The organism is Serratia sp. TMDUHS_CL, from assembly GCF_037137105.1.
Lineage (GTDB): Bacteria > Pseudomonadota > Gammaproteobacteria > Enterobacterales > Enterobacteriaceae > Serratia > Serratia nevei.
The window spans coordinates 1-52,760 of sequence record NZ_JBBBDV010000010.1; the positions used below are offsets into that span (position 1 = coordinate 1).

Below are 52,760 nucleotides of genomic sequence, written 5' to 3' on the forward strand. Positions count from 1 at the left end.
TGTGAAGTGAATCACTTGCGCCGTGTCGATGGAGGCGCATTATAGGGATCCGAGTTTTTTGCACAACCCCTTTTTTGATCTTTTCTTTCTGTTTGCACACTTTTCAGCCCTTCCGGGTGGATCTTGTGCGATCAGGGCCATTTTCCGCAGGATCCGGCGCTGCTGTTGGTTGTAATTCCATCGCCAGAGTCTAGTATTGCCGGTAAATATGATCCCGACGTGAGGCAGCATTATGTCCGATGCAGTACGTTCTTATCTTCAATACACCCCCAAACTCGGTCAGCGCGTCTTGATCGATCCTTCCAGCGTCGTGATCGGCGACGTCGATCTGGCGGATGACGTCAGCATCTGGCCGCTGGTCGCTATCCGCGGCGACGTCAATGCGGTAAAGATCGGCGCGCGCAGCAATATTCAGGACGGCAGCGTACTGCATGTGACTCACCGTTCCGAACACAACCCAGACGGTTATCCCCTGCTGATTGGGGAAGACGTGACCGTGGGCCATAAAGCGATGCTGCACGGCTGCGCCATCGGCAACCGGGTGCTGGTCGGTATGGGATCGATCCTGTTGGACGGTGTAGTAGTAGAAGACGACGTAATGATTGGTGCCGGCAGTTTGGTGGCGCCGGGCAAGCGCCTGGCGAGCGGCTATCTTTATATGGGCAGCCCGGCACGCCAGGTTCGGCCGTTGACCGCCGCCGAGTTGGAGGGATTGCTTTACTCTTCTAACAACTATGTACGCTGGAAAGACGAATACCTGTCGGAAGATATCTGATGGGCGCCCCGTTCCCTATAAAGAGAACGGGGTAGGATTTATGCCGCCAGCTCGCTGCGCAGCTGGCGCAATACCGGCTCGATCTCTGGCATCACTCCGTGCCAAAGCAGGAAAGCATGCGCCGCCTGCCCCACCAGCATACCCAGCCCATCGGCATATTCCGTTGCCCCCCGCTGCTGCGCCCAGGCCAGGAATGGCGTGACGCCCTGCTGATAGAACATGTCATAACAACGGGTTTTCGCGTTGACTACGCCCGCGGGCAAGGCCGGGATCTCCCCGCTGATGCCGGACGCCGTCGCATTGATCACCAGATCGAACGCTTGCTGATCCAGTTGATCCATCGGCGCCGCCGAGATTTCCCCCAAATGCCGGAAAGCGTGGGCCAACTCTTGAGCCCGGCTGAAGGTGCGGTTGGTGATCGTGAGCCGGCAGCCGAAAGACAGCAGCGGTAGGATCACACCGCGCGCTGCGCCGCCGGCGCCCACCAGCAGAATGCGATCCTGCGGCCGGATCAATTGTTGACGCTGCAGATCGGTCAGCAAACCGACGCCGTCGGTGTTATCCCCCAATAGACCGCCATTCGGCAATACCTTCAGGGTATTGACCGCCCCGGCCATCGCTGCACGCTCGCTCAGCTCGGAGGCGAGCTCATAAGCACGCTCTTTGAAAGGCACCGTGACGTTCGCCCCCAGCCCTCCGGCGTGGATAAACGCCTGCAGGCTGGTTTCAAAACTGTCCAACGGCGCCAACACCGCTCCATAAGGATGCTCAATGCCAGTCTGGGCAGCGAACAGCGCATGAATTCGCGGCGACTTGCTGTGACCAATAGGGTTGCCAAATACCGCAAACTTCTCCATGCCCATTACCTCTAGCCCTGACGGATCTGTTCGCCGGTCAGAGCATCTCTGATTTCGGAAGGATTAAGACGGCCACCCACCTCGCCGGCCAATACCGGGAAAGCAGTGCCGAATTGTCGTGTGACTTCATCCGCACTGCGGCACGGCTCCAACCCACTGAGATTGGCACTGGTCGATACCAGTGGCTTACCGTACTGCCGACACAGCCGCTGCACCAACGGGTGATCGCTAACGCGCACCGCCAGCGAGCTGAAACGCCCGGTCAGTAAACGTGGCGTCTCCGGGCGAGCAGGCAACACCCAGGTTACCGGCCCAGGCCAGCTGGCGAACATCGTCGCGCGCTGCTGTTCGCTGAGCGCACTGTCGTCGATATAAGGCTTAAGCTGCGCATAGTCGGCGGCGATCAGAATCAGCCCCTTTTCCCACGGCCGCTGTTTCAACGCCAGCAGCGCATTGACCGCCTGTTCGCTGTCGGGATCGCACCCCAGGCCGAATACCGCTTCGGTAGGATAGGCAATCACCTGCTGTTGATGCAAAGCATCGATGATAGATACAAGGTTCGGGCTTAATTCTGAGTTCATGATGTGATTATTCTGTAGTCGCGACAGGTTTTCCGCACAGCTTGCTGGCACAGCACAGGACGGGGCCTTTTGCCGTGCGCTTTTCCATCAGCAGCGGATAATGGCAATAGGCACATTCACCGGCGACGGGTTTAACATTGAGGGCAAATTGGCATTCCGGGTAACGATCGCAGGAGTGAAAAACCTTGCCATAGCGCGATTTACGCTGCAGCAGTTTGCCCTGACCGCACTGCGGACAGGTAATGGCGGTTTCGTCAGGCTTATCGATCACTTCAGTATGATCGCACTGCGGATAATCGCTGCAACCGATAAACATGCCATAGCGCCCCTGGCGCAGCACCAACGTCGCCTGGCACTTCGGGCACTGTTGCCCATCCAGCACCTTGACGATATGCCCGTCGGCCTGCGCTTTCAGCGGGCGAATATATTGGCATTCAGGGTACTGGGAACAACCGAGGAAGGGGCCATGGCGACCGCTACGGATCACCAACTCGGCCCCGCATTCCGGACAGGGTTCATTTTGCCTGGCGGCAAAAATCGCGTTTTTTGTCATAACGTCTTCTATGCGCGTTATCGGCTCAATGCAGATAACCTTCGTTCACTTCAAACAACAGTTCTTCCATTTGCTGATAGGCGCTTTCATATCCGGGGATATTAAACAGCACCATCAACACGACCCATTTCAGATCTTCGAGATCGAATTCCGCATTATCCAAGGCCATAACGCGGTCGATAACCATTTCACGGGTTTCGAGGTTCAATACCTGAATCTGTTCCAGGAACAGGAGAAAACCACGGCAGCCGGCGTCCAAACGCGCGCTTTCCTCTTCGGTGTAGATCCGCATCGCCAGCGGATCGGCATCCATAAAGTAAGGCGCATTTTGACCTTCTTGCAGGTCAGCCAACTTCTCAAGCCAATTCAACGCGTTGTAGATATCATCCCGATGAAACCCCGCCTGAGCGAGATCATCAGTCAGTTGATCCTGATCGACGCGCATCTCTGGTTCATTGTGGATATAAGTTTCAAACAAGTACATGAGTACGTCGAACATGGCTTGCCCTCCTTATTCGGACATAGCCGCCGGGTACAGCTGCGATCCAACCTGCTAACTCCAGTTCGAGTAACTTGATTACCACCACTGGCACAGGTTGGCCGGCACGTTCAGCGACGACGTCAACAGGTGTCACCTCATCTCCTACGTTAGCCAACACATCGGCAAATGGCAATTCAACTTCAGCCTGCGACGCACAAATAGTTGTATTTTCGTTCAGTGGCAGCCAGTGAAGGCCGCTTCCCAGCAATTCTGCGATATCTTTAGGCCCGGTGACCAGGTGCGCGCCCTGTTGGATCAGCCAATGTGTCCCCTCGCTCATCGGGTTCCCTAACGGCCCCGGCAAGGCGAACACTTCACGCCCCTGCTCCAGCGCATAGCGAGCCGTCACCAGAGTACCGCTGCGCAACGAGGCTTCTATGACCAGAACGCCCTGGCTCAGCCCGCTGATAATACGGTTACGGCGCGGAAAATGGTCGGCCAGAGGTAAATCAGTGACCAAATGATCTGAAATCACCGCGCCGCCCTGCTCGACAATATGCTCCGCGAGCCTGCGGTGCCGGCGTGGATAAACATTGGCCAGCCCGCTGCCCAGCACCGCTACCGTGCAACCCCCGACCGCCAGCGCTGCGCGATGGCAAATGCCGTCGATGCCGATCGCCAAACCGCTGGTGATGGTGAAACCGCAACGCGCCAATTCCTCGGCGAAATAATTGGCCCAACGCTCACCGTAGTGGCTGAACTGCCGGCTGCCAACCATGGCGAGCTGCGGGCGCAGCAACGCCTGAGGATCGCCCTCGATCAGCAGAAACAGCGGCGCATCGTCGATCTGGGCCAGGCGTTCCGGATAACCGGCCGCTCCGTAGTTCAGCATACGGTGCGCCGGCTCCTCCAGCCAACGCAGGGTCGCGGCCAGATAACCGGGATCCACCTGGTTGAACTGCGTCTGCTGCCGTTCGTCCAACCCTAGCTCATGCAGCACGCGGCGAGGCTCGCACCCCATTTGCGATAGCTGCCGCACGAGCCGGCTGGCCACAACGGTCTGCAGCCCCGTTACCCCTCGCATCCGTAAAGCGATCTCTTCCGGCCGCATCGTCTGTTCCCTCAGCAAAAACGGTGGTATTACCAATCTGAGCAATTGGTGCGCAATGCTGTCAATCAGGCCGGGAAATGTCTAGAATAGAGGTTAAACCTCGTTCATTACTCGGATACAGATCTAAAGATATATGTCAGTCTTGCAGGTATTACATTTCCCAGACGAGCGTCTGCGCAAAGTCGCAGCGCCGGTAAAAGAAGTCAATGCAGATATCCAGCGCATCGTGGATGATATGTTTGAAACCATGTACGCAGAGGAAGGCATTGGCCTGGCTGCGACTCAGGTGGATATCCATCAGCGCATTATCGTGATCGACGTCTCCGAGAATCGCGATCAGCGCCTGGTGCTGATCAACCCGGAACTGCTGGAAAAAAGTGGCGAAACCGGCATCGAGGAAGGCTGTCTTTCCATTCCCGAACAGCGTGCGTTGGTACCCCGTGCCGCGCAGGTGAAGATCCGCGCGCTGGATCGCGAAGGCAAACCTTTCGAGCTGGAAGCGGACGATCTGTTGGCGATCTGCATCCAGCACGAGATGGATCACCTGATGGGTAAACTGTTCGTCGATTACCTGTCGCCGCTCAAGCGTCAGCGCATTCGTCAGAAACTGGAAAAAATGGCCAAGCTTCAAGCCCGCGCCTAACCGATCAGGAAATCAACGTGTCTGACTCTTTACGGATTATTTTCGCCGGAACACCAGACTTCGCAGCGCGTCATCTTGACGCGCTGTTGTCATCTGAGCACCAGATTGTCGGCGTTTTTACCCAGCCCGACCGCCCGGCAGGCCGCGGCAACAAGCTGACGCCAAGCCCGGTCAAAGTACTGGCTGAACAACACCAACTGCCGGTCTTTCAGCCCAAATCGCTGCGCCCCGAAGAAAACCAACGCCTGGTGGCCGATCTCCACGCCGACGTGATGGTGGTGGTTGCCTACGGGCTAATCCTGCCGCAGGCGGTGCTGGATATGCCGCGTCTCGGTTGCATCAACGTACATGGCTCGCTGCTGCCTCGCTGGCGCGGCGCGGCACCGATCCAGCGTTCGCTCTGGGCCGGCGACAGCGAAACCGGCGTGACCATCATGCAGATGGACGTCGGTCTCGATACTGGCGACATGATGCACAAGATTGCCTGCCCGATTGAGAGCAGCGATACCAGCGCCAGTCTCTACGACAAGCTGGCACAGCTCGGCCCGCAGGGCATGCTGACTACGCTGCGCCAAATGGCAGACGGCAGCGCCACCCGCGAAGTGCAGGACGAAGCGCTGGTCACCTATGCAGAGAAGCTGAGCAAAGAAGAAGCCCGTCTGGACTGGAATCTGTCCGCCGCTCAGTTAGAGCGTTGTATCCGCGCCTTCAACCCTTGGCCGGTCAGCTACTTCACCATCGACGATCAACCGGTGAAAGTGTGGCAAGCCAGCGTACTGACGCAAAGCACCAACGCGGAGCCAGGCACCGTTGTCCATGCCGACAAGCACGGCATTCAGGTGGCGACCGCCGACGGCATCCTCAATCTGATCCAACTGCAGCCCGCCGGCAAGAAACCGATGTCGGCGCAAGACCTTTTAAATTCACGTCGTGAATGGTTTACCCCGGGTAACCGGCTGTAAGTCAACCCCACTGCCCGGCCGTTCATCGCCGGGCCGTTATTTTCTTAATGCCGATCGTTATCAGCTTCAGCCTATGAAAAATAATTACAATCTCCGCAGCATCGCTGCCAAAGCCATCGGCCAGGTGCTGGATCAAGGGCAGTCGCTCAGCACCGTCCTGCCGGCGCTCCAAACCACCATCAGCGATAAAGATCGCGGGTTGCTGCAGGAACTGTGTTTCGGCACGCTGCGCGTGCTGCCGCAGCTCGAATGGTGCATTCAGCAATTGATGGCTAAGCCGCTGACCGGCAAGCAGCGCACGCTGCACTATTTGCTGATGGTCGGCCTGTATCAGCTGCTGTATACCCGTATCCCGGCGCACGCCGTATTGGCGGAAACCGTGGAGGGCGCGGTAGCGCTGAAACGCCCGCAGTTGAAAGGCCTGATTAACGGCGTCTTGCGGCAATTCCAGCGCCAGCAGGAAGAGCTGCTACAGCGCGCCGCCAACAATGACAGCCGCTATCTGCACCCAAGCTGGTTGCTGAAACGCCTTCAACAAGCCTATCCCGCCAACTGGGAACAGATCGTCGACGCCAATAACCAGAAGCCACCGATGTGGCTGCGCGTCAACCGCCTGCATCACACCCGGGAAGCTTATCTGCAGTTGTTGACCGACGCCGGCATCGCCGCAGAACCTCACGCAGACTATGCCGATGCAGTGCGTTTGCTGGCGCCTTGCGCCGTGACCGATCTGCCTGGGTTCGCCGACGGCTGGGTCACCGTGCAAGATGCCTCAGCCCAGGGCTGTGTCGATCTATTGGATCCGCAAGACGGTGAACAGATCCTCGATTTGTGCGCCGCGCCTGGCGGCAAAACCACGCATATTCTGGAAGCGGCACCGAAAGCGCACGTCATGGCGGTCGATATCGACGAACAGCGCCTGGCGCGGGTGAAAGAAAACCTGCAGCGCCTGCGTTTGCATGCCGAAGTTAAGCTGGGTGATGGCCGCACCCCGCAGCAATGGTGCGGTGACAAGCAGTTCGACCGGATTCTGCTGGACGCGCCTTGTTCCGCCACCGGCGTGATCCGCCGTCACCCCGACATCAAATGGCTGCGCCGCGATCGCGACATCGCCGAACTCGCCGCGCTGCAGGCCGACATCCTGGAAGCCGTCTGGCCCCATCTGAAATCGGGTGGCGTGATGGTTTACGCCACCTGCTCTATCCTGCCGGATGAAAACAGCAGCCAGATCGCCGCGTTCTTGCAGCGCCACGCCGATGCCAAGCTGGTTGAAACCGGCGATGCGCAGCGGCCTGGGCGGCAGAATATCCCGCATCCCGAGGACGGCGATGGCTTCTTTTACGCTAAGCTGATTAAAATGTAATGCTTCGGGGCGTGCGTGCGCGCCCTAAGTCTTTCAGTGTGAAGCAGAGAACACGATGAAAATAATTATTCTTGGTGCCGGTCAGGTTGGCGGGACGCTGGCGGAAAACCTGGTGGGTGAAAACAACGATATCACCGTCGTCGATACCGATTCCGGTCGTCTGCGTCAGCTGCAGGATAAATTCGATCTGCGCGTGGTTCAGGGGCACGGCTCTCACCCTCGAGTGCTGCGCGAAGCCGGCGCGGAAGACGCCGACATGCTGGTCGCCGTCACCAACTCCGACGAAACCAACATGATCGCCTGCCAGATCGCCTATTCTCTGTTTAATACCCCCAACCGTATCGCCCGTATCCGCGCGCCGGAATATATCCGCGAGTCGGAGAAACTGTTCCTGCCGGAAGCGGTGCCGATCGACCATCTGATTTCACCGGAACAGTTGGTCATAGACTATATCTACAAGCTGATTGAATACCCCGGCGCGCTGCAGGTGGTCAATTTCGCCGAAGGTAAGGTCAGCATCGCCGCGGTTAAAGCCTATTACGGTGGCCCGCTGGTCGGCAATGCGCTCTCTTCGATGCGCGAACACATGCCACATATCGACACCCGCGTCGCCGCAATTTTCCGCCAGGACAGACCTATCCGGCCGCAAGGCTCGACCATTATCGAAGCCGGTGATGAAGTGTTCTTCGTCGCCGCATCACAACACATCCGCGCGGTGATGAGCGAACTGCAGCGGCTGGAAAAACCGTATAAGCGCATCATGATCGTCGGTGGCGGCAACGTCGGCGCCGGCCTGGCCGCCAAGCTGGAAAAAGACTACAACGTCAAACTTATCGAGCGAAACCAGCAACGCGCCGCCGAACTGGCCGAGCAGCTGCACGATACCATCGTGTTCTACGGCGATGCCTCCGACCAGGAGCTGCTGGCCGAAGAGCACGTCGAGCAAGTGGATGTCTTCATCGCTATCACCAACGACGATGAGGCCAACATCATGTCCGCCATGCTGGCCAAGCGCATGGGCGCCAAGAAGGTAATGGTATTGATCCAGCGCCGCGCCTATGTCGATCTGGTGCAAGGCAGCGTGATCGATATTGCCATTTCCCCCCAACAGGCGACCATCTCCGCCCTGTTGGGGCACGTGCGCAAAGCGGATATCGTCAGCGTTTCGTCACTGCGCCGCGGCGTGGCGGAAGCGATCGAAGCGATTGCCCACGGCGATGAAAGCACGTCCAAAGTGGTCGGCCGCATCGTCGAAGACATCAAGCTGCCACCAGGTACCACCATCGGTGCGATCGTGCGTGGCGACGACGTTATCATCGCCAATGGCAACAGCAAAATCGAACAGGGCGATCACGTCATCATGTTTATTACCGACAAGAAATTCGTGCCGGACGTTGAACGCTTGTTCCAACCGAGCCCGTTCTTCTTGTAGAACGAATTTATTAGGCGATGGTCTATAATCGCGTAGTTGTTCTCTGCCTTGGGGGAGATAAAACTTCTCTCCTTTTGTGGCAAAGGGAAATTGCTTTGTTAAACTTGAGTTATTAATTCTGCAAGGGGTGCGTTCTATGAGTATGTTGAAAGAGTTTCGCGAATTTGCCATGCGTGGCAACGTGGTCGATTTGGCCGTCGGTGTGATTATCGGTGCTGCATTCGGCAAGATTGTTTCGTCCTTCGTGGCCGATATCATCATGCCACCTCTGGGCCTACTGATCGGCGGCGTCGACTTTAAACAGTTCCATCTGGTTTTACGTGAAGCTCAGGGCGCCGTCCCGGCGGTGGTAATGAACTACGGTTCATTCATTCAAACCGTATTCGACTTCGTGATTGTCGCCTTCGCCATCTTCCTGGCGATTAAATTGATGAACAAAATGCGCCGCAAGCAGGAAGAAGCCCCGGCAGCGCCGCCAGCACCTACCGCAGAAGAGAAACTGCTGACGGAAATCCGTGACCTGCTGAGCCAGCAACAACAGCCAAAACTGTAAAACAGCGTTTGGTTACGCCAATAAAAAGCCACCTGACGAAGGTGGCTTTTTTAATGCCTTAAAACCAGAAGGCCAGTGGTAACTGATCGTTTGATCGTTTACCACTGGCCTCCCAGTTACCGCCTTTGTTGTGTTTTTCTTTACGCCGATAGCTGCCTTTGCCTTTCACATTCTTTTCTACTCGTTGACGGAATAGCGGATCATGCAGCAGCGCCTCAATGGCGTTATCTTGAATCTGACCTTTAGTGTGACGATATTTCGTCATGATAATGCTCCTGTAAAAGGTGGGGTAATAAAACGGGGCGATAATACTGCCGGCGGTATAAAAATTAAAGTATCGTCAGCAACCTTTTTTGCCTTTTTCATCGCTGGCGCCCTGTTCCAAGGCTTCCAGAATAGAGCAATAATTGCTGGTATGGGCAGTGCCGCAGCAGGCATCACTCAGCCGCTTCAGCGATTCGCGCATACGAGTCAGCTCCGCCAACTTGCTTTCCACTTCGCTCAGCCGCGCATCGACGATCGACTTCGACTCTTGGCAGGTATGATGCTCAGGATCGACGCGGATCGACAGCAGCTCGGCGATCGTTTCCAGAGTAAACCCCAGCTGCTTGGCATAGCGAATGAAGCGCAGCCGCTGCAGATCCTGCTCGGTATACAACCGATAGCCGCCTTCGGTGCGGACATTGTGATCCATCATGCCCTGCTTTTCATAGTAACGCACGGTATCCGGCGTCACTTCAGCAAGCTTGGCCAACTGACCTATCTTGAACATTACTTCTCCTCCCGGGTGAATTTGCCGTCCAATGCACGCTGATATTCGCCATGCAAGAAATCCGTACTCATCCCAGCCTGACGTAATCGATGCTCCAGCAGCGCCATGCGATTACTGAGTTCGACATAGTCCGGATGCTCACTGCTAATCTCTTGCAGCAAGCGAGCAACGGTCAACGCCTCTTTGCGATCTTCCAGCTCCGGTGGCAGGTAACCGGCATTTTTCAGCAGACGGTAACCGGCGCGTAGCTCAGCCGGCACCGCGCTGTCATCTTCCAGCGTCAACGGTTGGCCCTGGCCGGGCAGATTGTCGAACTCGCCTTTATCCTGGGCATCAAGGATATGACGTTCCGCCCATTGATCGAGCAACCCCATGACAGACAGCCTCGGTAAGCTTAATGATGAAGCCTTAGCATAGCGGATAGGGGCGGGGATCTTAAGCGCAGCGGGAGAATTACGCACATTTGGCTGGGTTTGGACGTAAAAAAACCGGGCAAGCCCGGTTTTTTTACGCGTCTACAGATTACTCTGCAGTTGCTACTTCTGCTTGAGACTCAGCACGATCAACCAGCTCGATGTATGCCATCGGCGCGTTGTCGCCTGCGCGGAAGCCACACTTCAGAATGCGAGTGTAACCACCGGCACGGCTCGCGAAACGCGGGCCCAGCTCGTTAAACAGTTTTGCCACGATCTCGTTATCACGAGTACGGGCGAATGCCAGACGACGATTAGCTACGCTGTCGGTCTTGGCAAGAGTAATCAGCGGCTCAACAACGCGACGCAGCTCTTTTGCTTTTGGCAGGGTCGTCTTGATGATCTCATGACGAACCAAAGAGCCGGCCATGTTACGGAACATAGCCTGGCGATGGCTGCTGTTACGGTTCAGTTGACGACCACTCTTACGATGGCGCATGACCTTATCCTTCTCAGTAAAACCTTAACCTGTGATCCGGTTACTCGTCAGCAATGCTTGCCGGCGGCCAGTTTTCCAGGCGCATGCCCAGAGACAGACCACGTGAGGCCAGCACGTCTTTAATCTCGGTAAGAGATTTTTTACCCAGGTTTGGCGTTTTCAGCAACTCAACCTCGGTACGCTGTACCAGATCACCGATGTAGTGGATAGCTTCTGCCTTGAGGCAGTTAGCAGAGCGGACAGTCAATTCCAGATCGTCAACAGGGCGCAGCAAGATCGGATCGAACTCTGGTTTCTCTTCTTTAACTTCCGGCTGACGTACATCACGCAGGTCAACGAAAGCTTCAAGTTGTTCAGCCAGAATGGTGGCCGCACGGCGGATCGCCTCTTCAGGATCGATCGTGCCATTGGTCTCCATCTCGATGACCAGCTTATCCAAGTCAGTACGCTGTTCTACACGCGCAGCTTCAACATTGTAGGCGATACGCTCTACAGGGCTGTAGCAGGCGTCAACCAACAGACGACCGATTGGGCGCTCATCTTCTTCCGAATGAATTCGGGCAGAAGCCGGCACATAACCGCGACCGCGCTGAACTTTGATACGCATGCTGATAGCCGCGTTCTCATCAGTCAGGTGGCAAATCACGTGCTGAGGCTTGACGATTTCGACATCACCATCATGGGTGATGTCGGCAGCGGTCACAGGGCCAATGCCAGATTTATTCAGGGTAAGAATAACTTCGTCTTTGCCTTGAACTCTCACCGCCAGCCCTTTCAGGTTGAGCAGGATCTCCAGGATATCTTCCTGTACGCCTTCTTTGGTGCTGTACTCATGCAGTACACCATCAATCTCAACCTCGGTCACCGCGCAACCCGGCATAGATGAAAGCAGAATACGGCGCAGTGCGTTGCCAAGAGTATGGCCAAAGCCACGCTCTAAAGGCTCAAGGGTCACCTTGGCGTGCGTCGAACTGACTTGCTCGATATCTACCAGGCGCGGTTTTAGAAACTCTGTCACAGAACCCTGCATTGTGTCCTCTCTTTGGTACTAAGCTTTACTTGGAGTAAAGCTCGACGATCAGGTGTTCGTTAATGTCCGCAGACAGATCGGTACGTTCAGGCATACGCTTGAACACGCCTTCCATCTTAGCAGCATCAACTTCCAGCCAAGTCGGCTTTTCACGCTGCTCAGCCAGCTCCAGAGAAGCTTTAACACGAGACTGCTTTTTAGCTTTCTCGCGGATGCTGACTACGTCATTCGGAGATACCTGATAAGAAGCGATGTTAACAACGTGACCGTTTACCATAACTGCTTTGTGGCTAACCAGCTGACGTGACTCTGCACGAGTAGCGCCGAAGCCCATACGGTAAACAACGTTGTCCAGACGACCTTCCAGCAGCTGCAACAGGTTTTCACCGGTGTTGCCCTTCAGGCGGGTTGCTTCTTTGTAATAGTTACGGAATTGACGCTCCAGAATGCCGTACATACGGCGAACTTTCTGCTTCTCACGCAACTGAACACCGTAATCAGACAGACGCGGTTTACGCGCACCGTGCTGACCAGGTGCTTGTTCAATTTTACACTTGGAATCGATCGCGCGAACGCCAGACTTAAGGAACAGGTCTGTGCCCTCACGACGGCTCAGCTTGAGCTTAGGACCCAAATATCTTGCCATTTTCTTTCTCCAACAATCCTAAAAGCTGCGTTACACGCGGCGCTTTTTCGGCGGACGACAACCGTTATGAGGGATCGGAGTCACATCAGTAATATTAGTGATGCGGAAACCAGCCGCGTTCAGAGCGCGGATAGTAGACTCACGACCAGGACCAGGTCCTTTAACCATAACTTCCAGGTTCTTGATACCGTATTCTTTTACTGCGTCAGCACAACGTTCTGCTGCAACCTGTGCTGCGAACGGAGTGGACTTACGAGAACCACGGAAACCGGAACCACCGGCTGTTGCCCAACCCAAAGCATTACCCTGACGATCAGTGATGGTAACGATGGTGTTGTTGAAAGAAGCATGGATATGAGCCACGCCGTCAGAGACTTGCTTTCTTACACGCTTACGTGTACGAACAGGTGCCTTTGCCATTATTCAATAACCCCGATTATTTCTTGATCGGCTTGCGCGGACCCTTACGGGTACGAGCGTTGGTCTTGGTGCGCTGACCGCGTACCGGCAGACCACGACGATGACGCAAACCACGATAGCAACCAAGGTCCATAAGACGCTTGATGCTCAGGGTAATTTCACGACGCAAATCACCCTCAACGGTGTATTTGGCAACTGCATCACGAAGCTTTTCGATTTGCTCTTCAGACAGCTCACTGATCTTAACATTTTCAGCAATACCCGTGGATGCACAGATAGCCTGTGAACGGGTTTTACCGATACCGAAGATCGACGTTAAGGCGATAACGGTATGTTTATGATCAGGAATGTTAATGCCTGCTATACGGGCCACTATGCACTCCTACTATTTTATACAGCAACACCATTCTGAAAAGCCCGTTTTCAGGATACTCAAATAATGTTGCAGTGCGACATACAAAAGATTGGCTGGCTAATCTAGCCAGCTCAACCCAACTTTGCAAGAAAAATATGCGAGATAATCAGCCTTGACGCTGTTTATGCTTCGGCTCGGCGCTGCAAATCACACGAACGACACCGTTACGCTTAACGATTTTGCAGTTACGACATAATTTCTTGACGGAAGCACGAACTTTCATTTTTACTCTCCGTAACTTCTCAAACGAATCTGACTAGCGGTTATAGCCTTTCAGATTTGCTTTCTTCAATGCAGACTCGTACTGACTTGACATCATCAGAGTTTGCACTTGAGCCATAAAGTCCATGATGACGACAACCACGATCAGTAGCGAGGTACCACCAAAGTAGAATGGTACTTTCATTGCATCACGCATGAACTCCGGGATCAGGCAGATGAAAGTAATGTACATCGCGCCCACCAGGGTTAAACGCGTCATTACTTTATCGATATACTTCGCCGTTTGCTCTCCCGGACGAATTCCTGGTACGAAGGCACCGGACTTCTTCAGGTTATCTGCTGTCTCACGCGGGTTGAAGACCAACGCCGTGTAGAAGAAACAGAAGAAGATGATTGCAGACGCATAGAGTAACACATAAAGCGGTTGCCCTGGCTGCAAATACAGCGAAATCGTAGTCAGCCAGTTCCAACCGGTACCGCCCCCAAACCATGATGCAATCGTGGCCGGGAACAGAATAATGCTGGAAGCGAAAATCGCCGGGATAACACCCGCCATGTTCACTTTCAACGGTAAGTGTGTACTCTGTGCTGCATAAACACGACGACCTTGTTGACGCTTCGCATAGTTAACGACGATACGACGTTGACCACGCTCGATGAAAACAACGAAGAAGGTTACTGCAAACACCAATACTGCAACCAACAGCAGCAGGAGGAAGTGCAGGTCGCCTTGCCGCGCTTGCTCGATAGTATGGGCCACTGCCGGCGGGAGCCCCGCTACAATACCCGCGAAGATAATGATCGAGATACCGTTGCCGATACCGCGCTCAGTAATCTGCTCACCCAGCCACATCAGGAACATTGTCCCGGTCACCAGGCTCACAACCGCAGTAAAGTAGAATGCAAAGCCTGGGTTTAACACCAGGCCCTGCATACCAGGCATATTCGGCAGACCGGTAGCAATACCGATCGACTGGAATATGGCCAATACCAGCGTACCGTAACGGGTGTACTGGCTAATCTTGCGACGGCCAGCCTCCCCTTCTTTCTTGATTTCGGCCAACGCTGGATGAACCACCGTCAGCAGCTGGATAATGATCGACGCCGAGATATACGGCATGATCCCCAGAGCAAAGATAGAAGCACGGCTGAGGGCACCACCAGAGAACATGTTAAACATTTCAATGATAGTGCCTCTCTGCTGCTCAAGCAATTTGGCAAGCACAGTGGCATCGATACCAGGAATCGGAATGAAAGAGCCGATACGGAAGACAATCAGCGCGCCGATGACAAACAAAAGTCTGCGCTTCAGCTCGCCGAGCCCGCCTTTAGCACTTTGAAAATCTAATCCTGGTTGCTTAGCCATCTGCTACTTATTCCTCAATTTTACCGCCAGCAGCCTCGATAGCAGCACGAGCGCCTTTGGTGACACGCAGACCACGCAGGGTTACCGGACGAGCGACTTCGCCAGAAAGTACAACTTTCGCGAATTCGATCTGGACACCAACTACGTTAGCGGCTTTCAGCGCGTTCAGGTCGATAACATCGCCTTCAACCAGAGCCAGTTCAGACAGACGAACTTCTGCCGTGATCATCGCTTTGCGTGAAGTGAAGCCGAATTTCGGCAGACGACGGTACAGAGGCATCTGACCACCTTCGAAACCACGACGTACGCCACCGCCAGAACGAGACTTCTGACCTTTGTGACCACGGCCGCCGGTTTTACCCAGGCCAGAACCAATACCACGACCTACACGCTTAGGCGCATGCTTGGCACCTTCAGCCGGAGACAGAGTATTTAAACGCATCTGTTACTCCTCAACTTTAACCATGTAGGAAACCAGGTTGACCATACCGCGAACAGCAGGAGTATCCTCGCGCTCTACGGTGTGACCAATACGACGCAGACCCAGACCGAGCAGAGTAGCTTTATGCTTCGGCAGACGGCCAATTGAGCTGCGAGTTTGTGTAACTTTAATAGTCTTAGCCATGGTCAATTACCCCAGAATGTCGGCAACGGATTTACCACGCTTAGCAGCGACCATTTCAGGAGACTTCATATTCGCCAGAGCGTCGATAGTTGCACGAACCACGTTGATCGGGTTAGTGGAACCATAAGCTTTAGCCAATACGTTGTGCACCCCAGCAACTTCGAGAACGGCGCGCATTGCACCACCCGCGATGATACCGGTACCTTCATGAGCAGGCTGCATGAACACGCGAGAACCCGTGTGAGCGCCCTTAACAGGGTGCTGCAGGGTGCCGCTGTTCAGCGCGACGTTCATCATGTTGCGACGGGCTTTTTCCATCGCTTTCTGGATCGCTGCTGGAACTTCGCGTGCTTTGCCGTAGCCAAAACCAACGCGACCGTTACCATCACCAACTACAGTCAGTGCGGTAAAGCTGAAAATACGGCCACCTTTTACGGTTTTAGATACGCGGTTTACCGCGATCAGCTTTTCCTGCAGTTCGCCAGCTTGTTTTTCGATGTGAGCCATCTTAAACCTCTTCCTTAGAACTGAAGGCCAGCTTCACGGGCAGCATCTGCCAGTGCCTGGACTCGACCATGATATTGGAAACCGGAACGGTCAAAGGATACTTTCGCAATCCCTTTTTCCAACGCGCGCTCAGCCAGAGCTTTACCTACGGCTGCTGCTGCGTCTTTGTTACCGGAATACTTCAGTTGCTCCGCGATAGCTTTTTCTAAAGTAGAAGCGGCTACCAGTACTTCAGAACCGTTTGGAGCAATCACCTGTGCGTAAATGTGACGCGGGGTACGATGTACCACCAGGCGGGTTGCACCCAGCTCTTGGAGCTTGCGGCGTGCGCGGGTCGCACGACGGATACGAGCAGATTTCTTATCCATAGTGTTACCTTACTTCTTCTTAGCCTCTTTGGTACGCACGACTTCGTCGGCGTAACGAACACCTTTACCTTTGTAAGGCTCAGGACGACGGTAAGCGCGCAGATCTGCTGCTACCTGGCCAATAACCTGCTTATCAGCGCCTTTCAGCACGATTTCAGTTTGGCTTGGGCATTCAGCAGTGATACCTGCCGGCAGCTGGTGATCGATAGGGTGAGAGAAGCCCAGGGCCAAATTCACCACGTTGCCTTTAACGGCAGCACGATAACCAACACCTACCAGTTGAAGCTTTTTGGTGAAGCCTTCGGTAACACCAACAACCATTGCGTTCAGCAGAGCGCGCGTGGTACCCGCTTGAGCCCATGCGTTAGCAAAACCTTCGCGCGGAGCGAAAGTCAGTGCGTTAGCTTCTTGCTTCACTTCAACGGCGTCGTGGATAGTACGAGTCAACTCGCCGTTTTTACCCTTAATCGAAATAACCTGACCGTTGAGTTTTACCTCTACGCCGGCAGGAATGACGACGGGTGCTTTTGCAACACGAGACATTCTTTCCTCCCGAATTAAGCTACGTAGCAGATAATCTCGCCACCCAGACCAGCCTGGCGAGCTGCACGATCGGTCATAACACCTTTAGAGGTAGAAACAACAGCGATACCCAAACCGGCCATAACTTTTGGCAGCTCATCTTTTTTCTTGTAGATGCGCAGACCTGGACGGCTGATACGTTGAATGCTTTCTACCACAGCTTTGCCCTGGAAGTACTTCAGTACCAGTTCCAGAACAGGCTTGGCGTCGCCTTCGATTTTGAAATCTTCAATAAAACCTTCTTCCTTCAGCACGTTGGCAATTGCCACTTTCAGCTTGGAGGAAGGCATGGTGACCGCAACTTTGTTCGCGGCTTGACCGTTACGGATACGGGTCAGCATATCCGCGATCGGATCTTGCATGCTCATCTGTCTTTACTCCCGTGATTCAATTGGTAATTACCAGCTAGCCTTTTTCAAGCCTGGTACTTCACCGCGCATAGCGGCTTCACGAAGCTTAATACGGCTCAACCCGAATTTGCCCACATAACCATGTGGACGGCCAGTTTGGCGGCAGCGTTTACGCTGACGAGACGGGCTGGAATCACGCGGCAGAGTTTGCAGCTTGAGAACGGCATCCCAACGATCTTCATCGGACGCGTTCACATCAGAGATAATAGCTTTCAGTTCAACGCGTTTTGCAAAGAACTTGTCAGCTAATTTCACGCGCTTGACTTCGCGTGCTTTCATTGATTGCTTAGCCATCAGTAACCCTGCCTTACTTGCGGAACGGGAAGTTAAAAGCAGCCAGCAGCGCGCGGCCTTCATCATCAGATTTCGCAGTAGTGGTAATGGTAATATCCAAACCACGAACGCGATCGACTTTGTCGTAGTCGATTTCTGGGAAGATGATTTGCTCACGCACGCCCATGCTGTAGTTGCCACGGCCATCGAATGACTTGGCGGACAGGCCACGGAAGTCACGGATACGTGGAACAGCAATGGAGATCAGACGCTCAAAGAACTCCCACATGCGTTCGCCACGCAGAGTTACTTTACAGCCGATCGGATAGCCCTGACGGATTTTGAAGCCTGCAACAGATTTGCGGGCTTTGGTGATCAACGGTTTTTGACCGGAGATGGCTGCCAGGTCCGCTGCGGCGTTATCCAGCAGTTTCTTGTCAGCAATCGCTTCACCAACACCCATGTTCAGGGTGATCTTCTCGACCCGAGGGACTTGCATGACAGAGTTGTAATCAAACTGAGACATCAGTTGTTTGACTACCTCGTCTTTGTAGTAATCATGCAGTTTCGCCATCGTATTACTCCAAATTACTTGATAGTTTCGCTGTTAGACTTGAAGAAACGGACTTTTTTGCCCTCTTCGAATCTAAAGCCTACACGGTCAGCCTTGCCGGTAGCCGCGTTGAAGATAGCAATGTTAGAAACCTGAATTGCAGCTTCTTTCTCAACAATGCCGCCTGGTTGGTTCAGAGCCGGAACCGGCTTCTGGTGTTTCTTAACCAGGTTGATGCCTTCAACAATGACCTTGCCAGCAGACAGGACATTTTTTACTTTACCGCGCTTACCTTTGTCTTTCCCGGTAATCACGATAACTTCGTCATCACGACGGATCTTCGCTGCCATGTTCGCTCCTTAGAGTACTTCTGGTGCCAGAGAGATAATTTTCATGAACTTCTCATTACGCAGTTCACGAGTTACCGGCCCAAAAATACGCGTACCGATTGGCTGCTCGCTGTTATTGTTCAAAATAACGCATGCATTGCCATCGAAGCGAATGACAGAACCGTCCGGGCGACGTACACCCTTCTTGGTGCGCACCACTACCGCCTTCAGAACATCGCCTTTCTTCACCTTACCGCGAGGAATTGCTTCCTTGATGGTAATTTTGATGATGTCGCCGACGCCTGCGTAGCGACGGTGCGAGCCACCTAGAACCTTGATACACATTACGCGACGTGCACCGGAGTTGTCGGCGACGTTCAGCATAGTCTGTTCTTGGATCATTTTAGTGCTCCGCTAATGTCAACTACTACTTTAAAGACCCAAGTAAAAATTAGGCCGTTGAAAAGCCCCATAACCGAGGGCGCAGCATTATAACACCGCTTACTTGGTATGGGTAGAAAAAATAAACGGCTCATTTTCTGAGCCGTTTATTAAGTGAGAGCCAGCTACTCTATTACAGAATCGCTTTCTCTACAACGCGAACCAACGTCCAGGACTTAGTCTTGGACAGTGGGCGGCATTCGCGGATTTCCACCACGTCGCCGGTACCACATTCGTTGTTCTCGTCATGTACGTGCAGCTTGGTCGTACGTTTGATGAATTTCCCGTAGATCGGGTGCTTCACAGTACGCTCGATAGCAACAACGATGGATTTCTCCATTTTATCGCTAACAACACGACCCTGCAGGGTACGGATAACTTCAGTCATTTACACACCCGCCTTTTGAGTCAGTAAAGTCTTAACGCGTGCGACGTCACGACGCACTTGTTTCAACAGGTGAGTTTGTTGCAGCTGGCCACTGGCCGCCTGCATGCGCAAGTTGAATTGCTCACGCAGCAGGTTGAGCAGCTCGGCATTCAGCTCTTCAACGCTTTTTTCACGCAGCTCTTGTGCTTTCATTACATCACCGTCTTAGTTACAAAGGTGGTTTTGATCGGCAGTTTCGCTGCTGCCAGTTTGAATGCCTCGCGGGCAACCTCTTCTGGCACGCCGTCCATTTCGTACAGGACCTTACCAGGCTGGATCAGGGCAACCCAATACTCCACGTTACCCTTACCTTTACCCATACGCACTTCCAGCGGCTTCTCGGTGATCGGTTTGTCCGGGAATACACGGATCCAGATCTTGCCTTGACGCTTAACTGCACGAGTCATTGCACGACGAGCTGCTTCGATTTGACGAGCAGTCAGACGGCCACGGCCAACAGCTTTCAGACCGAAAGTGCCGAAGCTAACATCCGTACCTTGCGCCAGACCACGGTTGCGGCCCTTGTGCACCTTACGGAATTTTGTACGCTTTGGTTGTAACATCAGCGACTCTCCTTACTTGCGGCCTTTACGCTGCTGCTTTTTAGGTTGAGCAGCCGGTTCCGGTTGTTCAACTGCAGCCATACCACCCAGGATCTCACCTTTGAAGATCCATACCTTAACGCCGATTACACCATAAGTGGTGTGCGCTTCAGATGTGTTGTAGTCGATGTCCGCACGCAGAGTGTGCAATGGAACACGACCTTCGCGGTACCATTCGGTACGTGCGATTTCGGCGCCGCCAAGACGGCCGCTTACTTCAACTTTGATACCTTTAGCGCCAAGACGCATTGCGTTCTGTACTGCACGCTTCATAGCACGACGGAACATAACGCGACGTTCCAGCTGAGAAGTGATGCTGTCAGCAACCAATTTAGCGTCGAGTTCCGGTTTACGGACTTCGGCGATGTTGATCTGTGCAGGAACGCCAGCGATGTCCGCTACGACCTTGCGCAGTTTTTCGACGTCTTCACCTTTCTTGCCGATAACGATGCCTGGGCGAGCAGTGTGAATGGTCACACGGATGCTCTTCGCAGGACGCTCGATAACGATGCGAGAAACGGAAGCTTTCGACAGTTCCTTAGTCAGGAATTGACGAACTTTAAAGTCGCTGTCCAGGTTGTCAGCGAATTCTTTGGTATTCGCATACCAAGTAGAGTTCCAAGGTTTGACAATACCCAGGCGAATACCATTAGGATGTACTTTCTGACCCATTGCTAGTCTCCAGAGTCTCAGCGATCGGACACAACCACAGTAATGTGGCTGGTGCGCTTCAGGATGCGATCTGCACGACCTTTTGCACGCGGCATAATGCGCTTCATGCTTGGGCCTTCGTCTACGAAGATTTTCGTAACTTTCAGATCATCGATGTCAGCGCCATCGTTGTGTTCTGCGTTAGCAATGGCAGACTCCAGCACTTTCTTAACCAGACCAGCAGCTTTCTTGTTGGTGTAGGTCAGAGTTTCCAGAGCTTGCGACACTTTCTTACCGCGAATCAGGTCAGCAACAAGGCGAACCTTCTGAGCAGAAGAACGAGCGTGGCGATGTTTAGCGATAGTTTCCATCTCTTCCTCCTACCTTAGCGCTTTTTAGCTTTTTTATCAGCCGCATGGCCGCGATAAGTACGAGTCGGCGCGAATTCACCCAGTTTGTGACCGACCATTTCATCGGAAACGAACACTGGTACGTGCTGACGACCATTATGGACAGCGATGGTCAAACCGATCATGTTAGGAAAGATCGTTGAACGACGGGACCAAGTGCGCAAAGGCTTCTTGTCACCGCTTTCCACCGCTTTCTCTACCTTCTTCAGCAAGTGCAGGTCAATAAAAGGACCTTTCTTGAGAGAACGTGGCATGGCTTATCCTCTAATTATTTTTTGCTACGGCGACGTACGATGAACTTATCAGTACGCTTGTTGCTACGGGTCTTCTTACCTTTGGTCTGAACGCCCCACGGAGTTACCGGGTGCTTACCAAAGTTACGACCTTCACCACCACCGTGCGGGTGATCTACCGGGTTCATCGCCGTACCGCGAACGGTAGGACGAACACCACGCCAACGTGCAGCACCTGCTTTACCCAGAACGCGAAGCATGTGTTCAGCGTTACCGACTTCACCCAGGGTGGCGCGGCAATCAGCTGGAACTTTACGCATTTCGCCGGAGCGCAGACGCAGAGTTACGTAGGAACCATCACGAGCAACGATCTGAACGTAGGCACCAGCGGAGCGAGCCATCTGGCCGCCTTTACCTGGTTTCATTTCTACGTTGTGAACCGTTGAACCAACTGGAATGTTGCGCATCGGCAGGGTGTTACCCGCTTTGATTGCAGCATCAACGCCAGATTGAATCTGGTCACCAGCTTTCAGGCCTTTCGGCGCCAGGATGTAACGGCGTTCGCCGTCTTTGTACAGAACCAGCGCGATGTTCGCGGAACGGTTCGGATCGTACTCCAGACGCTCAACCACAGCAGGGATACCGTCTTTGTTGCGCTTGAAGTCAACCAGACGATAATGTTGCTTGTGGCCACCACCGATATGACGGGTGGTGATACGGCCATTGTTGTTACGACCACCGCTTTTGCTCAGTTTTTCCAGCAGCGGGGCATAAGGTTTACCCTTGTGCAGCTCAGGGTTAACCACTTTAACAACGTGGCGACGACCCGGAGATGTAGGTTTACATTTAACAATTGCCATTGTTCTTACTCCTCCGACTTACTCTGCGCCGCCGATGAAGTCCAGATTCTGGCCTTCTTTCAGGGTGACGTAAGCTTTTTTCCAGTCGCTACGACGACCAACACGCTGACCGTGACGCTTCACTTTCCCTTTAACTACCAGGGTGTTCACGTCTTTGACTTCGACTTCAAACAGTTTCTGCACTGCAGCTTTGATTTCTGCTTTGGTCGCGTCTTTGGCAACTTTGAGAACGATGGTGTTGCTTTTTTCCATCGCAGCGGATGCTTTTTCAGATACGTGCGGTGCACGCAGCACTTTCAGCAAACGTTCTTCACGGATCATGCCAGCATCTCCTCAACTTGCTTCACAGCATCAGCAGTCATAACCACTTTGTCGAAGGCGATCAGGCTAACCGGATCGATACCTGCTACATCGCGCACGTCAACCTTGTACAGGTTGCGAGCTGCCAGGAACAGATTCTCATCCAGTTCACCGGTCACGATCAGCACGTCTTCCAGAGCCATATCTTTCAGTTTCTGTGCCAGCAGCTTAGTTTTAGGCGCTTCTACAGAGAACTTCTCGACAACGATCAGACGATCTTGACGTACCAGTTCGGACAGGATGCTTTTCAGCGCGCCGCGGTACATCTTTTTGTTTACTTTCTGACTGTGGTCCTGTGGCTTAGCAGCAAAGGTCACGCCGCCTGAACGCCAGATCGGGCTCTTTACAGAACCTGAACGCGCACGGCCGGTGCCTTTCTGACGCCATGGCTTTTTGCCGGAACCAGTTACTTCAGCACGGGTCTTCTGAGCACGAGTACCTTGACGGGCACCTGCTGCATAAGCAACAACAACCTGGTGTACCAGCGCTTCGTTGAAATCACGACCGAAGGTAGTTTCGGAAACAGTCAGCGCGCTTTGCGCGTCTTTCAATACTAATTCCATTGCTATCCCCTTACGCCTTCACAGCTGGTTTAACGATCAGGTTGCCACCGGTTGCGCCCGGTACAGCACCCTTAACCAGCAGCAGGTTGCGCTCAGCGTCAACACGTACTACGTCCAGGCTTTGAACGGTTACGCGCTCATCACCCAGGTGGCCAGCCATTTTCTTGCCTTTGAACACTTTGCCCGGAGTCTGGTTCTGACCGATAGAACCCGGAACGCGGTGAGACAAGGAGTTACCGTGGGTAGCGTCTTGGGTACGGAAGTTCCAGCGCTTAACAGTGCCAGCAAAACCTTTACCTTTAGAAGTACCGGTAACATCGACTTTTTTAACGTCAGCGAAGATTTCTACGCTAATTTCCTGACCTGCAGCGAACTCTTGACCTTCTTCCAGGCGGAATTCCCACAGACCACGGCCAGCTTCAACGCCAGCTTTAGCGAAATGGCCCGCTTCCGGCTTGGTTACACGGTTAGCTTTTTTGCTACCAGTGGTAACCTGAACGGCACGGTAACCGTCGGTGTCCAGGCTTTTAACCTGAGTCACGCGGTTCGCTTCAATTTCAATTACGGTTACTGGGATAGAAACGCCATCTTCAGTGAAGATACGGGTCATACCCACTTTTTTACCGACTAAACCAATCATTGTTTCAACCTCTCAATCGCTCAATGACCTGATTAACCCAGGCTGATCTGCACGTCTACACCGGCAGCCAGATCCAGACGCATCAGAGCATCAACGGTTTTCTCGGTTGGCTCAACGATGTCAACCAGACGCTTGTGAGTGCGAATCTCGTACTGATCGCGCGCGTCTTTGTTGACGTGCGGAGAGATCAGAACGGTAAAGCGCTCTTTGCGAGTTGGCAGCGGGATCGGACCACGGACTTGCGCACCAGTGCGCTTTGCAGTCTCGACGATTTCCGCGGTTGATTGATCGATCAGACGATGATCAAACGCTTTCAGGCGGATACGGATTCTTTGGTTCTGCATGAGACCAGAGCTCCAATTATTTATAAACGTAAATAATTACTCCTCACACCCATTTCGATTGATGGGGGAGTGTAATCGTCAACATATAACCCCCATATCGGGAGTATTGTTCGAAAGGCAAAAAAGGCCTGCCAATCGACTGATTCGCTAAAATCAGGCTTACCAAGATTAGGTAAGCCCGCGCATTATACGCAAAATGGCCCAGGAAGCAAGCCGCAGTTGGAAATATGCTCAGGAAATCGTCATTTTTGCGCGTTCAGCGGCAGTGGGCGGGTTAACACGGTGAACAGGGAATGAATTATGCTTAGGGCGGGTTGAATTCTCCCCTGCCCCACCGTAAAAACGGCCGCCGGCAGGAGAGACGATGACGAACGGAAGACAGGCTTACTCTTTGCGCTCTAGAACCTGGGCCTGGGCATAGTTTTGAATACCGAGGCGAGCGATCAGATCCAGCTCGGTTTCCAGCCAGTCGATATGCTCTTCTTCATCAGCCAGGATATCGATCATCAAATCGCGGCTGACGTAATCATGAATCGAGTCGGCATAGGCGATACCTTCACGCAGGTTTTTAGCGCCTGCCAGCTCCAGCGCCAGATCGGAACGCAGCATCTCTTCAATGTCTTCGCCGATGTTCAGCTTGCCGAGATCCTGCAGGTTAGGGAGCCCTTCCAGGAACAGGATACGCTCGATGTAGCGATCGGCATGCTTCATTTCGTCGATCGACTCGTGGTATTCCTTGTCGTTGAGGCGCATTAAGCCCCAATTCTTGAACATGCGGGCGTGCAGGAAATATTGATTGATGGCAACCAGCTCGTTGCCGAGCAGCTTGTTGAGGTGAGCAATGATCTTTTTATCGCCTTTCATAGGTAACTCCTCCTGGCCAGTTCTAAAAGTGTAGAACCTGTAAGCCAAGAGTCAAAAATAACCTTACCCTTTGTTAGGCAACTTCATGCATTGGGATGATAGTTCCGCGTTCCTCCACCATAATCTGTCTTGCCTGACGAATGCACTTTCCACAATCGGTACCAATCGGCACAAGTTCACGCAGCTGCTTCATGGTATGGGGATTGTGCTGACGCACCGCATTACGGATCGCTTTGTCAGTCACCGCATTACACAGACATACATACATAGAGAGACTCACTTCTTAACCAATGCATTGAGTCTAAATAGGAATGGTTTTTATTTCAATTAAGATTTGAACAAATTGCATAAAAAAAGGGCACCGAAGTGCCCTTTTTGTGTCGAAAAATTATTCGCGATTAAGCGATAACTTTAGCAACAACACCAGCGCCTACAGTACGGCCGCCTTCACGGATTGCGAAACGCAGACCGTCGTCCATCGCGATTGGGTGAATCAGGGTTACAACCATGTTCACGTTGTCGCCTGGCATTACCATCTCTACGCCTTCTGGCAGTTCGATGGTACCGGTCACGTCAGTAGTACGGAAGTAGAACTGTGGACGGTAGCCTTTGAAGAATGGCGTGTGACGACCACCTTCATCTTTGCTCAGGATGTACACTTCAGATTCGAACTGGGTGTGCGGCTTGATAGAGCCTGGCTTAGCCAGTACCTGACCACGTTCGATTTCTTCACGTTTGATACCACGCAGCAGAACACCTACGTTCTCACCAGCACGGCCTTCGTCCAGCAGTTTGCGGAACATTTCAACGCCAGTACAGGTAGACTTAACGGTGTCTTTGATACCAACGATTTCAACTTCTTCGCCAACTTTGATGATACCGCGCTCAACACGACCGGTAACAACGGTACCACGACCGGAGATGGAGAATACGTCTTCGATTGGCAGCAGGAACGGCTTGTCGATAGCACGCTCTGGCTCTGGGATGTAGCTGTCCAGGGCTTCGGCCAGTTCGATGATTTTCGCTTCCCACTCAGCTTCGCCTTCCAGCGCTTTCAGCGCGGAACCGCGGATTACCGGCAGGTCGTCGCCTGGGAAGTCGTAAGCGGACAGCAGTTCGCGAACTTCCATTTCTACCAGTTCCAGCAGCTCTTCATCATCTACCATGTCGCATTTGTTCATGAATACGATGATGAAAGGAACGCCAACCTGACGACCCAGCAGGATGTGCTCACGAGTCTGAGGCATTGGGCCGTCAGTCGCAGCTACTACCAGGATCGCGCCGTCCATCTGAGCAGCACCGGTGATCATGTTTTTCACGTAGTCGGCGTGCCCTGGGCAGTCAACGTGCGCGTAGTGACGAGTCGGGGTGTCATATTCAACGTGAGAGGTGTTGATGGTGATACCACGAGCTTTTTCTTCTGGCGCGTTATCGATCTGGTCGAAAGCACGTGCAGAACCGCCGTAGGTTTTAGCCAGTACGGTGGTGATCGCTGCAGTCAGGGTAGTTTTACCGTGGTCAACGTGGCCGATAGTACCAACGTTAACGTGCGGTTTTGTACGTTCAAATTTTTCTTTAGACACGGCTATATTCCTTACTATAGCGCTCTCCCCTTCTGGAGAGAGCACGGGACTTTGGTTTTAACCCTGCGGCTTATTTGCCACGGGCTTCGATTACGGCCTGAGCGACGTTGTTCGGTGCATCATCATACTTCAGGAATTCCATGGTGTATGATGCGCGACCTTTAGTCAGAGAACGCAGCTGAGTTGCGTAGCCGAACATTTCGGACAACGGTACTTCAGCGTGGATCTTAACGCCAGTCACTTCAGATTCCTGACCGCGCAGCATGCCGCGACGACGGCTCAAGTCACCGATAACGTCACCGGTGTTCTCTTCTGGAGTCTCAACTTCAACCTTCATGATAGGCTCAAGCAGAACTGGTTTCGCTTTCTTAAAGCCTTCTTTAAAGGCGATAGACGCGGCCAGTTTAAACGCCAGTTCAGAGGAGTCAACGTCGTGGTAAGAACCGAAGTGCAGACGAATACCCATGTCTACTACCGGGTAACCAGCCAACGGACCAGACTTCAGCTGCTCCTGGATGCCTTTATCAACGGCAGGGATGTATTCGCCAGGAATTACACCACCTTTGATGTCGTTGATGAACTCGTAACCTTTCGGGTTAGAGCCCGGCTCCAGTGGGTACATGTCGATCACAACGTGACCGTACTGACCGCGACCACCAGACTGCTTGGCGTGCTTACCTTCAACATCGGTAATCTTCGCGCGAATCGCTTCGCGGTAAGCTACCTGAGGTTTGCCCACGTTAGCTTCAACGTTGAATTCACGCTTCATGCGGTCAACGATGATGTCGAGGTGCAGTTCACCCATACCGGCGATGATGGTCTGGTTAGACTCTTCGTCAGTCCATACGCGGAATGACGGGTCTTCTTTAGCCAGACGGCCCAGAGCCAGACCCATTTTTTCCTGGTCAGCTTTGGTTTTCGGTTCAACGGCGATAGAGATTACCGGCTCAGGGAATTCCATACGCTCCAGGATGATTGGAGAGTCTGGGTCACACAGGGTGTCCCCGGTGGTCACGTCTTTCAGACCGATCGCAGCGGCGATGTCGCCTGCGCGAACTTCTTTGATCTCTTCACGCTTGTTAGCGTGCATCTGAACGATACGGCCGAAACGCTCGCGCGCAGACTTAACGGAGTTCAGCACGGTGTCGCCGGAGTTAACAACGCCGGAGTACACGCGGAAGAAGGTCAAGTTACCTACGAACGGGTCGGTAGCGATTTTGAACGCCAGAGCAGAGAACGGCTCGTCATCACTTGCGTGACGCTCAGCCGGAGTGTCTTTACCGTCGTCCAGGATACCGTTGATCGCAGGAACGTCAGTTGGTGCCGGCAGGTATTCGATTACCGCATCCAGCATCGCCTGCACGCCCTTGTTCTTGAACGCAGAACCACAGGTAACCAGGATGATTTCGTTGTTCAGTACGCGCTGACGCAGAGCGGACTTGATTTCTTCCTCGGTCAGCTCTTCGCCGCCCAGGTATTTTTCCATCAGCTCTTCGGAAGCTTCCGCAGCGGACTCGATCAGGTTCTGGCGCCATTCTTCAGCCAGATCCATCATGTCAGCCGGCACGTCTTCGTATTCGAAGGTTACGCCTGCGTCTTCTTCGTTCCAGTTGATCGCCTTCATCTTCACCAGGTCGATAACGCCGGTGAATTTGTCTTCTGCGCCGATAGCCAGCTGCAGAGGAACAGGGTTAGCGCCCAGACGAGATTTGATCTGGCCAACAACTTTCAGGAAGTTAGCACCCATACGGTCCATTTTGTTAACGAACGCGATACGTGGCACTTTGTATTTGTTAGCCTGACGCCATACGGTTTCAGACTGTGGCTGAACACCACCAACAGCACAGTAAACCATTACCGCGCCATCCAGCACACGCATGGAACGTTCTACTTCGATGGTGAAGTCAACGTGCCCTGGGGTGTCGATGATGTTTACGCGATGCGGTTCGAACTGCTTGGCCATACCAGACCAGAAAGCAGTAGTCGCTGCAGAAGTGATGGTAATACCACGCTCCTGCTCCTGTTCCATCCAGTCCATGGTGGCAGCGCCGTCATGAACTTCACCGATTTTGTGGTTTACACCGGTGTAGAACAGAATACGTTCGGTAGTGGTGGTTTTACCGGCGTCGATGTGAGCACTGATACCGATGTTGCGGTAGCGTGCAATGGGTGTTGTACGAGCCATTTGATTCCTCTATTCCTAGGGCGTTCAAGTTCAGTTAACCCAAGCGGGCCGATTTGACGCGCCCGCTTGGTTAGCATGACTACAGCCGGGTGATTACCAGCGGTAGTGGGCGAACGCCTTGTTGGCTTCGGCCATACGGTGAACGTCTTCACGCTTCTTAACAGCAGAACCTTTGTTCTCTGCTGCGTCAGACAGCTCGTTCGCCAGGCGCAGAGCCATGGATTTATCACCGCGTTTACGTGCAGCATCAACGATCCAACGCATTGCCAGAGCATTACGACGAACCGGGCGGACTTCAACTGGTACCTGATAAGTAGAACCGCCAACGCGACGCGACTTAACTTCTACAGTCGGGCGAACGTTGTCGAGAGCGACTTCGAAAGCTTCCAGGTGATCTTTACCAGAACGCTGAGCCAGGGTCTCCAGCGCGGTATAGACGATTGCTTCTGCAGTAGATTTTTTACCGTCTACCATCAGGATATTTACAAATTTGGCCAGCAGCTCAGATCCGAACTTAGGATCTGGCAGGATTTTACGTTGGCCGATTACGCGACGACGTGGCATGGAAATACTCCGTTGTTAATTCAGGATTGTCCAAAACTCTACGAGTTTATTTTGACATTAAAGTTAAAACGTTTGGCCTTACTTAACGGAGAACCATTAAGCCTTTGGCTTCTTCACGCCGTACTTGGAACGAGCTTGCTTACGGTCTTTAACACCGGAGCAGTCAAGTGCACCACGGACGGTGTGGTAACGCACACCTGGCAGGTCTTTTACACGACCGCCACGGATCAGGATTACGGAGTGTTCCTGCAGGTTGTGGCCTTCGCCACCGATGTAGGAAGTTACTTCGAAACCGTTGGTCAAACGCACACGGCAAACTTTACGCAGTGCGGAGTTTGGTTTTTTCGGGGTAGTGGTATATACGCGGGTGCATACGCCACGTTTCTGCGGGCAGGCTTCCAGCGCTGGAACGTTGCTTTTAGCAGCCTTCACAGAGCGTGGTTTGCGAACCAGCTGGTTAATTGTTGCCATTAAAAAAGCTCCTGGTTTTTGCTTCGTACTAGCTTCGTAAACATGTGATAAATCCCCTCGTATGCACTACTGGCAAAGTACGAGGACGCAGAATTTTATGGCTGACCAGTATGGGTGTCAAGAAATATACAACATCACTCTCATCACCAGGCCATTTGGCTGCGGTGTTGTTCGGTTAATTCAACGAAGTGATTATAGCCGACGGCAGTGATTTTGTGCGAAAAATGACCAACCAATCCCCGGGCTTCCAGGTCGTCCTGCAGCGCATAAAGGGATATGGGGGCGGCGAGCAGTAATTCAAGATGGGCGCTGCCGGCAAGGCCGGCGAGCACGCCGTCCTGCAGCAGCAGCAGCGCATCGCCCTCTGCCGTCAGGCGCAGCAGCGCAGGTAAGTCACATTGGTTTGGCGAATGGCTCAGGGTATACAGCATCAGAGGATCCTAAAACGTCATCACGGCGTCGTAGCCGGCCAGTTCGCGGCGCAGTTCGTCCGGCGCCAGCACTTCCGCATCCAGCACCCAATCGGTCACCTGGCTCAGCCCACGTTCCTGCAGCGAAGCCTGGCACAGATAGCACCGCTCCACGTCATACAGCGGCAGCACGCCGAAGGTGGCAATGTAATTGCGTGCCAAAATCTTTTCCGGTTGCTGCCCCGGCAACAGTTGCAATACGCCATCGCCGACAAAAAACACCCCCAAGTCTTCGCTGAGCGCCGACGTGGCGAGCAGCGCATCCAGCCCTTCCCTGCCGCCGGCGCCGCCGTGCGGCCCGTGGGTGAAAACAAAAGCGACTCGTTTCATCATATCCTCAGAACTGCACCAGACGGTCGCAACTCAGCGACGCTTCGGCCAGGGAACCCAGCCCGCTCAGGGTAAAACCGGGCTGCAGGTTGGCGCTTGCCAGCCCCTGTTGCGCCGCCTCCTGCTCGTCGGTGACGCCACGGCGCAACGCAGCAGCAACGCAGACGTTGAGCGCCACGCCGTGTTGCTGCGCCAGCTGCGTCCAGCCGCGCACCAGGTCGAACTCGTCGCTGGCCGGCGCGGTCAGCTGGTTGGCGTTCAACACCCCTTCACGGTAGAAAAAAACGCTGGAAAGCCGGTGCCCTTTCGCCAGCAGGGCCTGAGCGAACTGATAGGCGCTGCTGGCCTGCTGCGTGCCGTAAGCCGGGCCGGTGACCAACAGACAATAATCGAGCATCAACGGTCGCTTCCCAACAGATCGCCGCTCTTGAACTGGCGGATATACAGATACACGGTGTGTTTGGAGATATTCAGGCGATCCGCCACCTGGTTGATCGCATCCTTGATGTCGAAGATGCCTTTCTCATAGAGATTGAGCACCACCTGGCGATTCTTGGCGTTATTGGACACCGAGCGGTCGGCGTTCACCTCTTCAATGGTGAACTCCAGCGTCTGCGCCACCAGATCGTCGACGGAAGAAGCGAAATTCACCGACGACGGCACGTCCTGCGTGGCCGGCGGCATAAAGGTCTGCATGATCTGCGAGAACGGCACGTCGAGGTTCATGTTGATGCACAGCAAGCCGATCACCCGCTGCTCGCGATTGCGAATGGCGATGGTCACCGACTTCATCAACACGCCACTCTTGGCGCGGGTGAAGTAGGCTTTCGACACGCTGCTGTCGTCGCCGGCCATGTCATGCAGCATGCGCAGGGCAAGGTCGGTGATCGGCGAGCCGATTTTGCGCCCGGTATGCTCGCCGTTGGCGATGCGTACCGCTGAGCTGTTCAGGTCTTCCAGCGCGTGCAGTACGATCTCGCAATGGCCGCCGATCAACATCGCCAGCCCGTCGACCACCGCTTCATAGGATTTCAGGATTTCATGATCCGTTTGAGTAAACGGACGTTCATTCAGCAAATCAAGTTCGCTGGCTTCGCTGGATAAAAGCGAATTCGACATCGAAGATACCACCCTCATAGATCGCCTGTGCCAGGGGGCGCAGCTAAAACCGCTCGGACCGGATCGCTGCCGTCGTCGGCACGCCGCAGCGCGGCCGGCTGAGAGCGGCATCAAACGGCACGATGACATCCGCAGGCGAGGCGGCCGGGAACAATTTTAGGTACACGCCCTAAGGGGCAGACGCATGACTGATAAATCAGAATTATTAGTCTAGCAAAGCGGCCGGAGCAAAGTCCTTGCGTTTGCGCGTGGTATTGACGTTAAGCCCGATGCCCGGCAGGCGTCAAGCGTTCAATGGAGAGAGAGGCGGCGGCTGCCGAAATGAAAACCGCCGCGGAGGGCATCCGCGGCGGTGGCAAACAGAGCGACGATGTTATTTCGCTTTGGTAGCGGCTTTCGCGTCAGCCGGTTTTTCAGCTTTAGCGTCGGCTTTCGGCGCCGCTTTCACGTCCAGCAGCTCAACGTCGAAGACCAGCGTGGAGTTAGCCGGGATGCCCGGAACGCCGGTTTTACCGTAGGCCAGCGCCGGTGGGATCACCAGCTTGATTTTGCCGCCTTTCTTGATGTGCTTCAGGCCTTCGGTCCAGCCTGGGATCACGCCGTCCAGACGGAACGACAGCGGCTCGCCGCGGGTGTAGGAGTTATCGAACTCGGTACCGTCGGTCAGGGTGCCTTTGTAGTTCACTACCACGGTGTCGCTGTCTTTCGGTGCTTCACCCGCGCCCGGTTTCTCTACCTGGTACAGCAGGCCGGATTCGGTTTTCTTCACGCCTTTTTCTTTAGCGAAGCTGTCGCGGTACTTGGCGCCTTTGGTTTCGTTGTCCTTGGCGTCCTGTTCCATCTTCGCCTGAGCGGAAGCCTTCACGCGCGCTTCGAAGCCCTGCAGGGTCTTCTCGATGTCGGCATCGTTCAGCTTGCTCTTGTTGGCGAACGCGTCCTGAACGCCGGCGATCAGCTGATCTTTGTCCAGCTTGATGCCCAGCTTCTCTTGCTCTTTCAGAGAGTTGTCCATGTAACGACCGAGAGAGGCGCCCAGTGCGTAAGCCGCTTGCTCGTCGTCGTTTTTGAACTTGCCGGTGCTCGGTGCTGCTGCCGCGTCCGCTGGTTTAGCGGCTTCTGCCGGTTTGGCGGCATCGGCTGCCATGACCTGGGTCGCATTCAGAGCAAAAGCCATGGTGGTTGCCAGAAGCGTGACTTTAAACAAAGATTTCATCCATTTCTCCAGTGTCTGAAGCAATGCCCCAAACAATCATTAGGTAAGATAACCGGGCTACTATAGCTGCCTGAAACAAAACAAAACAGTCGCACAGGTAACCAATCGAGTCAAAGTGTGACTCCCGCTTTGCCAAGAAGTTTCCCACCGCGTGCTACTCGCATGATAAATCAGATTTTTCTTGCAGAATATTCGGCGAGGTTAGCAAAAAACGGCGTATCAGGCGCGCAACTTTTCAGCACTTTACACTGCCGATCGCAACGTTGCGCGCCGTCTGGAGAAATAGCGCGAGCAAACCCGGCGCCAGCTGTTACCATAGCGCCGAATCAGGATTTTATCGCGTCAGAGGTAGCCTCATGCACAACGCCGACACTCAACGCCTGCTACAGCGGCTTGAAGAACTGGAGAGCCGTCAGGCCTTCCAAGAGCTCACCATCGAAGAGCTCAACCAGACCGTCATCCAGCATCAAATGGAAATGCTGAAGATGCGCGAACATCTGCGCATGTTGACCGACAAGCTGCGCTCGACCCAAACCTCAATGATCGCCTCGCAATCGGAAGAAACGCCTCCGCCGCACTATTGAGGGCCCGCCATGCGGTTATTTCAGGCGTGCCAGCCCTGCGACGGCACGCTCGAGATACCGGCGCGGGCATCCCAGGTTGATACGGATAAAACCGCTCCCCTGCGGGCCGAAACCGCTGCCCATCGACGGCGCCAGCTTCGCCACCGCCACCAGCGCCTGCTGCAAGTCAGCATCGTTCAAACCCAGCGAGCGGCAATCCAGCCAGGCGAGATAGGTCCCTTCAGCCTGGGTCATCGTGCACCAGGGCGCGGCGTCCGCCAGCGCCTGCTTAAACCAACGCCGGTTCTCCGCCAGGTAGTCGAGCAGCTCATCAAGCCAGGCCGCGCCCCGTTGATAGGCCGCGGTCGCCGCCGTCATCGACAACGCGTTGAACACATCCAGCCCGTGGGCGTTCAGCCGATCGACAAACGCCTGCCGAAGCCAGGCATTGGGGATCAGGAAATTCGAAATGCGCAGCGAGGAAAGGCCGAACGTTTTGCTGGCGGACGTCGCCGCAATGACCCGCTCGCGATATTCCTCGCCCAGATGCAACACCGACGTAAACGTCTCGCCGGGCAGCAGCAGATCGGCCCAAATTTCATCGGAGATCACCGTGACGTCGTGGGCGTGGCAGAGCGCCATGAGCCGCTCCAGTTCATCACGGCGCCAGCAACGGCCGGTCGGGTTGTGCGGATTGCACAGTAACAACAGCGGCGGTTTACGCTGCGCCAGACAGGCGGCCAGCTGGTCGAAATCGATCCGGTATCCCTGCGGGGTTTCCAGCAGCGGGTTTTCAATCACCTCTCTGCCGTTCATGGTGACTATCTTGGCGAACGAGCCATAATACGGCCCCTGCACCACCACGCCATCCCCCGGCTTGCTGAGCAGTTGGATCAGCATCGCCAACCCCGGCACTACCCCTTCAATCGACGTGAACCATTCGCGCCGCAGCGGCAAGCCGTGCCGCTTGGCAAACCAGTCGATCGCCGCCTCATAGTAAGCGTCGTCGCGTTCGCTGTAGCCAAAGACGCCGTGGTCCACCCGCTGATGCAGCGCCTGTTGCACCTCCGGCGGGCACGGAAAGTCGAAATCGGACACCCACATCGGCAACAGTTCACTGCCGTCCAGTTGCAGATAGCGGTCGATGAAGTCCCACTTCACGGAGCCGGTGTTGTGGCGATCGATGATGGCGTTGAAATGACTCGTCATGTCAGGCTTCCTTACGCTGCAAGTCGTTCTGAGGTTGGAGTTTGGCGATACCGAAGCCGGTAAACCCATAAATCAGGGCGAACACCACCGCGGCATAACATTGGATCGCCCACGGCAGCAGATCGAGGGTGCTGACCCCCAGCGTGGTGGCCATGTAAATGCCGGCGGCCGTCCACGGGATCAGCGGTTCGATGACGGTGCCCGCATCTTCGACGGTGCGCGACAGATTTTTGTTGTCCAGCCCCATGCGTCGATAGGCCCCTTTGAACAGCTCCGCCGGGATCAGCAGCGCCAGCTTGCCGTCGCTGGTCGCGCCGGTCACCAGGATAGTGGTGGCAACGGTGGCGGCGATCAGCTGGCCGGTGGTGTGCACCACTTTCAGCAGCCGGCTGATGATCACCGTCAGCGCGCCGGTCAGCGTCAGGGCGCCGGCGAAGGAAAAGGCGCAGAACACCAGCAGGATCGTACTCATCATCGAGAACATGCCGCCGCGGTTCAGCAGGCGCGGCACATCGGCGACGATCCCTTCGACGTTATGGCCCTGAGTGGCGAACATCGACAGATTGAAGCCGTCCATCAACGCATTCAGCCCCTGCTGCAGGCTAAAGCCCTGCAGCGCGACGCCGATGGCGATCGCCAGCGCGCAGGCGGCCAGCATGACGGGGATCACCGGCCGTTTGGTCACCGCGCCCCACAGCACCAGCACCGGCGGCAGGATCAGCAGCAGATTGAAGTGGTACAGCCCCTCGAGCGCACCGACAATTTCGGTCACTTTCTCGGGCGTTGCCACACTGCCCACCGCACCGGTGTGGCCGGCGATCAGGTACACCACGGCGGCCAGGATAAAACTCGGCAGCGTCGTGTACATCAGATGCTGGATATGGCTGTAGAGATCGGTATCCGCAACGATAGCCGCGAAGTTCGTCGAATCGGACAACGGCGAAATTTTGTCGCCGAAGTAAGCGCCGGACACCACCGCCCCGGCCGCGGCGGCCAGCGGCACGTCCAGACCGGCGGCCACGCCCATCAGCGCCACGCCCACGGTGCCGGCCGCCCCCCACGAGGTGCCGGTGCACACCGAGATCACGCTGGTGATGAAGAACGCGGCGATCAGAATGTATTGCGGGCTGATCAGCTTCAGCCCCCAATACACCATGTAAGGGATGGTGCCGCTGATCATCCAGGTGCCGATCAGGCCGCCCACGCAGATCAGGATCAGGATAACCGGCATCGCCTTCGCCAGCTTGGCCACGATGGCCTCGATGATGTCGTCCCAGCGGTAGCCTTGCCACCAGGCTAACGCCGCGGCGATGGCGGCGGAAACCAGCAGCAGCGGTTCAATGCGCAGGCCAAACTGGCCATAGCCGATGATGAGCAGCAACAGCATGGCCACAATCGGCAGCGTCGCCAGCCCAAGGTTGAGCGTTTTCTTATTATCCATATACGGCTCCTGTTGAAGATGGGGTACTGCAACAGCGTAATGGCTTCGGTAATTGGAGGATGTGAGCGCAGGCAACCGGCCATGTAATCGGTTTCATGAGATGGCGTTGTGTGAGCCGTCTCTCATTCGCCGAGCTTGCTTTGCTCATGCGGTTCGCCGTCGGCTACGGAGTCTCGCAGGATAAGTTCGGCCGAAAAGCGGTTGTTCCGTGGCGCGATGTCGCTGCCGCTGTGGATCTGTAGCGCCAGGCGCGCGGCACGCCGAGCCATTTTCTCGATGGGATAATGCACGGTGGTCAACGCGGGGTGGAGATACTTCGCCAGGGCAATGTCGTCAAAACCGACGATCGACAGCGCTTGAGGCAGCTGAATGTGCCGTTGGTGGCAGGTACGCATCATGCCGGCGGCCATTACGTCGTTGAAGGTCACTGCGGCGGTGAAGCATGGGTCGCTGGCCAGCACGCGCTCGGCCGCCAGTTCGCCCCCTCGCTCGTTGAAGGGCACGCTGATGATCCAGCTGCCGGGTACCTCAATGCCGGCGGCGACCATGGCCTTGCGGTAACCCGCTAACCGCTGCGCGCGGTCGTCGATCGGCAGATCCGCCGTCACGCAGGCAATTCTCCGATGCCCCTGGCGTATGAGCAACTCGGTCGCCGTCTGCGCCGCATTGGCGTTGTCGAGCCAGATGCAACGGTTGGCGATGGCGGGCAGATAACGATTGATCAGCACCAGCGCAGGCGTGTGGGCGGCGTAGCGCAGCAGCTCCTCCTCCCCCATGCGCGTGACGTGCGCCACGATGGCTTCGCATCCCTGGTTGATGAGAAAATCAAGGCCGCTTTTTTCCAGCTCGGCCTGATGCCCGCCGCTGCACAACATCAACCGCACGCCGGCCTGCCGCGTGATGTCTTCCACGCCCCGCGCCAGGCGTGAAAAAAACGGATCGTCGAGGTTGCCGGTCAGCAATCCCAGCATATTGCCGCTTCTTTTCGCCAGCGCCAGCGCGGCGGCGTTGCGATGGTAGTTAAACTCGCGCATCGCTTTCTCGACGCGTTCGCGGGTCACCGGTTCAACGTAGGCGGTATTATTGATCACCCGGCTGACGGTGGCCGTGGAAACGCCGGCGCGGCGCGCAACGTCTTTCATGGTGGCCATGGCATGTCCTGTTGTGCCGTTCGGCGCCCGGTGCGCCGCGCATAAAAAAGGGCAGCCGATGGCCGCCCTCTTGTCTCGTCACTGCGCTCTGCTTAGTGGCAGCCGCAGCCGCCGTTACCGCAACCACCTTTACCGTGGTCGTGACCATGGTCGTGATCGTGGCTGTGGCCGTGACCGCCGCAGCAGCCTTCACCGTGCTCGTGGTGATGGTCGTGCTCGCCGTGTACGTGGCCGTGCGCCAGTTCTTCTTCGGTCGCTTCGCGGATCGCGACAACTTCCACGTTGAAGTTCAGGTTTTGGCCGGCCAGCATGTGGTTGCCGTCAACCACCACGTGGTCGCCGTCAACTTCGGTGATTTCAACCGGTACCGGGCCCTGATCGGTGTCAGCCAGGAAACGCATGCCGACCTGCAGTTCGTCAACGCCCATGAAGACGTCTTTCGGTACGCGTTGCACCAGGTTTTCGTCGTAGTTGCCGTACGCGTCGTTCGCGCCGACGTGAACGTCAAAACGATCGCCAACGTCGTGGCCTTCGAGTGCTTTTTCCAGACCTGCGATCAGAGAACCATGCCCGTGCAGATAGTCCAGCGGTGCGCTCACCGGAGACTCATCAACCAAAACACCGTCTTCTGTACGTACTTGGTAAGCCAGGCTGACCACCAAGTCTTTTGCTACTTTCATGATATCTCCTACCGTTGGCTACTAGGACGCACACCGTTATCGGGATGCGCGCCTTTTCCGGACAGATTGTAACGGAAATCTGCCTCGCTGTACCCTCCGGGATAAAAAAACGCTACTTCGGCTGGAAAATGCCGATCACCTGCTCTTGCGGGCGAACGTGTTTTTCCACCTGTTGTTCGGTCTGGCGCTGATGGTGGCCGCACTTGACGCACTCCACCACCTCCACCTGATCCTCCCGCCATACCGCCAGCGTATCCATGGCGCTACAGCTTGGGCACACCGCCCCGGCGATAAATCTTTTACGTGTTGCAGACATCGTTATGCTCCCGCTTATTCGTATTCGTCCCAGCCGTCGAACTGGCGGCTTTCTTTTTGCATTTCGCGATGGAACAGCTCTTCCAGCTCGCGCCGCGCCTCTTTCACGCGGGAAATTTGCGCCACGTCGCCCTGATGCGGCGGCATCAGTTCACGCAGCATGCGCATATCCAGGCGGCGGAAATGCTGCTGGGCGCGGAAGGCCTGATGCGGGTGCATCCCCAACTCCATCAGCGCCTTGCGCCCCAGTTCCAGCGCGCTGGAGAAGGTTTCGCGGCTGAACTGTTTCACCCCCGCCTGCAGCAACTCATGCGCCTCCACGCGGCCGCGCGCCCGCGCCAGAATGCTCAGGTTCGGGAAGTGTTGCTGGCACAGCCGCACGATCTCCATGGTGTCTTCCGGCTCGTTGCAGGTGATCACGATCGACTTGGCCTTCTCGGCGCCCGCCGCGCGCAGCAGCTCCAGCTCGGTGGCATCGCCGTAATAAACCTTGTAGCCGTAGCGCCGCAGTACGCCAACGGCGCTGACGTCGCGCTCCAGAACGGTAATGCGCATTTTGTTGGCCATCAACAGGCGGCCGATCACCTGGCCGAAACGCCCGAAGCCGACGATGATCACCTGCGGATCGTCATCTTCCACGTACGGCGTCTCCTCGTCTTCGTCTTTGGCGTTATAGCGGCGCGCCAAAATGCGGTCAATGGCCTGCATCAGCAGCGGCGTGGTCATCATCGACAGCGTCACCACCACCAGCAGCAAAGAGAGTTGATCCGGCTGCAGCACCTTTTGGGCGCCCGCCGCCGAAAACAGCACGAAGGCGAACTCACCGCCCTGGCTGAGCACCCCGGCGAACTGCAGGCGCACCGAACTGCGCAGGCCGAACAGGCGCGACACGCCGTAGAGCACGCCGGATTTGACCGTCACCAGCACCAGCACGCCGATCAACACCTCGGCCAGATGGGTGTAGAGCACGCCGATATTCAACACCATGCCCACCGAGATAAAGAACAGCCCCAGCAGCAGCCCTTTAAACGGCTCGATGGAAATTTCCAGTTCGTGGCGGTATTCGCTCTCCGCCAGCAGCACCCCGGCAATGAAGGTGCCGAGCGCCATCGACAGGCCGAGCGCTTCCATAAACAGCGCCGAGCCGAGCACCAGCAACAGCGCCGCGGCGGTGAAGATCTCGCGCACGCCGGAAGCGGCGATATAGCGGAACAGCGGCCGCAGCAGGAAACGGCCGCCGATCAGCATGCCGCCGAACGCCGCCACCTTGAGCGCGATCTTCGCCCAGTCGTCGCTGGTGCCGCCGGCGCCGGCCAGAATCGGGATCAGTGCCAGCGCCGGGATCACCGCCATATCCTGGAACAGCAGCACCGAGAAGCCGAGCTGCCCCCCTTCGTTGCGGTTCATGCCCTTCTCGCGCATCAGCTGCAGCGCCATGGCGGTGGAAGACATCGCCAGGCCGACGCCGCCGATCACCGCCGCCTGCCAGGCGAAGTGCGTCAGGTACAGCAACGCACCCAGCACCGCCGCGGTGATCAACACCTGGCCGGCGCCGGCGCCGAAGATCGAACGCCGCAGCTCCCACAGCTTGCTGGGGTTCAGCTCCAGGCCGATGATGAACATCAGGAACACCACGCCCAGCTCGGAGAAGTGCAGGATCTCGTCGACGTCGCGAATGAAGCCCAATCCCCAGGGGCCGATGGCGATGCCGGCGATCAGATAGCCCAGCACCGCGCCGATCCCCAGGCGACGGGCGATCGGCACCGTCACCACCGCGGCGAACAGGAACAGTAAAATGGCGGTCAGTAAGGTCGATCCTTCCATGCTCACCGCCCTCCGCGCGGCAGCGGGTGGCTCAGCCACTCGCCGTAGGCGTCCGCATGGCTGCGCAGCACCTCCGGCTTTTGCCGCCGCGCCCAATACACCACGAACGGCGTCAGCCAATGCATATGGCACATCCCGGCGGTCAGCTCGAACGGCCGCAGAATATCTTCCATCGGGTAGTGGTTATAACCGCCGGTGCGGTAGGCGCCTTCCGGTTCGCCGGTGGTGATCACCGAACGCCAGTATTTGCCCGCTAGCGCATTGCCGCCCACGCCGCTGGCAAAGCCGCGCGACAGCACGCGATCCAGCCACTCCTTCAGCAGCGCCGGGCAGCTGTAGGTATACAGGGGGTGCTGAAACACGATGACCTGATGCTCACGCAGCAGCTGTTGTTCGTGATGGATATCGATAAAAAAATCAGGGTAGTGCGCGTAGAGATCGTGCACGGTGACATGTTCCAACTGCTGCGCCGGTCGAAGCAAAACCCGGTTCGCCACCGAGTCATGGGATTCCGGATGGGCATACAGCAGCAAGACCTTGGGCGGCTGCGACATCATTCCCCTCCAAAGCGTCGTCAGGGTAGCGGTTTTCCGTTACCATGCATCGCAAAGACAAAAACAGCGCGCGGTGCGCGTTCTGTTACCTTAATGATAATTTAACATACTCTGAACATACGGCGCTTTATGATTGTATTCTCCTCGCTACAAATCCGACGCGGCATCCGCGTCCTGCTGGACAACGCCACGGCGACGGTTAATCCAGGTCAGAAGGTCGGCCTGGTGGGCAAAAACGGCTGCGGCAAATCCACGCTGCTGTCGCTGCTGAAGGGCGAGATCGCGGCGGACGGCGGCAGCTTCACCTTCCCCGGCAACTGGGCGCTGGCCTGGGTCAACCAGGAGACGCCGGCGCTGGACGTGCCGGCAATCGAGTATGTTATCGACGGCGACCGCGAGTTTCGCCAACTCGAAGCCGAATTGCAGGCGGCCAACGATCGCAACGACGGCCACGCCATCGCCACCCTGCACGGCAAGCTGGACGCCATCGACGCCTGGACCATCCGCTCCCGCGCCGCCAGCCTGCTGCACGGCCTCGGCTTCTCCAACGAACAGCTGCAAAGCCCGGTGCGCGACTTCTCCGGCGGCTGGCGCATGCGCCTCAACCTGGCGCAGGCGCTGGTGTGCCGTTCCGACCTGCTGCTGCTCGACGAACCGACCAACCACCTGGATCTCGACGCGGTGATCTGGCTGGAGCGCTGGCTGAAAAGCTATCCCGGCACGCTGGTGCTGATCTCGCACGACCGCGACTTCCTCGATCCGATCGTCGACAAAATCCTGCATATCGAACAGCAGACGATGAATGAATACACCGGTAACTATTCGTCGTTCGAACGCCAGCGCGCCACCAAGCTGGCGCAGCAGCAGTCGCTGTATCAGCACCAGCAAGAGAAAGTGGCGCACCTGCAAAGCTATATCGACCGTTTCCGCGCGCAGGCCACCAAGGCCAAGCAGGCGCAGAGCCGCATCAAGATGCTGGAGCGCATGGAGCTGATCGCCCCGGCGCACGTCGACAACCCGTTCACCTTCAGCTTCCGTCCGCCGGAAAGCCTGCCAAATCCGCTGCTACGCATGGACAAAGTCAGCGCCGGGTATGGCGACAAGGTGATCCTGAAGTCAATCAAGCTGAACCTGGTGCCCGGCTCGCGCATTGGCCTGCTCGGCCGCAACGGCGCCGGTAAATCGACGCTGATCAAACTGCTGGCCGGCACTCTGGAACCGCTGAGCGGCGAGATCGGCCTGGCGAAAGGCATCAAGCTGGGTTACTTCGCCCAGCACCAGCTGGAATTCCTGCGCGCCGACGAATCGCCGCTGCAGCACCTGAGCCGCATCGCGCCACGGGTGCTGGAGCAGCAGCTGCGCGACTATCTGGGCGGTTTCGGTTTCCAGGGCGACAAGGTCAGCGAAGTGACCGAACGTTTCTCCGGCGGCGAGAAGGCGCGGCTGGTGCTGGCGCTGATCGTCTGGCAGCGCCCTAACCTGCTGCTGCTCGATGAACCGACCAACCACCTGGATCTCGACATGCGTCAGGCGCTGACCGAAGCGCTGATCGATTTCGAAGGCGCGTTGGTGGTGGTCTCGCACGACCGTCACCTGCTGCGTTCCACCACCGACGATCTGTACCTGGTGCACGACGGCCAGGTCGAGCCTTTCGAGGGCGATCTCGACGACTACCAGCAGTGGCTTGTCGACCTGCAGCGCCAGGAAAGCCAGCAGGACGCACCGGAAAAAGAGAGCGGCGGCAACAGCGCGCAGGCGCGCAAGGATCAAAAACGCCGCGAGGCGGAGTTCCGTACGCAGACCCAGCCGCTGCGCAAGCAGATCGCCAAGCTGGAACAGCAGATGGAAAAACTGGGCGCCGAACTGGCGGCGGTGGAGGAACAGCTGGCGGATTCCGCACTGTACGACATCAGCCGCAAGGCCGAGTTGACCGACTGCCTGCAAAAGCAAAGCCAGGCCAAATCCGCGCTGGAAGAGACGGAAATGACCTGGCTGGATGCACAGGAACAGCTGGAACAGTTAACGCAGGCGTTCGAAGCCTAAGCCTCAGGCCTTGTAAAAAGGCCTATCCCCCAGAATGGTCGCGCGGTGCATGATGCGCCGCTGCGGCAGATAATCCGCGTTGGCGTAGTGCTGCGTCACGCGGTTATCCCAGATCGCCACGTCATTTTCCTGCCAGCGCCAGCGCACCTGAAACTCCGGTTTGGTGATGTGAGCAAACAGGAAGTTCAGCAAAGCGTCGCTCTCTTTCGGCGCCAGATCGACGATCCGCGTGGTAAACCCCTCATTGACGAACAGCGCCTGCCGGCCGCTGACCGGGTGGGTGCGTACCACCGGATGCAGCAGCGGCGGGTTTTTCTGCACCGCCAGCTGCCAGCGCTGATGCTCTTCTTCACTGCCGCGATGTTTGTGTTCCGGGAACGACTTGGTGAAGTCATGCTCCGCACGCAGTCCTGCGAGCAGCGTTCTGAACGGCGCCGACAGCGCCTCGTAGGCCGCGATGCCGCTGGCCCACAGCGTATCGCCGCCGGTGGAAGGCAAGATCTTGGCCGCCAGGATCGCCCCCAGCGGCGGGTTTTCGATAAAGGTCACGTCGGTGTGCCAGTTATCGTTGTCCGGCGGGTTGTCGTCGTGGGTATCGAGCACGATGATCTCTTCCACGTCGGTGGCGTGCGGATAGACCGGATGGATATGCAGATCGCCGAAGCGGCCGGCCAGATCGCGCTGCTGCAGCGGCGTGATCGGCTGATTGCGGAAGAACAGCACCTGATGCTTCAGCAAGGCATGATAAAGCTGTTCAAACTGGCCGTCGCCCAGCGGCCGGGCCAATTCGACGTTTTCCACCAGCGCCCCGATGTAAGGCCCCAGCGGGGTGATATTCAGACGTTCGTTCATTGCTGTACTCCATGCCACGGGGTCAATCGGCGCTGCAGGGCACGCAGCCCCAGCTCCAGTCCAAATGCAATCACCGCAATCACGCCGATGCCGGCCAACACCACGTCGGTCGCCAGAAACTCACCGGCGGATTGCACCATAAATCCCAGGCCGCGCGTGGCGGCGATCAGTTCGGCGGCCACCAGCGTCGACCAGCCGACGCCCAGCCCGATGCGAATGCCGGTCAGGATCTCCGGCAGCGCGCTCGGCAGCACCACGAAACGCAGCACCTGCCAACGCGTGGCGCCCAACGCGCGGGCGGCACGCACCCTCACCTGCGCCACGCTGCGCACGCCGGCCACGGCAGACAGCGTCACCGGCGCGAAGATCGCCAGATAAATCAGTAAGATCTTTGAGGTTTCGCCGATGCCGAACCAAATCACCATCAGCGGCAGATAGGCCAGCGGCGGCACCGGGCGATAGATTTCAATCAGCGGATCGAGGATGCCGCGTACCGTGTCGTTCAGCCCCATGGCGATGCCCACCGGAATGCCGACGATCACCGCCGCCAACAGCGCTACCAGAATGCGCCCCAGGCTGGCCGCCAGATGTTGCCACAGCGTGGCGTCCATAAAGCCTTGCGGGCTGGCGATGGTGATCAACTGGTGCAGCACCTGCTGTGGCGCCGGCAAAAACAGCGGGCTGATCAGCTGCAGCGCCGTCACGCCCCACCAGACGATCAACACCGTCAACAACGTGGCGCCGCTCAGCCAAACGTTGCGCGGCACGCTGAAACGGCGCGTCGCTTTGCCCTGCGGCTGCGCCGCGGCCTTCAGAGTGGAATGCAGGCTCATAGCAAGGCCTCACGCTGTTGGAAAACTTTGCCCAGCACGTATTCGCGCTGCGCGATAAATTCAGGATCTGACTTGATGGCGCGGCAGGCTTCGCCGTCGGCATAGCGTTGGCCGAAGTTCAGCGACAGCCGCTCCACCACCTGCCCTGGCCCCGGCGACAGCAGCAGCAGCTCGCTGGCGAGGAACACCGCCTCTTCGATATCGTGGGTGATCAGCAGCACCTGCTTGCCGGTATCACGCCAAATGGTCAGCAACAGCTCCTGCATCTGCTCGCGGGTGAACGCGTCCAGGGCGCCGAACGGCTCGTCCAACAACAACAGCCGCGGATCGGCGGCCAGAGCGCGGGCGATGCCGACGCGTTGGCGCATGCCGCCGGAAAGCTGCCAGATGAAGTGCTGTTCATAGCCCGCCAGCCCCACGCGCTGCAGCATCTGCTCCGCCACCTGGCGGCGCTGCGCCTTGCCGACGCCGGCCAGCTGCAGGCCGAACTCGACGTTGTCCACCACGTTGCGCCACGGCAGTAAGCCCTCATGCTGGAACACCACGCCCCGTTCGGCGCTCGGGCCGTGAACGGGCGTTCCATCCAGCGTGATGCTGCCAGCTGAAGGCTCGATAAACCCGGCGATCAAATTCAGCAGCGTGGTCTTGCCGCAGCCCGACGGGCCGAGCACCACCACCAGTTGCCCGGCGGCGATCTGGAACGACACGTCACGCAGCGCGGGCCGCCCCTGATACTCTGCTGAAAGATGATTGACGTTTAGCATCCTGCTTCCTTACGACTGCGGCGCAGCCTGCACCTGTTTCACAAAGCGGTCGGTCACGTAAGCGCTGTAGTCGCTGTCGACCTGCGGGATCTTGCCCTGCTGCTTGAGGAATTCGGCGGTATCGCGGATCGCCTTGTCCACCGGCTGGCCGAGCTGGGCAACCTGATCCGCCACCGGCAGATAACGGTTTCCCTTCACCAGCTCCGGCACCTGCGCTTCCGGCACGCCGCTCAGGCGCGCCAGCGTGCTGAGGTGGTTCGGATCTTTCAGCCACTGTTCCGGCGCCGCCAGGTAGGCTTTTTGCGCCTGCAGGGCGCTGGCGGCAAAGGCGGTCACCACGTCGGGATGTTTCTCGGCAAAGTCTTTGCGCACCACCCACACGTCCAGCGTCGGCGAGCCCCATTCGCCCACCTGCGCGGAGTCGGTCAACACCTTGCCCTGTTTGGCCAGTTCGTTGACCACCGGCGCCCAGACGTAGGCGCCGTCGATGTCGCCGCGCTGCCAGGCGGCAGCGATGGCCGGCGGCTGCAGATTGAGGATCTTCACCTGCTCAGGCTTGATACCCCAATGCTTGAGCGAGGCCAGCAGGCTGTAATGGGTGGTGGAGATAAACGGCACCGCAATGCGCTTGCCGATCAGATCCTGCGGGCTTTTGATGTCATTCTTCACCACCAGCGCTTCGGAACTGCCGAGCTGCGAGGCGATGAGGAACACTTCGATGGGGAGTTTCTGGCTGGCGGCCACCGCCAGCGGGCTGGAGCCGATATTGCCGATCTGCACGTCGCCGGAGGCCAACGCACGCAGCACGCTGGAGCCACTGTCGAACTTACGCCAGTCGACGGTCGCGCCGGACCGTTTGGCGAAGCTGTTTTCCGCCTGCGCCACCTTGGCCGGTTCCGCCGACGTCTGGTACGCCACGGTCACATCCACCGCGTAGGCGCTGGTTGCGCTGAGCGACAGCGCCAACAGCGCCGCGTTGCGTAAGGAAAAGAGTTTGCCCGCCATGTTCCGCTCCGTTGATAAAAATCTGTTCAGTTGCTGACAGTTTTATCTGAGCGATGACGGGCTATAAAAGAATAAAAAAGTCTTCTTTATTACCGTGAGTAATATAAACGCGGGTTACAGCGCGATACTTCCGCGCAGGAACACATGAGCATAGCCGCCGAGCAGCGTGCGATCCCCGTGCAGTTCGCAGAACAGTTCGCCGCCGCGTGCCGAGATCTGCTGCGCATGCAGCCGATGGCGGCCGAGACGCGCCGTCCAGTAAGGCATCAGCGTGCAGTGCGCGGAGCCGGTAACCGGATCTTCACCACCGTCGAGCGTGAAATAGCGCGACACGAAGTCCACGGTGTCACCCGGCGCGGTAACGATTACCGCACGCCCGGCCAGCGCGATCAGCGCCGGGATGTCCGGCCGCAGCGCGCGTACCTGCGCCTCATTTTCCAGCACCACCATCAGCGCTTTCGCCTGCCACACCTCCAGCGGCTGCACGCCCAGCAGCGCCGCGAGGCCCGCCGGTTCAGCCACCTTCTGCGGCGGCCGTGCGGGGAAGTCGAGCACCAGCCGTTCCCCGTCCTGCGCATCGCGCTTGACGAACAGCTCGCCGCCGGCCGAACGGAAGCGGATATCCTGCAGCGCCGGATTGATCGCGCTGAACATCACATGCGCCGCCGCCAGGGTGCCGTGGCCGCAAAGGTCGACCTCGCGTTCCGGGGTAAACCAGCGGATAGCGGTCATGTCGCCGTCATCCCAGACAAAGCTGGTTTCCGGCAGGCCGATCTCGTTGGCGATCGCCTGCAGCCGCGCCGCCGACAGCGGCTGCGTCAGCAGGCAAACCCCGGCCGGGTTGCCGCGCAGCCCTTTGCCGGTAAAGGCAACCACGTGATAATAATTTTCCGCCATCGTTCGCTCCTTAATGCCAGATCAGTAACACACAGGCTGCGGTCAACAACCCCATGGAAACGTTGAAGATAACCCAGGCCTTTTTGCTGCGCAGCAGGCGGCCGATCACGGTGCCGAACGCCAGCCAGATAATGCCGGCGACAATGTTGACCACCAAAATGCCCAGCGCGATCGCCGCAATGGATCCGTTGTACTTATCGCCCGCCAGGCTGAAGCTGGCCACCGCCCCCAGCGCCATCAGCCAGGCTTTCGGGTTGAGGAACTGCAGCAGCCAGCCCTGATACAGCCGCACCGGCTGCGGCGGCGCCACGTCGGTTTCCAGTTTTTCATAGGCGGCGGTGGCGACTTTCCACGCCAGCCACAGCAGGTACAGACTGCCGAGGATTTTCAGGATCAGGTGCAGCGACGGGTAGACCAGGATCAGGCTGCCGACGCCGAAGGCCACCAGCAGCAAAATGCTTTGCATGCCGAGCATGATACCGACCATCAGCCACAGCGATCGCATAAAGCCGAAGTTAGCGCCAGAGGTAGTCAACAGCAGGTTATTGGGACCAGGCGTGATGGCGGCGACCCACAGGAAGCCCAGCATCGAAAGGAATAAACTCGGTTCCATGGCACGGGTGCTCCTCACCCAAGGCGCTTTTTTGCAGTATCATTGTTAGTTCTTGGTATTGAAGCTAACAGTGCGCTAGGGATCTCACAATAGCCGCCCACAACATTTTTACTCAGCCTATGCCTAACACCTTTCGCCCTCTGACCGGGGCCAGTAACCCGCACCTGCAAACGCTGTTGCCGCGGTTGGTGCGCCGCCGCGTGTTATTGAAACCGCATTGGCAACGGCTGGAATTGCCCGACGGCGATTTCGTCGATCTCGCCTGGAGCGAAGATCCGGCGCAGGCGCGCGACAAACCGCGCGCGGTGCTGTTCCACGGCCTGGAAGGCAGCTTCTACAGCCCCTACGCACATGGCCTGCTCAACGCCTGGCGTGAGCGTGGCTGGCTCGGCGTGGTGATGCACTTTCGCGGCTGCAGCGGCGTGCCCAACCGCAAGCAGCGCATCTACCACTCCGGTGAAACCGAAGATGCACGCTTCTTCCTGCGCTGGCTGCGCGACCGCTACGGCGAGGTGCCGACCGCGGCGGTAGGCGTTTCGCTCGGCGGCAACATGCTGGCCTGCTATCTGGCGCAGCAAGGCGCCGACAGCCTGCTGCAGGCGGCGGTGGTGGTCTCGGCGCCGCTGATGCTGGAGCCCTGCGCCTACCGCATGGAGCAAGGTTTCTCCCGCGTTTATCAACGCTACCTGCTGGGGCAGCTGAAACAAAACGCCACCCGCAAGCTGTTGCACTACCCGGACACTCTGCCGCTCAAGCTGTCACAGCTGAACGGGTTGCGGCGCATCCGCGAATTCGACGACGCCATTACCTCGCGCATTCACGGCTTTAGCGACGCTATCGACTACTATCGCCGCTGCAGCGCCTTGCCGCTGTTGCCGGCTATTCAGACGCCGCTGCTGATCATCCATGCGAAGGACGATCCCTTCATGACCCATGAGGTGATCCCCGACGTCGCCGGCCTGCCGCGCAATATCGAATATCAACTGACCGAGTACGGCGGCCACGTCGGCTTCGTCGGCGGCACGCTGAAAAAACCGCACATGTGGCTGGAACATCGCATTCCGGCCTGGCTTTCCCCTTATCTGGACATCCCGACGTGATCATTCCCTGGCAAGAACTGGCAACCGACACCCTGAACAGCCTGATCGAATCCTTTGTACTGCGCGAAGGTACCGATTACGGCGAACACGAACGCTCGCTGGAACAGAAGGTGGAGGACGTGCGCCGCCAGCTGAAAAACGGCGAAGTGGTGCTGGTGTGGTCGGAACTGCACGAGAGCGTCAACATCATGCCGCGCGGCCAGTTCCGCGCCGGGCAGGAAGAAATTTAGTGGCGCTCGGTTCTATGACTGACGGAAAAAATCAGGTAACAATGGGGCATTGCAAACCAGCGCGCGCCATTTTTTCCTGAGTGAGATAGAGAGCGTCAACAAGAGCCACAATAATCCCCTGACGCCGGCGCATTCAACACGGAGTGACAACCATCATGTCTGCCAAACATCCCGTTATCGCGGTGACCGGTTCCAGCGGCGCCGGCACCACCACCACCAGCGTGGCGTTCCGTAAGATCTTCCAACAGCTCAACATCCGCGCCGCCGAGCTGGAGGGCGACAGCTTCCATCGCTACACCCGGCCGGAAATGGACGCGGCGATCCGCAAGGCGCGCGATCTGGGCAGACACATCAGCTATTTCGGCCCCGAGGCCAACGACTTCGGCCTGCTGCAGCAGAGCTTTATCGACTACGGCAAGAACGGCACCGGGCGCTCGCGCAAGTATCTGCACACCTACGACGAAGCGGTGCCCTACAATCAGGTGCCGGGTACCTTCACCCCGTGGGAACCGCTGCCGGCACCGACTGACGTGCTGTTCTACGAGGGGCTGCACGGCGGCGTGGTCACCGATCACCACGACGTGGCCAACCATGTCGATCTGCTGGTCGGCGTGGTGCCGATCGTCAACCTGGAGTGGATTCAGAAACTGATCCGCGATACCGGCGAGCGCGGCCACTCTCGCGAAGCGGTGATGGATTCGGTGGTGCGTTCGATGGAAGATTACATCAACTACATCACGCCGCAGTTCTCGCGCACCCACATCAACTTCCAGCGCGTGCCGACGGTGGACACCTCCAACCCGTTCGCTGCCAAGGCGATCCCCTCACTGGACGAAAGCTTCGTGGTGATCCACTTCCGCGGGCTGGATCAAATTGACTTCCCCTATTTGCTGGCGATGCTGCAGGGCTCGTTTATCTCGCACATCAATACGTTAGTGGTGCCGGGCGGCAAGATGGGGCTGGCGATGGAGCTGATCATGGCGCCGCTGGTGCAGCGGTTGCTGGAAGGCAAGAAGATCGAATAAATGCGTTGAGCGCGGCGCCGGGCCGCGCTCCGTTTCGATTACGCCGGTTGGCGGATCTCGAAGCTGTGGGTCACCGTGGCGGCCTTGTTGAGCATCAGCGCCACCGAGCAGTACTTCTCCGCCGACAGGTTCACCGCACGCTCGACGATCTTGTCGGTCAGGTCCTGGCCGGTAACGATGAAGTGCAGGTTGATATGGGTGAACAACCGCGGGGCTTCTTCGCGGCGCTCGGAGGTCAGCTTCACCTCACAGTCGCGCACGTCGTTGCGCCCTTTTTGCAGGATGGACACCACGTCGATCGCGCTGCAGCCGCCCACCGACATCAGCACCATCTCCATTGGGCTGGGCGCTTTATCACCGGCGTTGCCGTCCATCAGCACCTGGTGGCCGGAGGCCGATTCCCCCAAAAACGTTAACCCTTCCACCCATTTAACTCTTGCCTGCATTCTGGTCACTCCGGTTGATTTCTTAAAATCAGAGTACGCTTTCGCATAGAAACAGGCAACGTAACCTGATGCTAATCATGCTGAAGCGAGACAACACGAGACACCCGCCTTACTCTGTGCTACAAACAGAGCCGCAATAAATCTTTCCGGGACACTGAATTTCAGGGAAACGCCCAGAGAAAGGCTCCTTTACCGGTATGTTAACAGAATGTAGCTTGCAGCGCTTACGGCAAGTTAATATGCTAGAGCGACAGCGTATTTTTATGACACGCCTCAAAACTTGCCGGTAGCCCTCGCTCATGACTGCGGCTACAGGCGGGTTTTACAGGGAACTCTGACCCCTGTGACACAAGGCAGCGATAACAACAGAGGATAACAGCGAATGGTTCTCGGCAAACCGCAAACAGACCCTACTCTCGAATGGTTCCTGTCTCATTGCCATATCCACAAATATCCATCGAAGAGTACGCTGATTCACCAAGGTGAAAAGGCCGAAACGCTTTACTACATCGTGAAAGGCTCCGTCGCGGTGCTGATCAAGGATGAAGAAGGTAAAGAGATGATCCTGTCCTACCTCAACCAGGGGGATTTCATCGGCGAGCTCGGATTGTTCGAAGAAGGCCAGGAGCGCAGCGCCTGGGTTCGCGCGAAAACCGCCTGTGAAGTGGCCGAAATTTCCTACAAGAAATTCCGCCAGCTGATCCAGGTGAACCCGGACATCCTGATGCGTCTGTCCGCCCAAATGGCGAGCCGCCTGCAGGTCACCTCCGAAAAAGTGGGCAACCTCGCCTTCCTGGACGTTACCGGCCGCATCGCGCAAACCCTGCTGAATCTGGCGAAGCAACCCGACGCCATGACTCACCCGGACGGCATGCAGATCAAGATCACCCGTCAGGAGATCGGCCAGATCGTCGGCTGCTCGCGTGAAACCGTTGGCCGTATTCTGAAAATGCTGGAAGATCAAAACCTGATTTCCGCCCACGGCAAAACCATTGTCGTCTACGGCACCCGTTAATCCCTGAAAAAACGGCGCAGTCTGCGCCGTTTTTTTGTCTGCTCTCTGCCATGTGGCGCCGCCTGATCTACCACCCGGAAATCAACTACGCACTGCGACAAACGCTGGTGTTGTGCCTGCCGGTGCTGTTCGGCCTGCTGATAGGCCAGCTGCAGCTCGGCCTGATGTTCTCCCTCGTGCCCGCCTGCTGCAATATCGCCGGGCTGGATACGCCGCATAAGCGCTTCTTTAAACGGCTGATCGTCGGCGGTTCGCTGTTCGCCTTCAGCAGCGTGCTGCTGCAACAGGCCCTGCTGTGGCACGTGCCGCTGCCGGCGCTGATGCTGGGTCTGGCGCTGCTGCTCGGCGTCACCGGTGAAATCAGCCCGCTGCACGCCCGGCTGTTGCCGGCGGCGCTGGTAGCCGCCATCTTCGCCCTCAGCACGGCCGGCACGGTGCCTATCTGGCAGGCGCCGCTGCTGTACGCGATCGGCACCGCCTGGTACGGCTTATTCACCTGGTTCTGGTTCAAGCTGTGGAAAGAGCAGCCGATGCGCGAGACGCTGAGCCAGCTCTACCTGGAACTGGCGGACTATTTCGAAGCCAAATACTCGCTGCTGACCCAGCACACCGATCCGCAGACCGCGCTGCCGCCGCTGCTGGTGCGCCAGCAAAAGGTGATGGACCTGATCAGCCTGTTGTACCAACAGCTTAATTTCCTGCCGCACGCCAACAATCTCGAGCAAAAGCGCCTGCAGCGCGCCTTTCAGGTGGCGATGGACCTGCAGGAGCACATCACCGTCAGCCTGCATCTGCCGGAAGAGGTGCAAAAACTGGTGGAGCAGAGCCAGGCCGAAGCGATCATTCGCCGCAATGCTCAGGTGATCGCCGGCCGGCTGCGCGTGGTGGCGCACGATATTCTCTATCATCAACATTCGAAGCGCTTCTCCATGACCCACGAGCTGGCGGCGCTGGAAAAAATGGCGGCGCAGCATCCCGATAATCCGGTCGGCCAGTTTTGTTATTACCACTTCAGCCGCATCGCCCGCCTGCTGCGCACCCAGCATCCGCTGTACCGCCGCGACCTGATGCCCGGCCAGCACCGCCTGCCGTTTTGGCCGGCGCTAGTCAGCTATCTGTCGTTCAAATC

General features: G+C 56.7%; 74 protein-coding genes (1 of these 74 running past the window's edge). 13 read left to right on the forward strand and 61 right to left on the reverse strand.

What is annotated here, in order from left to right:
- The first annotated feature begins 232 nt into the window (after positions 1-232).
- Complete coding sequence (locus WCL58_RS17755; protein WP_004929699.1) at positions 233-775, forward strand: gamma carbonic anhydrase family protein; 543 nt, start codon at positions 233-235, stop codon at positions 773-775.
- Positions 776-813: 38 nt separating this feature from the next.
- On the opposite strand, the gene aroE is transcribed toward WCL58_RS17755, so the two are convergent.
- From aroE to dprA, 5 genes are read right to left on the reverse strand one after another with little or no spacing between them, the layout of a single operon-like run.
- Complete coding sequence (aroE, locus tag WCL58_RS17760; protein ID WP_100396799.1) at positions 814-1,632, reverse strand: shikimate dehydrogenase; 819 nt, start codon at positions 1,630-1,632, stop codon at positions 814-816.
- 11 nt (positions 1,633-1,643) lie between these two features.
- Positions 1,644-2,213, reverse strand: coding sequence for an L-threonylcarbamoyladenylate synthase type 1 TsaC (gene tsaC, locus WCL58_RS17765; protein WP_047729720.1), 570 nt, complete (start codon positions 2,211-2,213; stop codon positions 1,644-1,646).
- 7 nt (positions 2,214-2,220) lie between these two features.
- Positions 2,221-2,766, reverse strand: coding sequence for a DNA topoisomerase family protein (locus WCL58_RS17770; RefSeq protein ID WP_019456195.1), 546 nt, complete (start codon positions 2,764-2,766; stop codon positions 2,221-2,223).
- Between the two features lie 25 nt (positions 2,767-2,791).
- The gene (gene smg / locus WCL58_RS17775; protein ID WP_033650013.1) at positions 2,792-3,265 is read right to left on the reverse strand and encodes a DUF494 family protein Smg; all 474 of its coding nucleotides are present in this window, start codon (positions 3,263-3,265) and stop codon (positions 2,792-2,794) included.
- Complete coding sequence (gene dprA, locus WCL58_RS17780) at positions 3,237-4,358, reverse strand: DNA-protecting protein DprA (protein WP_060441500.1); 1,122 nt, start codon at positions 4,356-4,358, stop codon at positions 3,237-3,239. Before dprA ends, smg begins: the two co-directional genes overlap by 29 nt.
- Before the next feature lie 133 nt (positions 4,359-4,491).
- Between dprA and def the strand changes: the two genes are divergently transcribed.
- The 5 genes from def to mscL all read left to right on the forward strand — a co-directional run bounded on the left by def (position 4,492) and on the right by mscL (position 9,311).
- Entirely contained in the window at positions 4,492-5,001 is a 510-nt protein-coding gene (def, locus tag WCL58_RS17785; RefSeq protein ID WP_015379260.1) for a peptide deformylase, read from the forward strand.
- A gap of 17 nt (positions 5,002-5,018) precedes the next feature.
- Positions 5,019-5,963, forward strand: a complete 945-nt coding sequence (fmt, locus tag WCL58_RS17790) for a methionyl-tRNA formyltransferase (protein ID WP_060424591.1) — start codon at positions 5,019-5,021, stop codon at positions 5,961-5,963.
- 73 nt (positions 5,964-6,036) lie between these two features.
- The gene (gene rsmB, locus WCL58_RS17795) at positions 6,037-7,326 is read left to right on the forward strand and encodes a 16S rRNA (cytosine(967)-C(5))-methyltransferase RsmB (protein ID WP_089186527.1); all 1,290 of its coding nucleotides are present in this window, start codon (positions 6,037-6,039) and stop codon (positions 7,324-7,326) included.
- A gap of 55 nt (positions 7,327-7,381) precedes the next feature.
- The gene (gene trkA / locus WCL58_RS17800; protein ID WP_004929716.1) at positions 7,382-8,758 is read left to right on the forward strand and encodes a Trk system potassium transporter TrkA; all 1,377 of its coding nucleotides are present in this window, start codon (positions 7,382-7,384) and stop codon (positions 8,756-8,758) included.
- Between the two features lie 136 nt (positions 8,759-8,894).
- Complete coding sequence (gene mscL / locus WCL58_RS17805; RefSeq protein ID WP_025304493.1) at positions 8,895-9,311, forward strand: large-conductance mechanosensitive channel protein MscL; 417 nt, start codon at positions 8,895-8,897, stop codon at positions 9,309-9,311.
- Between the two features lie 58 nt (positions 9,312-9,369).
- Here mscL and WCL58_RS17810 read toward each other — a convergent pair whose 3' ends face one another.
- The 42 genes from WCL58_RS17810 to fkpA form a co-directional block, all read right to left on the reverse strand.
- The gene (locus tag WCL58_RS17810) at positions 9,370-9,576 is read right to left on the reverse strand and encodes an alternative ribosome-rescue factor A (RefSeq protein ID WP_100396735.1); all 207 of its coding nucleotides are present in this window, start codon (positions 9,574-9,576) and stop codon (positions 9,370-9,372) included.
- A 75-nt stretch (positions 9,577-9,651) separates the two neighbouring features.
- On the reverse strand, positions 9,652-10,083 hold the full coding sequence (gene zntR, locus WCL58_RS17815; RefSeq protein WP_033636251.1) for a Zn(2+)-responsive transcriptional regulator: 432 nt from the start codon (positions 10,081-10,083) through the stop codon (positions 9,652-9,654).
- Entirely contained in the window at positions 10,083-10,457 is a 375-nt protein-coding gene (locus WCL58_RS17820) for a DUF1992 domain-containing protein (protein WP_102985421.1), read from the reverse strand. Before WCL58_RS17820 ends, zntR begins: the two co-directional genes overlap by 1 nt.
- 148 nt (positions 10,458-10,605) lie before the next feature.
- The gene (rplQ, locus tag WCL58_RS17825) at positions 10,606-10,995 is read right to left on the reverse strand and encodes a 50S ribosomal protein L17 (protein ID WP_004929726.1); all 390 of its coding nucleotides are present in this window, start codon (positions 10,993-10,995) and stop codon (positions 10,606-10,608) included.
- Positions 10,996-11,035: 40 nt separating this feature from the next.
- Entirely contained in the window at positions 11,036-12,025 is a 990-nt protein-coding gene (locus WCL58_RS17830) for a DNA-directed RNA polymerase subunit alpha (RefSeq protein WP_002919219.1), read from the reverse strand.
- A 25-nt stretch (positions 12,026-12,050) separates the two neighbouring features.
- Positions 12,051-12,671 (reverse strand): 30S ribosomal protein S4, encoded by a 621-nt coding sequence (gene rpsD, locus WCL58_RS17835; protein WP_025304496.1) that lies wholly within the window; start codon positions 12,669-12,671, stop codon positions 12,051-12,053.
- A 30-nt stretch (positions 12,672-12,701) separates the two neighbouring features.
- Entirely contained in the window at positions 12,702-13,091 is a 390-nt protein-coding gene (gene rpsK / locus WCL58_RS17840; protein WP_004929731.1) for a 30S ribosomal protein S11, read from the reverse strand.
- Positions 13,092-13,107: 16 nt separating this feature from the next.
- Positions 13,108-13,464, reverse strand: a complete 357-nt coding sequence (gene rpsM / locus WCL58_RS17845) for a 30S ribosomal protein S13 (protein WP_004929734.1) — start codon at positions 13,462-13,464, stop codon at positions 13,108-13,110.
- 148 nt (positions 13,465-13,612) lie between these two features.
- Positions 13,613-13,729 (reverse strand): 50S ribosomal protein L36, encoded by a 117-nt coding sequence (gene rpmJ, locus WCL58_RS17850; protein ID WP_002227352.1) that lies wholly within the window; start codon positions 13,727-13,729, stop codon positions 13,613-13,615.
- Positions 13,730-13,762: 33 nt separating this feature from the next.
- The gene (secY, locus tag WCL58_RS17855) at positions 13,763-15,094 is read right to left on the reverse strand and encodes a preprotein translocase subunit SecY (RefSeq protein ID WP_004929740.1); all 1,332 of its coding nucleotides are present in this window, start codon (positions 15,092-15,094) and stop codon (positions 13,763-13,765) included.
- A 7-nt stretch (positions 15,095-15,101) separates the two neighbouring features.
- Positions 15,102-15,536, reverse strand: a complete 435-nt coding sequence (gene rplO / locus WCL58_RS17860) for a 50S ribosomal protein L15 (protein WP_004929742.1) — start codon at positions 15,534-15,536, stop codon at positions 15,102-15,104.
- 3 nt (positions 15,537-15,539) lie between these two features.
- Positions 15,540-15,719: a 50S ribosomal protein L30 gene (gene rpmD / locus WCL58_RS17865; protein ID WP_048232028.1), complete on the reverse strand. Its 180-nt coding sequence runs from the start codon at positions 15,717-15,719 to the stop codon at positions 15,540-15,542.
- 6 nt (positions 15,720-15,725) lie between these two features.
- Positions 15,726-16,226, reverse strand: a complete 501-nt coding sequence (gene rpsE, locus WCL58_RS17870; protein WP_004929747.1) for a 30S ribosomal protein S5 — start codon at positions 16,224-16,226, stop codon at positions 15,726-15,728.
- A 14-nt stretch (positions 16,227-16,240) separates the two neighbouring features.
- A complete protein-coding gene (gene rplR, locus WCL58_RS17875) occupies positions 16,241-16,594 on the reverse strand; it encodes a 50S ribosomal protein L18 (protein ID WP_004929748.1) in 354 nt (117 codons plus the stop codon).
- Between the two features lie 9 nt (positions 16,595-16,603).
- Positions 16,604-17,137 (reverse strand): 50S ribosomal protein L6, encoded by a 534-nt coding sequence (gene rplF, locus WCL58_RS17880; protein WP_004929751.1) that lies wholly within the window; start codon positions 17,135-17,137, stop codon positions 16,604-16,606.
- Between the two features lie 14 nt (positions 17,138-17,151).
- Positions 17,152-17,544, reverse strand: coding sequence for a 30S ribosomal protein S8 (gene rpsH / locus WCL58_RS17885; protein WP_004929753.1), 393 nt, complete (start codon positions 17,542-17,544; stop codon positions 17,152-17,154).
- Between the two features lie 30 nt (positions 17,545-17,574).
- On the reverse strand, positions 17,575-17,880 hold the full coding sequence (rpsN, locus tag WCL58_RS17890; RefSeq protein ID WP_019456186.1) for a 30S ribosomal protein S14: 306 nt from the start codon (positions 17,878-17,880) through the stop codon (positions 17,575-17,577).
- 13 nt (positions 17,881-17,893) lie between these two features.
- The gene (rplE, locus tag WCL58_RS17895) at positions 17,894-18,433 is read right to left on the reverse strand and encodes a 50S ribosomal protein L5 (RefSeq protein ID WP_004929756.1); all 540 of its coding nucleotides are present in this window, start codon (positions 18,431-18,433) and stop codon (positions 17,894-17,896) included.
- A 14-nt stretch (positions 18,434-18,447) separates the two neighbouring features.
- Entirely contained in the window at positions 18,448-18,762 is a 315-nt protein-coding gene (gene rplX / locus WCL58_RS17900; protein WP_019456185.1) for a 50S ribosomal protein L24, read from the reverse strand.
- A gap of 9 nt (positions 18,763-18,771) precedes the next feature.
- Complete coding sequence (gene rplN, locus WCL58_RS17905) at positions 18,772-19,143, reverse strand: 50S ribosomal protein L14 (protein ID WP_000613954.1); 372 nt, start codon at positions 19,141-19,143, stop codon at positions 18,772-18,774.
- A gap of 172 nt (positions 19,144-19,315) precedes the next feature.
- The gene (gene rpsQ, locus WCL58_RS17910; protein WP_004929760.1) at positions 19,316-19,570 is read right to left on the reverse strand and encodes a 30S ribosomal protein S17; all 255 of its coding nucleotides are present in this window, start codon (positions 19,568-19,570) and stop codon (positions 19,316-19,318) included.
- On the reverse strand, positions 19,571-19,762 hold the full coding sequence (gene rpmC / locus WCL58_RS17915; protein WP_004929762.1) for a 50S ribosomal protein L29: 192 nt from the start codon (positions 19,760-19,762) through the stop codon (positions 19,571-19,573).
- Positions 19,762-20,172, reverse strand: a complete 411-nt coding sequence (gene rplP, locus WCL58_RS17920) for a 50S ribosomal protein L16 (RefSeq protein ID WP_004929764.1) — start codon at positions 20,170-20,172, stop codon at positions 19,762-19,764. The genes rpmC and rplP overlap by 1 nt, the downstream gene beginning before the upstream one ends.
- Positions 20,173-20,184: 12 nt before the next feature.
- Complete coding sequence (rpsC, locus tag WCL58_RS17925; RefSeq protein WP_004929766.1) at positions 20,185-20,883, reverse strand: 30S ribosomal protein S3; 699 nt, start codon at positions 20,881-20,883, stop codon at positions 20,185-20,187.
- 17 nt (positions 20,884-20,900) lie between these two features.
- Positions 20,901-21,233, reverse strand: coding sequence for a 50S ribosomal protein L22 (gene rplV / locus WCL58_RS17930; RefSeq protein WP_002223844.1), 333 nt, complete (start codon positions 21,231-21,233; stop codon positions 20,901-20,903).
- Between the two features lie 14 nt (positions 21,234-21,247).
- Complete coding sequence (gene rpsS / locus WCL58_RS17935) at positions 21,248-21,526, reverse strand: 30S ribosomal protein S19 (RefSeq protein ID WP_004929772.1); 279 nt, start codon at positions 21,524-21,526, stop codon at positions 21,248-21,250.
- 14 nt (positions 21,527-21,540) lie between these two features.
- Positions 21,541-22,365 (reverse strand): 50S ribosomal protein L2, encoded by an 825-nt coding sequence (gene rplB, locus WCL58_RS17940; RefSeq protein WP_004929775.1) that lies wholly within the window; start codon positions 22,363-22,365, stop codon positions 21,541-21,543.
- 18 nt (positions 22,366-22,383) lie between these two features.
- Positions 22,384-22,686, reverse strand: a complete 303-nt coding sequence (gene rplW / locus WCL58_RS17945; RefSeq protein ID WP_004929776.1) for a 50S ribosomal protein L23 — start codon at positions 22,684-22,686, stop codon at positions 22,384-22,386.
- Positions 22,683-23,288: a 50S ribosomal protein L4 gene (gene rplD / locus WCL58_RS17950; RefSeq protein WP_004929779.1), complete on the reverse strand. Its 606-nt coding sequence runs from the start codon at positions 23,286-23,288 to the stop codon at positions 22,683-22,685. The genes rplW and rplD overlap by 4 nt, the downstream gene beginning before the upstream one ends.
- A gap of 10 nt (positions 23,289-23,298) precedes the next feature.
- Complete coding sequence (gene rplC, locus WCL58_RS17955) at positions 23,299-23,928, reverse strand: 50S ribosomal protein L3 (protein ID WP_015379265.1); 630 nt, start codon at positions 23,926-23,928, stop codon at positions 23,299-23,301.
- A gap of 32 nt (positions 23,929-23,960) precedes the next feature.
- The gene (gene rpsJ / locus WCL58_RS17960) at positions 23,961-24,272 is read right to left on the reverse strand and encodes a 30S ribosomal protein S10 (RefSeq protein ID WP_001181005.1); all 312 of its coding nucleotides are present in this window, start codon (positions 24,270-24,272) and stop codon (positions 23,961-23,963) included.
- 384 nt (positions 24,273-24,656) lie between these two features.
- Positions 24,657-25,136: a bacterioferritin gene (bfr, locus tag WCL58_RS17965; RefSeq protein WP_060424586.1), complete on the reverse strand. Its 480-nt coding sequence runs from the start codon at positions 25,134-25,136 to the stop codon at positions 24,657-24,659.
- Positions 25,137-25,209: 73 nt separating this feature from the next.
- On the reverse strand, positions 25,210-25,404 hold the full coding sequence (gene bfd, locus WCL58_RS17970) for a bacterioferritin-associated ferredoxin (RefSeq protein WP_015379266.1): 195 nt from the start codon (positions 25,402-25,404) through the stop codon (positions 25,210-25,212).
- Positions 25,405-25,534: 130 nt separating this feature from the next.
- Positions 25,535-26,719 (reverse strand): elongation factor Tu, encoded by a 1,185-nt coding sequence (tuf, locus tag WCL58_RS17975; RefSeq protein ID WP_015376315.1) that lies wholly within the window; start codon positions 26,717-26,719, stop codon positions 25,535-25,537.
- Between the two features lie 70 nt (positions 26,720-26,789).
- Positions 26,790-28,904: an elongation factor G gene (gene fusA, locus WCL58_RS17980; protein ID WP_060428649.1), complete on the reverse strand. Its 2,115-nt coding sequence runs from the start codon at positions 28,902-28,904 to the stop codon at positions 26,790-26,792.
- Positions 28,905-28,997: 93 nt separating this feature from the next.
- Complete coding sequence (rpsG, locus tag WCL58_RS17985; protein ID WP_004956203.1) at positions 28,998-29,468, reverse strand: 30S ribosomal protein S7; 471 nt, start codon at positions 29,466-29,468, stop codon at positions 28,998-29,000.
- A 96-nt stretch (positions 29,469-29,564) separates the two neighbouring features.
- Complete coding sequence (gene rpsL / locus WCL58_RS17990; protein ID WP_004930426.1) at positions 29,565-29,939, reverse strand: 30S ribosomal protein S12; 375 nt, start codon at positions 29,937-29,939, stop codon at positions 29,565-29,567.
- A 143-nt stretch (positions 29,940-30,082) separates the two neighbouring features.
- Positions 30,083-30,370: a sulfurtransferase complex subunit TusB gene (gene tusB, locus WCL58_RS17995; protein ID WP_194572432.1), complete on the reverse strand. Its 288-nt coding sequence runs from the start codon at positions 30,368-30,370 to the stop codon at positions 30,083-30,085.
- 9 nt (positions 30,371-30,379) lie between these two features.
- Positions 30,380-30,739: a sulfurtransferase complex subunit TusC gene (gene tusC, locus WCL58_RS18000; RefSeq protein WP_033636258.1), complete on the reverse strand. Its 360-nt coding sequence runs from the start codon at positions 30,737-30,739 to the stop codon at positions 30,380-30,382.
- Positions 30,740-30,746: 7 nt separating this feature from the next.
- Complete coding sequence (gene tusD, locus WCL58_RS18005; protein ID WP_033636259.1) at positions 30,747-31,136, reverse strand: sulfurtransferase complex subunit TusD; 390 nt, start codon at positions 31,134-31,136, stop codon at positions 30,747-30,749.
- Entirely contained in the window at positions 31,136-31,858 is a 723-nt protein-coding gene (locus WCL58_RS18010; RefSeq protein WP_004930418.1) for a helix-turn-helix transcriptional regulator, read from the reverse strand. Before WCL58_RS18010 ends, tusD begins: the two co-directional genes overlap by 1 nt.
- 373 nt (positions 31,859-32,231) lie before the next feature.
- Positions 32,232-33,071 (reverse strand): FKBP-type peptidyl-prolyl cis-trans isomerase, encoded by an 840-nt coding sequence (gene fkpA, locus WCL58_RS18015; RefSeq protein WP_038878056.1) that lies wholly within the window; start codon positions 33,069-33,071, stop codon positions 32,232-32,234.
- 356 nt (positions 33,072-33,427) lie between these two features.
- Here fkpA and WCL58_RS18020 point away from each other — a divergent pair, with 356 nt between their 5' ends.
- On the forward strand, positions 33,428-33,655 hold the full coding sequence (locus WCL58_RS18020; RefSeq protein WP_033649297.1) for a SlyX family protein: 228 nt from the start codon (positions 33,428-33,430) through the stop codon (positions 33,653-33,655).
- A 15-nt stretch (positions 33,656-33,670) separates the two neighbouring features.
- Here the strand turns inward: WCL58_RS18020 and WCL58_RS18025 are convergent, their stop codons facing one another.
- The 7 genes from WCL58_RS18025 to kefG all read right to left on the reverse strand — a co-directional run bounded on the left by WCL58_RS18025 (position 33,671) and on the right by kefG (position 40,808).
- Positions 33,671-34,843 (reverse strand): MalY/PatB family protein, encoded by a 1,173-nt coding sequence (locus WCL58_RS18025; RefSeq protein WP_193158457.1) that lies wholly within the window; start codon positions 34,841-34,843, stop codon positions 33,671-33,673.
- Position 34,844: 1 nt separating this feature from the next.
- Positions 34,845-36,284, reverse strand: a complete 1,440-nt coding sequence (nhaC, locus tag WCL58_RS18030) for a Na+/H+ antiporter NhaC (protein WP_070914498.1) — start codon at positions 36,282-36,284, stop codon at positions 34,845-34,847.
- A gap of 122 nt (positions 36,285-36,406) precedes the next feature.
- Positions 36,407-37,435: a LacI family DNA-binding transcriptional regulator gene (locus WCL58_RS18035; protein ID WP_336851450.1), complete on the reverse strand. Its 1,029-nt coding sequence runs from the start codon at positions 37,433-37,435 to the stop codon at positions 36,407-36,409.
- A gap of 92 nt (positions 37,436-37,527) precedes the next feature.
- Positions 37,528-38,115: a peptidylprolyl isomerase gene (gene slyD / locus WCL58_RS18040; protein ID WP_038878063.1), complete on the reverse strand. Its 588-nt coding sequence runs from the start codon at positions 38,113-38,115 to the stop codon at positions 37,528-37,530.
- A 112-nt stretch (positions 38,116-38,227) separates the two neighbouring features.
- Positions 38,228-38,431 carry a YheV family putative zinc ribbon protein gene (locus WCL58_RS18045; RefSeq protein WP_015379274.1) on the reverse strand — a complete coding sequence of 68 codons (204 nt, stop codon included), beginning with the start codon at positions 38,429-38,431 and terminating at the stop codon, positions 38,228-38,230.
- 14 nt (positions 38,432-38,445) lie between these two features.
- Positions 38,446-40,254 carry a glutathione-regulated potassium-efflux system protein KefB gene (gene kefB, locus WCL58_RS18050; protein WP_033645251.1) on the reverse strand — a complete coding sequence of 603 codons (1,809 nt, stop codon included), beginning with the start codon at positions 40,252-40,254 and terminating at the stop codon, positions 38,446-38,448.
- A 2-nt stretch (positions 40,255-40,256) separates the two neighbouring features.
- On the reverse strand, positions 40,257-40,808 hold the full coding sequence (gene kefG, locus WCL58_RS18055) for a glutathione-regulated potassium-efflux system ancillary protein KefG (RefSeq protein ID WP_033645385.1): 552 nt from the start codon (positions 40,806-40,808) through the stop codon (positions 40,257-40,259).
- A 129-nt stretch (positions 40,809-40,937) separates the two neighbouring features.
- Between kefG and WCL58_RS18060 the strand changes: the two genes are divergently transcribed.
- On the forward strand, positions 40,938-42,851 hold the full coding sequence (locus tag WCL58_RS18060; RefSeq protein ID WP_060424569.1) for an ABC transporter ATP-binding protein: 1,914 nt from the start codon (positions 40,938-40,940) through the stop codon (positions 42,849-42,851).
- Positions 42,852-42,854: 3 nt separating this feature from the next.
- Here WCL58_RS18060 and tauD read toward each other — a convergent pair whose 3' ends face one another.
- The 6 genes from tauD to WCL58_RS18090 all read right to left on the reverse strand — a co-directional run bounded on the left by tauD (position 42,855) and on the right by WCL58_RS18090 (position 47,815).
- Complete coding sequence (gene tauD / locus WCL58_RS18065; RefSeq protein ID WP_197757428.1) at positions 42,855-43,703, reverse strand: taurine dioxygenase; 849 nt, start codon at positions 43,701-43,703, stop codon at positions 42,855-42,857.
- Entirely contained in the window at positions 43,700-44,536 is an 837-nt protein-coding gene (gene tauC / locus WCL58_RS18070) for a taurine ABC transporter permease TauC (RefSeq protein WP_033645254.1), read from the reverse strand. The genes tauD and tauC overlap by 4 nt, the downstream gene beginning before the upstream one ends.
- Positions 44,533-45,300 carry a taurine ABC transporter ATP-binding subunit gene (gene tauB / locus WCL58_RS18075; RefSeq protein ID WP_038878069.1) on the reverse strand — a complete coding sequence of 256 codons (768 nt, stop codon included), beginning with the start codon at positions 45,298-45,300 and terminating at the stop codon, positions 44,533-44,535. Before tauB ends, tauC begins: the two co-directional genes overlap by 4 nt.
- 9 nt (positions 45,301-45,309) lie before the next feature.
- Positions 45,310-46,305, reverse strand: a complete 996-nt coding sequence (gene tauA / locus WCL58_RS18080; RefSeq protein WP_060424564.1) for a taurine ABC transporter substrate-binding protein — start codon at positions 46,303-46,305, stop codon at positions 45,310-45,312.
- 114 nt (positions 46,306-46,419) lie between these two features.
- A complete protein-coding gene (locus WCL58_RS18085) occupies positions 46,420-47,202 on the reverse strand; it encodes a PhzF family phenazine biosynthesis protein (protein ID WP_336851451.1) in 783 nt (260 codons plus the stop codon).
- A 10-nt stretch (positions 47,203-47,212) separates the two neighbouring features.
- Entirely contained in the window at positions 47,213-47,815 is a 603-nt protein-coding gene (locus WCL58_RS18090; protein WP_038878079.1) for a LysE family translocator, read from the reverse strand.
- 119 nt (positions 47,816-47,934) lie between these two features.
- On the opposite strand from WCL58_RS18090, the gene WCL58_RS18095 reads away from it, so the two are divergent.
- The 3 genes from WCL58_RS18095 (at position 47,935) to WCL58_RS18105 (ending at position 50,170) form a co-directional block, all read left to right on the forward strand.
- A complete protein-coding gene (locus WCL58_RS18095; RefSeq protein WP_047729705.1) occupies positions 47,935-48,915 on the forward strand; it encodes a hydrolase in 981 nt (326 codons plus the stop codon).
- A complete protein-coding gene (locus tag WCL58_RS18100) occupies positions 48,912-49,145 on the forward strand; it encodes a YheU family protein (protein ID WP_004930376.1) in 234 nt (77 codons plus the stop codon). Before WCL58_RS18095 ends, WCL58_RS18100 begins: the two co-directional genes overlap by 4 nt.
- Before the next feature lie 155 nt (positions 49,146-49,300).
- Entirely contained in the window at positions 49,301-50,170 is an 870-nt protein-coding gene (locus WCL58_RS18105; RefSeq protein WP_047729703.1) for a phosphoribulokinase, read from the forward strand.
- Positions 50,171-50,208: 38 nt separating this feature from the next.
- On the opposite strand, the gene WCL58_RS18110 is transcribed toward WCL58_RS18105, so the two are convergent.
- Positions 50,209-50,616, reverse strand: coding sequence for an OsmC family protein (locus tag WCL58_RS18110; protein ID WP_004930372.1), 408 nt, complete (start codon positions 50,614-50,616; stop codon positions 50,209-50,211).
- Between the two features lie 382 nt (positions 50,617-50,998).
- Here WCL58_RS18110 and crp point away from each other — a divergent pair, with 382 nt between their 5' ends.
- Both crp and WCL58_RS18120 read left to right on the forward strand, forming a co-directional pair.
- Positions 50,999-51,631, forward strand: a complete 633-nt coding sequence (gene crp, locus WCL58_RS18115) for a cAMP-activated global transcriptional regulator CRP (RefSeq protein WP_004090925.1) — start codon at positions 50,999-51,001, stop codon at positions 51,629-51,631.
- A 50-nt stretch (positions 51,632-51,681) separates the two neighbouring features.
- Positions 51,682-52,760: the 5' portion of a YccS/YhfK family putative transporter gene (locus tag WCL58_RS18120; RefSeq protein ID WP_060424556.1), read on the forward strand. The gene runs 1,000 nt beyond the window's last position; only the first 1,079 of its 2,079 coding nucleotides appear in the window; the start codon lies at positions 51,682-51,684; its stop codon lies beyond the right edge, outside the window.

Excerpts from the sequence above, each read along its gene's own strand:
- rplQ (WP_004929726.1), bottom strand. The coding sequence starts at position 10,995 with ATGCGCCATCGTAAGAGTGGTCGTCAACTGAACCGTAACAGCAGCCAT.
- kefG (WP_033645385.1), bottom strand. The coding sequence starts at position 40,808 with ATGTCGCAGCCGCCCAAGGTCTTGCTGCTGTATGCCCATCCGGAATCC.
- tusC (WP_033636258.1), bottom strand. The coding sequence starts at position 30,739 with ATGAAACGAGTCGCTTTTGTTTTCACCCACGGGCCGCACGGCGGCGCC.
- WCL58_RS18095 (WP_047729705.1), top strand. The coding sequence starts at position 47,935 with ATGCCTAACACCTTTCGCCCTCTGACCGGGGCCAGTAACCCGCACCTG.
- dprA (WP_060441500.1), bottom strand. The coding sequence starts at position 4,358 with ATGCGGCCGGAAGAGATCGCTTTACGGATGCGAGGGGTAACGGGGCTG.
- rplO (WP_004929742.1), bottom strand. The coding sequence starts at position 15,536 with ATGCGTTTAAATACTCTGTCTCCGGCTGAAGGTGCCAAGCATGCGCCT.
- aroE (WP_100396799.1), bottom strand. The coding sequence starts at position 1,632 with ATGGAGAAGTTTGCGGTATTTGGCAACCCTATTGGTCACAGCAAGTCG.
- kefB (WP_033645251.1), bottom strand. The coding sequence starts at position 40,254 with ATGGAAGGATCGACCTTACTGACCGCCATTTTACTGTTCCTGTTCGCC.
- trkA (WP_004929716.1), top strand. The coding sequence starts at position 7,382 with ATGAAAATAATTATTCTTGGTGCCGGTCAGGTTGGCGGGACGCTGGCG.
- fkpA (WP_038878056.1), bottom strand. The coding sequence starts at position 33,071 with ATGAAATCTTTGTTTAAAGTCACGCTTCTGGCAACCACCATGGCTTTT.
- rpsQ (WP_004929760.1), bottom strand. The coding sequence starts at position 19,570 with ATGACTGAAGTTATCCGTACCCTGCAGGGTCGTGTTGTTAGCGATAAA.
- rpsN (WP_019456186.1), bottom strand. The coding sequence starts at position 17,880 with ATGGCTAAGCAATCAATGAAAGCACGCGAAGTCAAGCGCGTGAAATTA.
- rplW (WP_004929776.1), bottom strand. The coding sequence starts at position 22,686 with ATGATCCGTGAAGAACGTTTGCTGAAAGTGCTGCGTGCACCGCACGTA.
- WCL58_RS17830 (WP_002919219.1), bottom strand. The coding sequence starts at position 12,025 with ATGCAGGGTTCTGTGACAGAGTTTCTAAAACCGCGCCTGGTAGATATC.
- rplN (WP_000613954.1), bottom strand. The coding sequence starts at position 19,143 with ATGATCCAAGAACAGACTATGCTGAACGTCGCCGACAACTCCGGTGCA.
- tauC (WP_033645254.1), bottom strand. The coding sequence starts at position 44,536 with ATGAGCCTGCATTCCACTCTGAAGGCCGCGGCGCAGCCGCAGGGCAAA.
- rpsG (WP_004956203.1), bottom strand. The coding sequence starts at position 29,468 with ATGCCACGTCGTCGCGTAATCGGCCAACGTAAAATCCTGCCAGATCCT.
- WCL58_RS18105 (WP_047729703.1), top strand. The coding sequence starts at position 49,301 with ATGTCTGCCAAACATCCCGTTATCGCGGTGACCGGTTCCAGCGGCGCC.
- WCL58_RS18010 (WP_004930418.1), bottom strand. The coding sequence starts at position 31,858 with ATGTCGAATTCGCTTTTATCCAGCGAAGCCAGCGAACTTGATTTGCTG.
- WCL58_RS18025 (WP_193158457.1), bottom strand. The coding sequence starts at position 34,843 with ATGACGAGTCATTTCAACGCCATCATCGATCGCCACAACACCGGCTCC.
- slyD (WP_038878063.1), bottom strand. The coding sequence starts at position 38,115 with ATGAAAGTAGCAAAAGACTTGGTGGTCAGCCTGGCTTACCAAGTACGT.
- tauA (WP_060424564.1), bottom strand. The coding sequence starts at position 46,305 with ATGGCGGGCAAACTCTTTTCCTTACGCAACGCGGCGCTGTTGGCGCTG.
- rpsH (WP_004929753.1), bottom strand. The coding sequence starts at position 17,544 with ATGAGCATGCAAGATCCGATCGCGGATATGCTGACCCGTATCCGTAAC.
- WCL58_RS17810 (WP_100396735.1), bottom strand. The coding sequence starts at position 9,576 with ATGACGAAATATCGTCACACTAAAGGTCAGATTCAAGATAACGCCATT.
- crp (WP_004090925.1), top strand. The coding sequence starts at position 50,999 with ATGGTTCTCGGCAAACCGCAAACAGACCCTACTCTCGAATGGTTCCTG.
- WCL58_RS18045 (WP_015379274.1), bottom strand. The coding sequence starts at position 38,431 with ATGTCTGCAACACGTAAAAGATTTATCGCCGGGGCGGTGTGCCCAAGC.
- rplE (WP_004929756.1), bottom strand. The coding sequence starts at position 18,433 with ATGGCGAAACTGCATGATTACTACAAAGACGAGGTAGTCAAACAACTG.
- secY (WP_004929740.1), bottom strand. The coding sequence starts at position 15,094 with ATGGCTAAGCAACCAGGATTAGATTTTCAAAGTGCTAAAGGCGGGCTC.
- rplV (WP_002223844.1), bottom strand. The coding sequence starts at position 21,233 with ATGGAAACTATCGCTAAACATCGCCACGCTCGTTCTTCTGCTCAGAAG.
- rpsD (WP_025304496.1), bottom strand. The coding sequence starts at position 12,671 with ATGGCAAGATATTTGGGTCCTAAGCTCAAGCTGAGCCGTCGTGAGGGC.
- rpsC (WP_004929766.1), bottom strand. The coding sequence starts at position 20,883 with ATGGGTCAGAAAGTACATCCTAATGGTATTCGCCTGGGTATTGTCAAA.
- rplX (WP_019456185.1), bottom strand. The coding sequence starts at position 18,762 with ATGGCAGCGAAGATCCGTCGTGATGACGAAGTTATCGTGATTACCGGG.
- tauD (WP_197757428.1), bottom strand. The coding sequence starts at position 43,703 with ATGAACGAACGTCTGAATATCACCCCGCTGGGGCCTTACATCGGGGCG.
- rplD (WP_004929779.1), bottom strand. The coding sequence starts at position 23,288 with ATGGAATTAGTATTGAAAGACGCGCAAAGCGCGCTGACTGTTTCCGAA.
- rplC (WP_015379265.1), bottom strand. The coding sequence starts at position 23,928 with ATGATTGGTTTAGTCGGTAAAAAAGTGGGTATGACCCGTATCTTCACT.
- rpmD (WP_048232028.1), bottom strand. The coding sequence starts at position 15,719 with ATGGCTAAGACTATTAAAGTTACACAAACTCGCAGCTCAATTGGCCGT.
- WCL58_RS18085 (WP_336851451.1), bottom strand. The coding sequence starts at position 47,202 with ATGGCGGAAAATTATTATCACGTGGTTGCCTTTACCGGCAAAGGGCTG.
- rpsE (WP_004929747.1), bottom strand. The coding sequence starts at position 16,226 with ATGGCTCACATCGAAAAACAAGCTGGCGAACTGCAGGAAAAGCTGATC.
- rpsS (WP_004929772.1), bottom strand. The coding sequence starts at position 21,526 with ATGCCACGTTCTCTCAAGAAAGGTCCTTTTATTGACCTGCACTTGCTG.
- mscL (WP_025304493.1), top strand. The coding sequence starts at position 8,895 with ATGAGTATGTTGAAAGAGTTTCGCGAATTTGCCATGCGTGGCAACGTG.
- bfd (WP_015379266.1), bottom strand. The coding sequence starts at position 25,404 with ATGTATGTATGTCTGTGTAATGCGGTGACTGACAAAGCGATCCGTAAT.
- rpsL (WP_004930426.1), bottom strand. The coding sequence starts at position 29,939 with ATGGCAACAATTAACCAGCTGGTTCGCAAACCACGCTCTGTGAAGGCT.
- tusD (WP_033636259.1), bottom strand. The coding sequence starts at position 31,136 with ATGCTCGATTATTGTCTGTTGGTCACCGGCCCGGCTTACGGCACGCAG.
- smg (WP_033650013.1), bottom strand. The coding sequence starts at position 3,265 with ATGTTCGACGTACTCATGTACTTGTTTGAAACTTATATCCACAATGAA.
- WCL58_RS17755 (WP_004929699.1), top strand. The coding sequence starts at position 233 with ATGTCCGATGCAGTACGTTCTTATCTTCAATACACCCCCAAACTCGGT.
- def (WP_015379260.1), top strand. The coding sequence starts at position 4,492 with ATGTCAGTCTTGCAGGTATTACATTTCCCAGACGAGCGTCTGCGCAAA.
- WCL58_RS18035 (WP_336851450.1), bottom strand. The coding sequence starts at position 37,435 with ATGGCCACCATGAAAGACGTTGCGCGCCGCGCCGGCGTTTCCACGGCC.
- tauB (WP_038878069.1), bottom strand. The coding sequence starts at position 45,300 with ATGCTAAACGTCAATCATCTTTCAGCAGAGTATCAGGGGCGGCCCGCG.
- WCL58_RS18090 (WP_038878079.1), bottom strand. The coding sequence starts at position 47,815 with ATGGAACCGAGTTTATTCCTTTCGATGCTGGGCTTCCTGTGGGTCGCC.
- WCL58_RS18110 (WP_004930372.1), bottom strand. The coding sequence starts at position 50,616 with ATGCAGGCAAGAGTTAAATGGGTGGAAGGGTTAACGTTTTTGGGGGAA.
- nhaC (WP_070914498.1), bottom strand. The coding sequence starts at position 36,284 with ATGGATAATAAGAAAACGCTCAACCTTGGGCTGGCGACGCTGCCGATT.
- rplF (WP_004929751.1), bottom strand. The coding sequence starts at position 17,137 with ATGTCTCGTGTTGCAAAAGCACCCGTCGTCATTCCTGCCGGCGTAGAG.
- rpsJ (WP_001181005.1), bottom strand. The coding sequence starts at position 24,272 with ATGCAGAACCAAAGAATCCGTATCCGCCTGAAAGCGTTTGATCATCGT.
- WCL58_RS18020 (WP_033649297.1), top strand. The coding sequence starts at position 33,428 with ATGCACAACGCCGACACTCAACGCCTGCTACAGCGGCTTGAAGAACTG.
- WCL58_RS18060 (WP_060424569.1), top strand. The coding sequence starts at position 40,938 with ATGATTGTATTCTCCTCGCTACAAATCCGACGCGGCATCCGCGTCCTG.
- rsmB (WP_089186527.1), top strand. The coding sequence starts at position 6,037 with ATGAAAAATAATTACAATCTCCGCAGCATCGCTGCCAAAGCCATCGGC.
- rplR (WP_004929748.1), bottom strand. The coding sequence starts at position 16,594 with ATGGATAAGAAATCTGCTCGTATCCGTCGTGCGACCCGCGCACGCCGC.
- rplP (WP_004929764.1), bottom strand. The coding sequence starts at position 20,172 with ATGTTACAACCAAAGCGTACAAAATTCCGTAAGGTGCACAAGGGCCGC.
- bfr (WP_060424586.1), bottom strand. The coding sequence starts at position 25,136 with ATGAAAGGCGATAAAAAGATCATTGCTCACCTCAACAAGCTGCTCGGC.
- rplB (WP_004929775.1), bottom strand. The coding sequence starts at position 22,365 with ATGGCAATTGTTAAATGTAAACCTACATCTCCGGGTCGTCGCCACGTT.
- tsaC (WP_047729720.1), bottom strand. The coding sequence starts at position 2,213 with ATGAACTCAGAATTAAGCCCGAACCTTGTATCTATCATCGATGCTTTG.
- fusA (WP_060428649.1), bottom strand. The coding sequence starts at position 28,904 with ATGGCTCGTACAACACCCATTGCACGCTACCGCAACATCGGTATCAGT.
- rpsK (WP_004929731.1), bottom strand. The coding sequence starts at position 13,091 with ATGGCAAAGGCACCTGTTCGTACACGTAAGCGTGTAAGAAAGCAAGTC.
- rpmC (WP_004929762.1), bottom strand. The coding sequence starts at position 19,762 with ATGAAAGCACAAGAGCTGCGTGAAAAAAGCGTTGAAGAGCTGAATGCC.
- WCL58_RS17820 (WP_102985421.1), bottom strand. The coding sequence starts at position 10,457 with ATGGGGTTGCTCGATCAATGGGCGGAACGTCATATCCTTGATGCCCAG.
- tusB (WP_194572432.1), bottom strand. The coding sequence starts at position 30,370 with ATGCTGTATACCCTGAGCCATTCGCCAAACCAATGTGACTTACCTGCG.
- zntR (WP_033636251.1), bottom strand. The coding sequence starts at position 10,083 with ATGTTCAAGATAGGTCAGTTGGCCAAGCTTGCTGAAGTGACGCCGGAT.
- rpmJ (WP_002227352.1), bottom strand. The coding sequence starts at position 13,729 with ATGAAAGTTCGTGCTTCCGTCAAGAAATTATGTCGTAACTGCAAAATC.
- WCL58_RS17770 (WP_019456195.1), bottom strand. The coding sequence starts at position 2,766 with ATGACAAAAAACGCGATTTTTGCCGCCAGGCAAAATGAACCCTGTCCG.